The organism is Methylosinus sp. Sm6, assembly GCF_019802345.1.
Lineage (GTDB): Bacteria > Pseudomonadota > Alphaproteobacteria > Rhizobiales > Beijerinckiaceae > Methylosinus.
Window position 1 is genome coordinate 113,967 of the sequence record NZ_JAINDZ010000006.1, and the last position, 50,921, is coordinate 164,887.

The 50,921-nt window shown below is 66.4% G+C and carries 51 protein-coding genes, 1 tRNA gene and 1 pseudogene (1 of these 53 only partly in view); 25 read left to right on the forward strand and 28 right to left on the reverse strand.

Annotated features, from left to right (window positions below; all coding sequences use genetic code 11):
* From K3F48_RS06300 to K3F48_RS06310, 3 genes are all read left to right on the forward strand, one after another.
* A protein-coding gene (locus tag K3F48_RS06300) for a hypothetical protein (protein WP_222574574.1) crosses the window boundary here: on the forward strand, positions 1-65 show its 3' end. 766 nt of this gene lie to the left of the window's left edge; 65 of the gene's 831 nt are visible here — the last part of the coding sequence; its start codon lies off the left edge, out of view; it ends in the stop codon at positions 63-65.
* A 148-nt stretch (positions 66-213) separates the two neighbouring features.
* Positions 214-558: a hypothetical protein gene (locus K3F48_RS06305; RefSeq protein ID WP_222574575.1), complete on the forward strand. Its 345-nt coding sequence runs from the start codon at positions 214-216 to the stop codon at positions 556-558.
* Positions 559-714: 156 nt separating this feature from the next.
* Positions 715-1,722, forward strand: coding sequence for a transporter (locus K3F48_RS06310; protein WP_222574576.1), 1,008 nt, complete (start codon positions 715-717; stop codon positions 1,720-1,722).
* Positions 1,723-1,726: 4 nt separating this feature from the next.
* Here the strand turns inward: K3F48_RS06310 and purQ are convergent, their stop codons facing one another.
* From purQ to K3F48_RS06325, 3 genes are all read right to left on the reverse strand, one after another.
* Positions 1,727-2,413, reverse strand: coding sequence for a phosphoribosylformylglycinamidine synthase subunit PurQ (purQ, locus tag K3F48_RS06315; RefSeq protein ID WP_222574577.1), 687 nt, complete (start codon positions 2,411-2,413; stop codon positions 1,727-1,729).
* Between the two features lie 11 nt (positions 2,414-2,424).
* Positions 2,425-2,661: a phosphoribosylformylglycinamidine synthase subunit PurS gene (gene purS, locus K3F48_RS06320; protein WP_222574578.1), complete on the reverse strand. Its 237-nt coding sequence runs from the start codon at positions 2,659-2,661 to the stop codon at positions 2,425-2,427.
* 99 nt (positions 2,662-2,760) lie between these two features.
* The gene (locus K3F48_RS06325; protein ID WP_222574579.1) at positions 2,761-4,341 is read right to left on the reverse strand and encodes an ATP-dependent endonuclease; all 1,581 of its coding nucleotides are present in this window, start codon (positions 4,339-4,341) and stop codon (positions 2,761-2,763) included.
* Positions 4,342-4,582: 241 nt separating this feature from the next.
* On the opposite strand from K3F48_RS06325, the gene K3F48_RS06330 reads away from it, so the two are divergent.
* From K3F48_RS06330 to minE, 5 genes are all read left to right on the forward strand, one after another.
* Complete coding sequence (locus K3F48_RS06330) at positions 4,583-5,536, forward strand: helix-turn-helix domain-containing protein (RefSeq protein WP_222574580.1); 954 nt, start codon at positions 4,583-4,585, stop codon at positions 5,534-5,536.
* Positions 5,537-5,674: 138 nt separating this feature from the next.
* Positions 5,675-7,192, forward strand: coding sequence for an aldehyde dehydrogenase (gene adh / locus K3F48_RS06335; RefSeq protein ID WP_222574581.1), 1,518 nt, complete (start codon positions 5,675-5,677; stop codon positions 7,190-7,192).
* Between the two features lie 169 nt (positions 7,193-7,361).
* Positions 7,362-8,141: a septum site-determining protein MinC gene (gene minC, locus K3F48_RS06340; RefSeq protein WP_222574582.1), complete on the forward strand. Its 780-nt coding sequence runs from the start codon at positions 7,362-7,364 to the stop codon at positions 8,139-8,141.
* Positions 8,142-8,154: 13 nt separating this feature from the next.
* Positions 8,155-8,970 carry a septum site-determining protein MinD gene (gene minD, locus K3F48_RS06345; protein ID WP_222574583.1) on the forward strand — a complete coding sequence of 272 codons (816 nt, stop codon included), beginning with the start codon at positions 8,155-8,157 and terminating at the stop codon, positions 8,968-8,970.
* A complete protein-coding gene (minE, locus tag K3F48_RS06350) occupies positions 8,967-9,242 on the forward strand; it encodes a cell division topological specificity factor MinE (RefSeq protein WP_222574584.1) in 276 nt (91 codons plus the stop codon). The genes minD and minE overlap by 4 nt, the downstream gene beginning before the upstream one ends.
* 48 nt (positions 9,243-9,290) lie before the next feature.
* Here minE and K3F48_RS06355 read toward each other — a convergent pair whose 3' ends face one another.
* From K3F48_RS06355 to K3F48_RS24235, 3 genes and pseudogenes are all read right to left on the reverse strand, one after another.
* Entirely contained in the window at positions 9,291-9,623 is a 333-nt protein-coding gene (locus K3F48_RS06355) for a cytochrome c (protein WP_222574585.1), read from the reverse strand.
* Between the two features lie 91 nt (positions 9,624-9,714).
* Positions 9,715-10,044 carry a cytochrome c gene (locus K3F48_RS06360; protein WP_222574586.1) on the reverse strand — a complete coding sequence of 110 codons (330 nt, stop codon included), beginning with the start codon at positions 10,042-10,044 and terminating at the stop codon, positions 9,715-9,717.
* Between the two features lie 50 nt (positions 10,045-10,094).
* Positions 10,095-10,290 (reverse strand): annotated as a pseudogene (locus K3F48_RS24235) (aminotransferase); the annotation flags it as partial.
* On the opposite strand from K3F48_RS24235, the gene K3F48_RS06365 reads away from it, so the two are divergent.
* Positions 10,231-10,398, forward strand: coding sequence for a hypothetical protein (locus K3F48_RS06365; protein WP_222574587.1), 168 nt, complete (start codon positions 10,231-10,233; stop codon positions 10,396-10,398). The pseudogene K3F48_RS24235 and the gene K3F48_RS06365 overlap by 60 nt on opposite strands.
* A 238-nt stretch (positions 10,399-10,636) precedes the next feature.
* On the opposite strand, the gene K3F48_RS06370 is transcribed toward K3F48_RS06365, so the two are convergent.
* The 4 genes from K3F48_RS06370 to K3F48_RS06385 form a co-directional block, all read right to left on the reverse strand.
* On the reverse strand, positions 10,637-11,365 hold the full coding sequence (locus tag K3F48_RS06370) for a DJ-1/PfpI family protein (RefSeq protein WP_222574588.1): 729 nt from the start codon (positions 11,363-11,365) through the stop codon (positions 10,637-10,639).
* 132 nt (positions 11,366-11,497) lie between these two features.
* The gene (locus tag K3F48_RS06375; RefSeq protein ID WP_255608418.1) at positions 11,498-12,544 is read right to left on the reverse strand and encodes a GlxA family transcriptional regulator; all 1,047 of its coding nucleotides are present in this window, start codon (positions 12,542-12,544) and stop codon (positions 11,498-11,500) included.
* 19 nt (positions 12,545-12,563) lie between these two features.
* Positions 12,564-13,781 carry an LL-diaminopimelate aminotransferase gene (locus K3F48_RS06380; protein ID WP_222574589.1) on the reverse strand — a complete coding sequence of 406 codons (1,218 nt, stop codon included), beginning with the start codon at positions 13,779-13,781 and terminating at the stop codon, positions 12,564-12,566.
* Between the two features lie 126 nt (positions 13,782-13,907).
* Entirely contained in the window at positions 13,908-14,270 is a 363-nt protein-coding gene (locus K3F48_RS06385; protein ID WP_222574590.1) for a hypothetical protein, read from the reverse strand.
* A gap of 333 nt (positions 14,271-14,603) precedes the next feature.
* Here K3F48_RS06385 and phaC point away from each other — a divergent pair, with 333 nt between their 5' ends.
* Complete coding sequence (phaC, locus tag K3F48_RS06390) at positions 14,604-16,889, forward strand: class I poly(R)-hydroxyalkanoic acid synthase (protein WP_222574591.1); 2,286 nt, start codon at positions 14,604-14,606, stop codon at positions 16,887-16,889.
* Between the two features lie 36 nt (positions 16,890-16,925).
* Here the strand turns inward: phaC and K3F48_RS06395 are convergent, their stop codons facing one another.
* The 3 genes from K3F48_RS06395 to leuS all read right to left on the reverse strand — a co-directional run bounded on the left by K3F48_RS06395 (position 16,926) and on the right by leuS (position 21,249).
* Complete coding sequence (locus K3F48_RS06395; RefSeq protein ID WP_222574592.1) at positions 16,926-17,744, reverse strand: MerR family transcriptional regulator; 819 nt, start codon at positions 17,742-17,744, stop codon at positions 16,926-16,928.
* A gap of 315 nt (positions 17,745-18,059) precedes the next feature.
* A complete protein-coding gene (lptE, locus tag K3F48_RS06400; RefSeq protein ID WP_255608421.1) occupies positions 18,060-18,638 on the reverse strand; it encodes an LPS assembly lipoprotein LptE in 579 nt (192 codons plus the stop codon).
* Positions 18,625-21,249, reverse strand: a complete 2,625-nt coding sequence (leuS, locus tag K3F48_RS06405) for a leucine--tRNA ligase (RefSeq protein WP_222574593.1) — start codon at positions 21,247-21,249, stop codon at positions 18,625-18,627. Before leuS ends, lptE begins: the two co-directional genes overlap by 14 nt.
* A 151-nt stretch (positions 21,250-21,400) precedes the next feature.
* On the opposite strand from leuS, the gene glpD reads away from it, so the two are divergent.
* Positions 21,401-22,900, forward strand: a complete 1,500-nt coding sequence (gene glpD / locus K3F48_RS06410) for a glycerol-3-phosphate dehydrogenase (RefSeq protein WP_222574594.1) — start codon at positions 21,401-21,403, stop codon at positions 22,898-22,900.
* A 114-nt stretch (positions 22,901-23,014) separates the two neighbouring features.
* Here glpD and soxR read toward each other — a convergent pair whose 3' ends face one another.
* Positions 23,015-23,485 (reverse strand): redox-sensitive transcriptional activator SoxR, encoded by a 471-nt coding sequence (gene soxR, locus K3F48_RS06415; RefSeq protein ID WP_222574595.1) that lies wholly within the window; start codon positions 23,483-23,485, stop codon positions 23,015-23,017.
* Positions 23,486-23,646: 161 nt separating this feature from the next.
* On the opposite strand from soxR, the gene K3F48_RS06420 reads away from it, so the two are divergent.
* On the forward strand, positions 23,647-24,372 hold the full coding sequence (locus tag K3F48_RS06420; RefSeq protein WP_222574596.1) for an SDR family oxidoreductase: 726 nt from the start codon (positions 23,647-23,649) through the stop codon (positions 24,370-24,372).
* A gap of 215 nt (positions 24,373-24,587) precedes the next feature.
* On the opposite strand, the gene K3F48_RS06425 is transcribed toward K3F48_RS06420, so the two are convergent.
* Positions 24,588-24,758: a hypothetical protein gene (locus K3F48_RS06425; protein WP_255608433.1), complete on the reverse strand. Its 171-nt coding sequence runs from the start codon at positions 24,756-24,758 to the stop codon at positions 24,588-24,590.
* 153 nt (positions 24,759-24,911) lie between these two features.
* Between K3F48_RS06425 and K3F48_RS06430 the strand changes: the two genes are divergently transcribed.
* Entirely contained in the window at positions 24,912-27,188 is a 2,277-nt protein-coding gene (locus K3F48_RS06430) for an NADP-dependent malic enzyme (RefSeq protein WP_222574621.1), read from the forward strand.
* A 315-nt stretch (positions 27,189-27,503) separates the two neighbouring features.
* Here the strand turns inward: K3F48_RS06430 and K3F48_RS06435 are convergent, their stop codons facing one another.
* Entirely contained in the window at positions 27,504-27,725 is a 222-nt protein-coding gene (locus K3F48_RS06435) for a hypothetical protein (protein WP_222574597.1), read from the reverse strand.
* A 182-nt stretch (positions 27,726-27,907) separates the two neighbouring features.
* On the opposite strand from K3F48_RS06435, the gene K3F48_RS06440 reads away from it, so the two are divergent.
* The 3 genes from K3F48_RS06440 (at position 27,908) to K3F48_RS06450 (ending at position 30,660) form a co-directional block, all read left to right on the forward strand.
* Positions 27,908-29,533 (forward strand): inorganic phosphate transporter, encoded by a 1,626-nt coding sequence (locus K3F48_RS06440; RefSeq protein ID WP_222574598.1) that lies wholly within the window; start codon positions 27,908-27,910, stop codon positions 29,531-29,533.
* Positions 29,534-29,653: 120 nt separating this feature from the next.
* Positions 29,654-30,256 (forward strand): orotate phosphoribosyltransferase, encoded by a 603-nt coding sequence (pyrE, locus tag K3F48_RS06445; protein WP_222574599.1) that lies wholly within the window; start codon positions 29,654-29,656, stop codon positions 30,254-30,256.
* 80 nt (positions 30,257-30,336) lie between these two features.
* Positions 30,337-30,660 (forward strand): cytochrome c, encoded by a 324-nt coding sequence (locus tag K3F48_RS06450; protein WP_222574600.1) that lies wholly within the window; start codon positions 30,337-30,339, stop codon positions 30,658-30,660.
* Between the two features lie 87 nt (positions 30,661-30,747).
* On the opposite strand, the gene K3F48_RS06455 is transcribed toward K3F48_RS06450, so the two are convergent.
* From K3F48_RS06455 to K3F48_RS06470, 4 genes are all read right to left on the reverse strand, one after another.
* The gene (locus K3F48_RS06455; protein WP_222574601.1) at positions 30,748-31,149 is read right to left on the reverse strand and encodes a nuclear transport factor 2 family protein; all 402 of its coding nucleotides are present in this window, start codon (positions 31,147-31,149) and stop codon (positions 30,748-30,750) included.
* A gap of 56 nt (positions 31,150-31,205) precedes the next feature.
* Positions 31,206-31,871 (reverse strand): DUF6629 family protein, encoded by a 666-nt coding sequence (locus tag K3F48_RS06460; RefSeq protein WP_222574602.1) that lies wholly within the window; start codon positions 31,869-31,871, stop codon positions 31,206-31,208.
* 107 nt (positions 31,872-31,978) lie between these two features.
* Positions 31,979-33,028 (reverse strand): AMP-binding protein, encoded by a 1,050-nt coding sequence (locus K3F48_RS06465; RefSeq protein WP_370631364.1) that lies wholly within the window; start codon positions 33,026-33,028, stop codon positions 31,979-31,981.
* Positions 33,025-34,839 carry an extracellular solute-binding protein gene (locus tag K3F48_RS06470; RefSeq protein WP_222574603.1) on the reverse strand — a complete coding sequence of 605 codons (1,815 nt, stop codon included), beginning with the start codon at positions 34,837-34,839 and terminating at the stop codon, positions 33,025-33,027. Before K3F48_RS06470 ends, K3F48_RS06465 begins: the two co-directional genes overlap by 4 nt.
* A gap of 282 nt (positions 34,840-35,121) precedes the next feature.
* On the opposite strand from K3F48_RS06470, the gene K3F48_RS06475 reads away from it, so the two are divergent.
* A complete protein-coding gene (locus K3F48_RS06475) occupies positions 35,122-35,859 on the forward strand; it encodes an invasion associated locus B family protein (RefSeq protein ID WP_222574604.1) in 738 nt (245 codons plus the stop codon).
* A gap of 267 nt (positions 35,860-36,126) precedes the next feature.
* On the opposite strand, the gene hspQ is transcribed toward K3F48_RS06475, so the two are convergent.
* Entirely contained in the window at positions 36,127-36,459 is a 333-nt protein-coding gene (gene hspQ / locus K3F48_RS06480; protein WP_003611655.1) for a heat shock protein HspQ, read from the reverse strand.
* 147 nt (positions 36,460-36,606) lie between these two features.
* Positions 36,607-37,650, reverse strand: a complete 1,044-nt coding sequence (locus K3F48_RS06485) for a CoA ester lyase (RefSeq protein WP_222574605.1) — start codon at positions 37,648-37,650, stop codon at positions 36,607-36,609.
* A gap of 208 nt (positions 37,651-37,858) precedes the next feature.
* Between K3F48_RS06485 and K3F48_RS06490 the strand changes: the two genes are divergently transcribed.
* Positions 37,859-38,062 carry a hypothetical protein gene (locus tag K3F48_RS06490; protein WP_222574606.1) on the forward strand — a complete coding sequence of 68 codons (204 nt, stop codon included), beginning with the start codon at positions 37,859-37,861 and terminating at the stop codon, positions 38,060-38,062.
* Between the two features lie 92 nt (positions 38,063-38,154).
* Positions 38,155-38,364 (forward strand): hypothetical protein, encoded by a 210-nt coding sequence (locus K3F48_RS06495; RefSeq protein ID WP_222574607.1) that lies wholly within the window; start codon positions 38,155-38,157, stop codon positions 38,362-38,364.
* Between the two features lie 322 nt (positions 38,365-38,686).
* On the opposite strand, the gene K3F48_RS06500 is transcribed toward K3F48_RS06495, so the two are convergent.
* The 3 genes from K3F48_RS06500 to K3F48_RS06510 form a co-directional block, all read right to left on the reverse strand.
* Positions 38,687-38,824 carry a hypothetical protein gene (locus tag K3F48_RS06500; RefSeq protein WP_222574608.1) on the reverse strand — a complete coding sequence of 46 codons (138 nt, stop codon included), beginning with the start codon at positions 38,822-38,824 and terminating at the stop codon, positions 38,687-38,689.
* A 254-nt stretch (positions 38,825-39,078) separates the two neighbouring features.
* Positions 39,079-41,355 carry a TonB-dependent siderophore receptor gene (locus K3F48_RS06505; RefSeq protein ID WP_222574609.1) on the reverse strand — a complete coding sequence of 759 codons (2,277 nt, stop codon included), beginning with the start codon at positions 41,353-41,355 and terminating at the stop codon, positions 39,079-39,081.
* Between the two features lie 88 nt (positions 41,356-41,443).
* Positions 41,444-41,788: a hypothetical protein gene (locus K3F48_RS06510; protein ID WP_222574610.1), complete on the reverse strand. Its 345-nt coding sequence runs from the start codon at positions 41,786-41,788 to the stop codon at positions 41,444-41,446.
* 293 nt (positions 41,789-42,081) lie between these two features.
* On the opposite strand from K3F48_RS06510, the gene K3F48_RS06515 reads away from it, so the two are divergent.
* From K3F48_RS06515 to K3F48_RS06530, 4 genes are all read left to right on the forward strand, one after another.
* Entirely contained in the window at positions 42,082-42,771 is a 690-nt protein-coding gene (locus tag K3F48_RS06515; protein ID WP_222574611.1) for a response regulator transcription factor, read from the forward strand.
* Positions 42,768-44,159 carry a HAMP domain-containing sensor histidine kinase gene (locus K3F48_RS06520; protein ID WP_222574612.1) on the forward strand — a complete coding sequence of 464 codons (1,392 nt, stop codon included), beginning with the start codon at positions 42,768-42,770 and terminating at the stop codon, positions 44,157-44,159. Before K3F48_RS06515 ends, K3F48_RS06520 begins: the two co-directional genes overlap by 4 nt.
* A gap of 78 nt (positions 44,160-44,237) precedes the next feature.
* Positions 44,238-44,672 (forward strand): Rrf2 family transcriptional regulator, encoded by a 435-nt coding sequence (locus K3F48_RS06525; RefSeq protein ID WP_222574613.1) that lies wholly within the window; start codon positions 44,238-44,240, stop codon positions 44,670-44,672.
* Between the two features lie 874 nt (positions 44,673-45,546).
* Complete coding sequence (locus K3F48_RS06530) at positions 45,547-46,398, forward strand: response regulator transcription factor (RefSeq protein WP_222574614.1); 852 nt, start codon at positions 45,547-45,549, stop codon at positions 46,396-46,398.
* Here the strand turns inward: K3F48_RS06530 and K3F48_RS06535 are convergent, their stop codons facing one another.
* Together K3F48_RS06535 and K3F48_RS06540 are read right to left on the reverse strand one after the other, a co-directional pair.
* A complete protein-coding gene (locus tag K3F48_RS06535) occupies positions 46,399-47,196 on the reverse strand; it encodes a YdcF family protein (protein ID WP_222574615.1) in 798 nt (265 codons plus the stop codon).
* 89 nt (positions 47,197-47,285) lie between these two features.
* Positions 47,286-48,119, reverse strand: a complete 834-nt coding sequence (locus K3F48_RS06540) for an alpha/beta fold hydrolase (RefSeq protein WP_222574623.1) — start codon at positions 48,117-48,119, stop codon at positions 47,286-47,288.
* Positions 48,120-48,228: 109 nt separating this feature from the next.
* On the opposite strand from K3F48_RS06540, the gene K3F48_RS06545 reads away from it, so the two are divergent.
* Together K3F48_RS06545 and K3F48_RS06550 are read left to right on the forward strand one after the other, a co-directional pair.
* Positions 48,229-49,440, forward strand: a complete 1,212-nt coding sequence (locus K3F48_RS06545) for a glycosyltransferase family 4 protein (protein ID WP_222574624.1) — start codon at positions 48,229-48,231, stop codon at positions 49,438-49,440.
* Positions 49,441-49,543: 103 nt separating this feature from the next.
* Positions 49,544-49,628, forward strand: a tRNA-Tyr gene (locus K3F48_RS06550).
* A gap of 3 nt (positions 49,629-49,631) precedes the next feature.
* Here the strand turns inward: K3F48_RS06550 and K3F48_RS06555 are convergent.
* The gene (locus tag K3F48_RS06555; RefSeq protein WP_222574616.1) at positions 49,632-50,702 is read right to left on the reverse strand and encodes a hypothetical protein; all 1,071 of its coding nucleotides are present in this window, start codon (positions 50,700-50,702) and stop codon (positions 49,632-49,634) included.
* Between the last annotated feature and the right edge of the window lie 219 nt (positions 50,703-50,921).

A 50,921-nucleotide genomic window follows, 5' to 3' on the forward strand; every position in this document is an offset into this window, starting at 1 on the left:
CGGCGCAGGAGGCGAGCGCCGCGGGCGCCCGCGCGCCGGCCAAGAAGCGCGGCGCGCGTCATTGACGCCGCGAAATCGACGATTGCGCGCGAGCGCTTAACGTTTCGGCGGACACATTCGCCAACATCGCCGTGCGAGGCGCGCGGGCGGCGTATCGCTTCGCGCCGCGAGCGGTTATGATCCTCGACAGCGTTTCGGAACCGGGAGATGGAGATGCGATTTTTCGTCAGTCTGTCGGCGGGCCTCGCCTGCCTCTGCGCCGTCGCGACGGCCGGCGACGCGCTCGCCAGGCCTCGGCGCGCCGCGGTTGTCGTCGTGTCCGATGCGCCCGTCCCCTATGTCCGCACGCCGCTCGTCGTCCCGCGCCGCAGCTGGCTCGATCCGGGGCCGGTCGTTCCGGTCGGCACGACCAATCGCTATTTTATCGAGACCACCTTTTTCGCCTATGATCCGATCGAGCGCAATCAGCCCAGCCGGTTCATGGACGATGTTCTGCCGAAGCGCTATCGGCTCGATGTCGTGCCCTATGATCCGGGCGTTTCCTTCTGGGGCCCGTGAGGCCGACGCCGCTGTCGGCGTATTGTCGCATCGGGGAGATAGAGGCTCCGCCCGGATGAGCGACGGATCTGCGCGCCGACGTGGTCGCTCGGAGGCGTGACGCGCATCGCCGGGCGAGCCTTCAGGGTCGCTTCTGCGCAGCGGAGACCGAAGCTCATGAGGCTGAAGCCGCCGCGCGGCGCGATTGTAGGCGATTCGCCCTTTCTCTGGGTCCTGCGTTTCGACCCTCGAGGCGCGGCGTCGCTCGTCTCGGAAGCGAGCGCGCCGAACCTTTCCCCGGACGATGGCGGCTTCATCTGGGTGCATCTCAATGTCGCGGATCTGCGTTATCGCGACTGGGTCGCCGCGCAGCCGCAGATTCCAGACGAGGCGAAAGCGCTGCTCCTGGAGCCGGACACGCATCAGCGCCTCGCCGCCGACGAGACCGCGCTCTGGGGCGTGCTGCCCGACCGCGGCCGCGATCTCGAGCGCCCCGAGGACGTGCTGCGCCATTTGCGCATCGTCGTCACCGAGCGCGGCCTCGTCACCGCGCGCCGCTATGCCGTGCAATCGACGGCGGCGGTGCGGCAGGCGGCGCTGGACGGCGCCCGGATGAACTCGCCGCTCGATCTGTTCGAGACCTTGGTCGAAGAGACTCTCTCGACCATGGATGCGGCGATCGATGCGCTCTTCGCCGAGTTCAACGAGATCGAGGATCGCGTGCTCGACGACGAAGCGCGCGACGAGCGCCGTCGTCTCGGCGCCTTGCGCCGGCAGACCATCAGGCTGCATCGCGAGATCGCCGACGCGCAGCGCGTCTTCGCCCGCGCCGGACAATCGGCGCGCGTCGGCGAGCCGACGCAGGCGGCGCTGCGCCGGCTTTCGCAACGGTTCGATGCTCTGCATCAGGAGCTCGAGGCGCTGCAGGCGCGCGCGCGCCTCCTGCAGGACGAGATCGTCTCCAACCTCACCGCGGAAACCAATCGCCAGCTCTATGTGCTGACCATTCTCGGCACGCTGTTGATGCCGCCGACGCTCATCTCCGGCATCTTCGGCATGAACACGAAAAATCTGTTCTTCGCCGAGAATGAATATGGGACGCTCTATGCGGCGGCGCTCTGCGTCGCCTCGGCGGCGGCCGCTCTCTTCGCGCTCGCCTGGATTCGCAAGCGCGACTCGATGTGAGGCGTCAGGCCGCGGCGAGGCTCTCGAACAAAGCGCGCCCATCCGTCCCGCCGACCAGCGGGTCGATCAGATTTTCAGGATGCGGCATGAGGCCGAGCACATTGCGCTCGGCCGAATAAATGCCGGCGATGTCGTTGCGCGAGCCGTTGGGATTGGCGGCGCCGCCCACATGGCCCGCCGCGTCGCAATAGCGGAAGGCGACGCGCCCCTCGTCCTCGAGCCGGCGGATCGTCTCGTCATCGGCTTCGTAATTGCCTTCGCCATGGGCGATCGCCACTTCGATCGTCTGCCCCGGCGCATAATGGCGGGTGAAGGCGGTGTCGGTTCGCTCGACGCGCAAATGCTGCATGCGGCAGACGAAGCGCAGGCCGGCGTTGCGCATCAGCACGCCCGGCAGCAGGCCGGATTCGCAGAGGATCTGAAAGCCGTTGCAGACGCCGAGCGTCAGCCCGCCGCGCGCGGCGTGGGCGCGTACCGCCTCCATCACCGGCGCGCGGCCGGCGATGGCGCCGCAGCGCAGATAATCGCCATAGGAAAAGCCGCCGGGCAGCACGACGAGATCCGTGCCGGCCGGCAGCTCATGCTCGGCGTGCCATACCATGGCCGGCGCGCGTCCGGTCGCCTGACGTAGCGCGCGCGCCATATCGCCCTCGCGATTGGAGCCGGGGAAGACGACGACGGCGGCTTTCATGCGCGGCCCCTTCAGATCTCGATGGCGAAGTTCTCGATGACCGTGTTGGCGAGCAGCTTTTCGCAAGCGGCTTTCAACTGCGCCTCGGCCTCGGCGCGGTCGGCCGTCTCGAGCTCGACATCGAACACCTTGCCCTGCCGCACGCCGGCGACGCCCTCGACGCCGAGCGAGCGCAGCGCGCCTTCGATGGCCTTGCCCTGCGGATCGAGCACGCCGGCCTTGAGGGTGACGATGACGCGGGCTTTCATGGGCTCTGGCTTTCCTCGGGGTGTGGCTCGCGCGCAGGGTTAGCGGGCGGAGGGGCGGAGCGCAAGGGCGGGGGCTGTCTGTCGGTAATCCGGAACAGCCTATGGTAGGTGCTTTTTGACGTTTGCTATCAAAGTTTCGAATTCAGACCGCGATACTTTCGTAGCCATCGAGATAATATCCGATCGCGCCTTTTCGACGGCTAATTCGACGGCCTCGGCGAGTTCAACAAACTCTCTGTGCTTTTCGGCAGAAGCGGCCGCTTTCAAGGCCTCAATCAACGCACCTCGAGAATCAAGCCCCCAGGATTGCACGATCGCATTCACCTCGGTGCATTCATCATCAGACGCCTTGTCTATGGCCAATCCAATTATCCATCTTTCTGGCCATTCACTGCCTGGAAGATAAAAAATTCGTGTCGCGGCCCAGTCAGCAATATCGTTTTTTTCTGATTTAGTGCTTGCTTCGCAATAGCTCTCTATATTTCTTAATGCATTTAACTTAAATTTAGACTGGTCTCCATCCAATATGCAAATACATTTGTTAGCATTCTCAAGATACCGTGACGCCATCTGCCTCATTACTGCCGAGTGGGAGCCGATCGCTTTCACTCGAGAGCGGTGACGAATTTCAAAAGGCAAAGCCGCTTGAAGCACTTCTCTCGCGAGTCCATCTTCTACAAAAATTTCAAGCTCAAATGAATCGGGCTTTCCCATTTTTCCGCACGCATAGTCGGCAGAGATGCCCTTTGTAATAAGAGTTCGGCTCTCTCGACATTCAACGTGAAATCTAGCTTCAGATGGGAGGCTTCTCAGAATTGCATGAGAGTGCGTCGAGCATATAATTTGACATTTAAGCTCAAGACAGCATATCTTGAGCTGCTCAATCAGCCGCTCTTGCGCGCGCTCATGTAAGCCTAACTCAATCTCATCTATCACCAACAGTGTGCCTGGCCCGTCTTGAAAAAGCGCTGTAAATATTTCGAAAATAGCACTCTCACCTGCACCCATATTGAAGCCAGAATACGAAATACCTCCAGATGAAGCAAAAGGCAGGGAGTACTTCGTGTGCTCGAACGAGTCGAAATCCGTGTAATCCTTACCGATGATACGGCCTGCAATTTTTGCAATTTTATTGCGCGCTTGTTCATCTAACTTTCCAGGCCTGAAGCGGCTCCGATACGACCTATGAACGCTACGTTCGTAATGAGGCACAACTCTTTGTACACCGAAGTATATTACATTTCTTTTTACTCTATCATCGTAGTCGTTCCATTTTCCGCCTTTCTTTTTCCTCCTGCTCTGATATCCGATCCCAGGCTCGTAGTTCCTCCACCTGTCGTGACGTATGCCGTAATGAAGCGTAATACCTTCGACTGGGGCCTCTTTTGTCGACTGAACGAAAAAGTCCTGAAATGTGTAGTAATTCTGTGTCCGCAATGGAGGAATAAAACCACCTTTTGTATTATGAAACGCACAAGCTGCAAGCGCCAAAATTGTCGATTTTCCGGATCCGTTTGCGCCGGAGAGAGCCGAAATCGGATATTCAAAAGACATATAAAAATTCGTTACTCCTCGCACGCTTCCTCGCTTTAACTCGATTGAGACGAGTGTTGCACGAGTGTTATCGTTTTTGAACCACTTCATGTTGGCCTTATCAATTTGCGAAACACCGTACGTCATGGCGCGCCTAGCCTTCGATCCAAGCAAGGCATTTTTAGAACACCATAGACTGATTTAAGCAAGAGGTTCAGCCACTCTCATCCGGTGGCTACAGAAACGCAGCACGATGAATGCGTCGGTCCGCGTGTGCTGAAAGGTTCAACGAATCGACGAGGAGAGCGTTGGGTGGTCTGAAAGTCACTTTTTCCGCATGCGCCCCCGGTGCTACAATTCTCCAGCCCCCCCACCGAGGCCCCTCGCCATGGCTCGGCGCGACGCTCATGCCGATCGCATCCTCACCGCCGTCGATGACGGCGCCGCTCCGGCCGCCTCGGTCGTCGCCGCCTCCTGGCGGCGTTGCGTCACGCTCTATGGCCTCGACCCCGAACAGTCTCGCGCGCCCGAAATGCTCGGCGCCGCCGAGCTGCGCGCGGCGCGCGAAAGGCTGGAGCCCTTGATGCACGCAGCTCATGCGTCGCTCGACCGGCTCGCCGCCGCGGTGGTCGAGCTCGGCTGCTGCGTGCTGCTCACCGACGCCGAGGGCGCGCCCGTCGAGCGGCGCAGCGCCGCCGCGGACGAAGCGGAGTTCGACGCGCGCGGCCTGCGGCCGGGGGCCATCTGGAGCGAGGCGCAGCAGGGCACCAATGGCATCGGCACCTGCCTCGCCGAAGGACGCGCCCTCACCATTCATCGCGACCAGCATTTTCGCACGCGCAATACCGCGCTGAGCTGCACGGTCGCGCCGATCCATGATGATCGCGGCCGCCTCGCGGCGGCGCTTGACGTCTCCTGCCGCCACGAGACGCTCGTCCCCGGCATGATCGGGCTCGTCGCCGCCGCCGTCGCCGAGGCGGCGCGCGCGATCGAGGCCGCGCATTTTCGCGCCGCCTTCGCCGATGCGCGCATTCTGCTGGCGCCCGGCGCCGAAGGTGGCGCCGTTTCTCTGCTCGCCGTCGATCGTGACGATCTCGTCATCGGCGCCACCCGCGCCGCGCGCCTCGCGCTCGGCGTCACCGACGCGACGCTCGCCGCCGCCCCGCCCGCCGCCGATCTCTTGCGCTTTGGCGACGCCGGCGACCCGCTGGGAGAGGCCGAGCGCAGCGCGCTGCGGCAGGCGCTGGCGCGGGCCAGAGGCAATGTCTCGGCCGCGGCGAAGCTGCTCGGCGTCAGCCGCGCGACGCTGCATCGCAAGCTGAGCCGTCTGGGCCTGCGCTGAACGGCGCCTGTCGCAAGAATGCGACACTTCCGGCCGCGTCGCGCGTTTCCCCTCTGGCGGGTTCGCGCGCGCGGGTGAACAATCTCGCCGCGACGCCGCGACCATTACGCAAAGAGGCGCGTGAAGAGAGGATTCCCCATGACGAGGCCCGAATTCATCCGCTCCGCCGAGCCGCAATTCAAACCCCGCTACGACAATTACATCGGCGGAAGCTGGGTCCCCCCGGCCGCCGGCCGCTATTTCGAGAACAAGACGCCGGTGAACGGCAAGACGCTCTGCGAGATCGCCCGCTCCGACGAGGCCGATATCGAAAAGGCGCTCGACGCCGCCCATGAGGCGCGCGACGCCTGGGGCCGCGCCAGCGTCGCCGAGCGGGCGCGCGTGCTGAACGCCGTCGCCGACCGCATGGAGCAGAACCTCGTAACGCTCGCCGAGGCCGAGAGCTGGGACAATGGCAAGCCGGTGCGCGAGACGCTCGCCGCCGACGTTCCGCTCGCCATCGATCATTTCCGCTATTTCGCCTCCGCCATACGCGCGCAGGAAGGGACGATCTCGGAGCTGGACCACGACACGGTCGCCTATCATTTCCATGAGCCGCTCGGCGTCGTCGGCCAGATCATTCCGTGGAACTTTCCGCTGCTGATGGCGGCCTGGAAGCTCGCGCCAGCGCTCGCCGCCGGCAATTGCGTGGTGCTGAAGCCGGCCGAGCAGACGCCGGCCTCCATTCTGGTCTGGGCCGAGATCGTCGGCGATCTCTTGCCGCCCGGCGTCGTCAATATCGTCAACGGCTTCGGCCTCGAGGCCGGCAAGCCGCTCGCATCGTCGAAGCGCATCGCCAAGGTCGCCTTCACGGGCGAGACCAGCACCGGACGGCTCATCGGCGAATATGCCGCGCGCAATCTGATCCCGGTGACGCTGGAGCTCGGCGGCAAATCGCCCAACATCTTCTTCGCCGATATCGCCGCGGAGGACGATGCGCTCTTCGACAAGGCGCTCGAGGGCTTCGCCATGTTCGCGCTCAATCAGGGCGAGGTGTGCACCTGTCCGAGCCGCGCCCTGGTGCACAGAAGCATCTACGATCGCTTCATGGAGCGCGCGCTGAAGCGCGTCGGCGCCATCGTGCAGGGGGATCCGCTCGACAAGCGCACCATGCTCGGCGCGCAGGCCTCGCAAGAACAGATGGAGAAGATTCTCGGCTATTTCGATATCGGCCGAAAGGAAGGCGCCGATGTTCTGATCGGCGGCGGCCGCGCCGAGCTTTCGGGCGAGCTCTCCGGCGGCTATTATGTGAAGCCGACCGTGCTCGCCGGCAACAACAAGATGCGCGTGTTCCAGGAGGAGATCTTCGGCCCCGTCGTCTCGGTGACGGTGTTCGATTCGGACGAGGAGGCGGTGGCGATCGCCAATGACACGATCTACGGCCTCGGCGCGGGCGTGTGGACGCGCGACGGCAATCGCGCCTATCGCGTCGGCCGGGCGATCCAGGCCGGGCGCGTGTGGACCAATTGCTATCACGCCTATCCGGCGCACGCCGCTTTCGGCGGCTATAAGCAATCGGGCGTCGGCCGCGAGAATCACCGCATGATGCTGGATCATTATCAGCAGACCAAGAATCTGCTGGTGTCCTATAATCCAAACAGCCTCGGCTTCTTCTGATGCGCTGCGGGTGAGAAGCATCGCCCCGACCCTCTCGCGCGCGAAGCGGGGGAGGGTCGGGGAGGGGCGGTCCTCGATCGATATCGCATTTACCCTTAGGTAATTTAACCCGTTGTTAACCACGCTGGCATGAAATGGGACTCGCAGAAGAGCTCGCGAGTCCGCGCCGTTGACCGAATCTTCATCCTCTCACATTCGCTTCCGGGGCCGGTCCTTTCCGGTCCTCGCCATCGAGCCCGACGCGCCGATCGACGGCTGGATCGAGAAGCTCGACGCCTGTCTCGAGCGCTCGCCCGCCTTCTTCGCGCGCAAGGCGATCGTCATCGACGTCTCCAAGCTCGCGCTCGAGCGTGACGAGGTCGTCGGCCTCGTCGACCGTCTGTCCGAGCGCCGCGTGCGCGTCATGGGCCTCACCGGAGTCGAGCCCTCCTGGGCCTGCGACGAGCTGCCGCCGATTCTTTTGAGCGGCCGCGCCTACGCCGCCGACGAGGATCCGGGCGCCGCGGCGCAGCAGCCGGCGCTGACGCCGCAGGAGCGGACCGCCTTCGCCGAGATCGGCGCCGCGCTGCGCGCGGAAAAGCCCGCGCTCGCCGAGAGCGTCGACGCCGAGCGCCGACACAATGCGCCGCTCATCGTCGAAGCGCCGGTGCGCTCCGGCCAATCGATCTTTCATCCGGGCGGCGATGTGATCGTCGTCGGCTCGGTCGCCTCGGGCGCCGACGTCATCGCCGGCGGCTCCATCCATGTCTATGGCGCGGTGCGCGGCCGCGTGATGGCCGGCTCCTATGGCGAGACGCGCGCGCGCATCTTCTGCCGCAAGATGGAGGCGGAGCTCGTCGCCGTCGGCGGCTTCTACATGACCGCGGACGAGATCCGCGCCGATCTGCGCGGGCGCGCGGTGCACGCCTTTTTGCAGGATGAAACGATCAAGATCGTCAAGCTCGACTGAGGGGGGACGGCGAATGTCCAAAATATTGGTGGTTACATCCGGCAAGGGCGGCGTCGGCAAGACGACGTCGACCGCGGCGCTCGGCGCGGCGCTGGCCCAGTCGAATCACAAGGTCGCGGTGGTCGATTTCGACGTCGGCCTGCGCAATCTCGATCTCGTGATGGGCGCCGAGCGGCGCGTCGTCTACGACCTCATCAATGTCGCCAATGGCGACACCAAGCTGCATCAGGCGCTGATCCGCGACAAGCGCGTCGACACGCTGCATCTGCTCGCCGCCTCGCAGACGCGCGACAAGGACGCGCTGACCGAGGAGGGCGTGCGCCGGGTGATCGACGAATTGCGCGAGCGCTTCGACTGGATCGTCTGCGACAGCCCCGCCGGCATCGAGCGCGGCGCGACGCTCGCCATGCGCTACGCCGATGTCGCCGTCGTCGTGGCCAATCCGGAAATCTCTTCAGTGCGCGATTCGGATCGCATCATCGGCCTGCTCGACGCCAAGACCGAGCGCGCCGAGCGCGGCGAGCGCATGGAGAAGCATCTGCTGCTGACGCGCTATGACGCGGGACGCGCCGCGCGCGGCGAGATGCTGCATGTCGACGACGTGCTCGAGATCCTGTCGATTCCGCTCATCGGCATTATTCCCGAGAGCGAGGATGTGCTGCGCGCCTCCAATGTCGGCAGCCCGGTCACGCTGCACACGACGACCAGCGCCCCGGCGCGCGCCTATATGGACGCGGCGCGGCGCCTTTGCGGGATCGACGTGCCGATGGACATCCCCGCAGACAAGAAGGGGCTTCTCGTGCGTTTGTTCGGCCGGAGGGCGGCATGAATCTGTTCAAGTTCCTCGATCGTCGCGCTTCCGCGCCCGTCGCGCGCGAGCGATTGCAGATCCTTCTCGCGCATGAGCGCGCATCGGTCTGCAACTCCAATCTGGTCGCGCTGCTGCACAAGGAAGTGCTGGCGGCGATCTCCCGGCACATCGAGATCGATCCCGAGCGCGTGGAGGTCAATCTGCGCGAGCGCGACAAAATCTCCCTGCTCGAGATCGACATAGAGATCGACGCCGCGATGAAGCGGACGCAGGTCGGCGAAGCGGCGTAGCGCCGCCCTCGCATCTTCGAGATCGAGAGCGGCCGCGCGCGGCCGCTCTTATTTTTTCTGTATCGTCGCCAGATAGGCGAGCAGCGCATCGATCTGCGCGGGCGAGAATTGGAAGCGCGGCATGTCGAGCCCGCCATGCCCGACGACGATGCCCTCGGCCAGCGCCTCCTCGAGATTTTCCAGCGGATATTTGCCGGCGAGCGTGCGGAATGGCGGCGAGGCCGGATTGGGGCTGTCGCCCTTCGCGCCGATGGCGTGGCAGCGGCTGCAATTGGCCTGCGCGATCGCGCGGCCGCGCGAGACCGCGTCATTCGCGGAGGATGCGTCTCGCGCCGAGGCGGCGCAGCTCATCGCTATGAGAAATGCGAGCGCCAGACGCATCGCGTCACCTCCCTCGGTGTGCGAGCCCGCAAGCTCGCGGTCCGGATACGTCGCCTGGACGCGAGCCTTCAGGCTCGCATCTGCGACGCTTCTATTTGATCGTCGCGACATAGCTCGCCAGCGCTTCGAGCTGCCCGTGAGAGAGCACGACATGCGCCATCTCCGCGTGGCTGGCGACCGCATCGCTGAAAACATCCTCGAGATTGTCGAGCGAGAGGCGGCCGAGAATCTCGTGGAAGGGCGGCGCGTCCGGATGGGGGCTGTCGCCCGGGCCGATGGCGTGACAGCGGCCGCAATACGTCGCGGCGATGGCGTGGCCCTTGGCGATCAGGCTCTTGGCGATCGGGCTCTTGGCCGCGAGCGCCGGCGGAGCGGCGGCGAAGACGAGCGAAGCGATGAAAATGGGACGAGCAAAACGCATGGGTCGAGCTCCTGCGCAAAAACGCCGCCGCGGCTCGCGGCGACAGCGGCTCACCCACGCGCCTGCCGCGGCACGACATTGTGCAGCGTCTGATCGGCGCTTTCGGAAGAAGCGCCGCAGATTGCGCGCCGCCTGGCGGATGCGCTGCTCGTTCTCGACCAGCGCGAGACGCAGGTAGCCTTCGCCATGTTCGCCGAATCCGACGCCCGGCGCAACCACGACATCGGCCCTCTCGATGAGCGGCTTCCCGCCGTCTCGACCAGCCTCTCGATCACATGGCGCGGCGCCGGCGGCGCGCGCCGTGGCCTGCAGCCGGTTGACCTGCTCGAAGACGTAAGGGGGAAGGCGGCTTGATGCGACGGAAGTCGGACATGGCTGGCGTCGATCCGCTCGGGGTTCGCCCGGATCCGCGTATGTGACGCATCCGGGATGAAACGAAATTGTGTCGGCCTCGTCGGGCTGAGAGGGCGATTGTCGCTGCGACGGCGGAGAGCTTCAGCATCTCTCCATCATCGCGAGCGCCGCCGCATCTGTCATTGCGTCCTCGCCGGGCGCGCGGGTCCGATGCGGCATTGGAGGGCGGCGAGCGCCGTTATCGATGAAGCACGTCCAGGGAGCGTGAATGCTCGAGATAATCCGTCGATCTGTCGGCGAGCGTGGCGCCCCAGAAACGTTCGACGATCCACAACGCCAGATCGAACGTCGAGGTCACGCCGCCACAGGTGAGCACGTCCTTGTCGTCGACGACGCGCGCTTCGACGACCTGCGCCTTGGTGCGCCGCAGATCGGGCAGCGCATTGTGATGCGTCGTCGCCGGCCGGCCGTCCAGCAACCCGGCGGCGGCGAGCGCCATCGCGCCCGTGCAGGCTCCCGCGACGATGGCGCCGCCCTGGTGAGACGCGCGAATCGCGTTCAGGAGCGCGCCGTTGCCGATCTCGGCGCGAACTCCTTGCCCGGCGCCCGTGACCCAGCCGCCGCCGGGCACGATCAGAAGGTCGGGAACGTCGTCGAGCACGCCGTCCGGGGCGACGCTCATCCCGAAGGCGCCCTTGACCACGCTGCGCGGCTGGAGCGTCACCAGCGCGAGATCCACGCCGGGACGCTGGGTCGCCACAAAGCCGAAAACCCGCATCGGCGCCGTGAAATCGATCTCATCGGCTCCGTCGAAGGCGAGAACGCGAATGCGAAATCTCGATCCGTCTCGCCCCTGGATTTTTTTCGGTTCGCTCGCCTCGATCGGCGCTCCGACCGCCGCCCTGCCCGTGGCGGTCGCCAGCGTCGCGACGGTCAGCAGTCGTTTCGTGAGAGTGCGTCTGTCCATATTCATGTCCTCGCATCGATCCGCGGACGGCATCCGCTTGCCGTCGCCTGCGGATCGTCGCGCGCACCGCCGCGCCGCGTAAGAGCGGCGAGCGACGAAAAACCCACGATTGCCGACAAAGCTTCGTTGCGTTCAACGCAGCGGCGCTGCTCGCCCGAAAGAGGCGCGGTATCGGCCGGGGGTGACCCCCAAATGGCGCGCGAACGCGCGACGAAGGATTTCGGCGCTCGAAAAACCGCTGAGCCGGGCGATCTCGTCGAGCCCGCGAGAGGTCGTCTCGAGCTGTCGCCGCGCCGTTTCGAGGCGAATCCGTTCGACATGCCGGGCAGGCGTCATTCCGGCCTCGCGCGCGAAGACACGGGCGAAATTGCGCGGGCTCATAGCGACGCGGCGCGCGAGCGTGGAGACCGATAGATCGGCGTCGACATTGTCCGCGATCCAGGCGAGCAAATCTCCCAATTGCCGGTCGGCGCAGCTCTGAGCGGCGAGCGTGGCGCTAAATTGGGATTGCCCGCCGGGACGGCGTAAAAATACGACCATCTGCCGCGCCACCCGTAGCGCGATCGCGCCGCCGAGGTCTTCCTCCACCATCGCCAGGGCGAGATCGACGCCCGCCATGACGCCGGCGGACGTGTAGATGTTGCCGTCCTTGACGTAGATCGGGTCGGGGTCGACCTTCACCCGGGGATATTTGTCCGCGAGCTCGCCGCACCAATTCCAATGCGTGGTCGCTCGTCGACCGTCGAGCAGGCCGGCGGCGGCCAGGATCAAGGCGCCGGTGCAAATCGAGCCGAGACGGCGAACCTCGGCGCTCTGCTCCTCGAGCCACTCGAGGAATGCCGGCTCGTATCGAGCTTCGCGGGCGCCCGGACCGCCGGCCACGAGCAGCGTGTCGATCGGATCGCGCAGCTCGCGATAGGTCCCGCCGGCGAGCAGAGGCGCGCCGGCATGGCCCGCGACGACCGAGTCCTCGCCGGCGGAGACGATTTCGAGCCGATAGGCGGGCTCTCCGTCGCTCAGCCGGCTCGCGTCCGTGAAGACTTCGGCCGGACCAAAGACGTCGATCATCCTCACCGGAGGCGCGGCGACGATCACGACGCGCCGCGCCCCACGGGCCTGCATCGTCGACCGGGCGTCGCCATGTCGCGGAGCCGCGGCGCGATTATCAGGGCGTCTCATCGGCGCCCCCACCGCCGCTTCACCCACGCGCCTGCAGCGGCACGACATTGTGCAGCGTCTGATCGGCGCTATCGAAGAAGCGTCGCAGATTGCGCGCCGCCTGGCGGATGCGCTGCTCGTTCTCGACCAGCGCGAGACGCAGGTAGCCTTCGCCATGTTCTCCGAATCCGACGCCCGGCGCAACCGCGACATCGGCCCTCTCGATCAGCAGCTTCGAGAACTCGAGGCTGGTCATGCCGGCGAAGCGCTCCGGGATCGGCGCCCAGGCGAACATGGAGGCGGAGGGCGCCGGAATGCGCCAGCCCGCCTGCGCGAAGCTCTCTACCATCACGTCGCGGCGCTTCTTGTAGATCGCGCGCATCTCCTTGATGCAATCGTCCGGCCCGTTGAGCGCCGCCGTCGCCGCGACCTGGACCGGGGTGAAGGCGCCATAGTCGAGATAGCTTTTCACCCGCGCCAGCGCTGCGCACAGGCGCTCATGGCCGACCGCGAAGCCGATGCGCCAGCCGGCCATCGAATAGGTCTTCGACAGCGAGGAGAATTCGACGGCGATGTCGATCGCGCCTTGAACCTGCAGGATCGAGGGTGGCGGATTGTCGTCGAAATAGACCTCGGCATAGGCGATGTCGGACAGCACGAAAATGTCGTGCTTCTTGGCGAAGGCGACGAGGTCTTTGTAGAAGTCGAGCGAGGCGACGGTCGCCGTCGGATTGGCCGGATAGCACACGACGATGGCGATCGGCTTCGGGATCGAATGGGCGACCGCCTTCTCCAGCCAGGCGAACAGCTGAGGCGTCGGATCGGCCGGCACCGAGCGGATGACGCCGCCCGCCATCAGAAAGCCGAAGGCGTGGATCGGATAGGAGGGGTTCGGCGCGAGCACGACATCGCCCGGCGCGGTGATCGCCTGCGCCATATTGGCGAAGCCTTCCTTGGAGCCGAGCGTCGCGACGATCTGCGTCTCGGGGTCGAGCTTCACGCCGAAGCGGCGCTCGTAATAGCCGGCCTGGGCGCGGCGCAGGCCGGCGATGCCCTTGGACGCCGAATAGCGGTCGGTGCGCGGCCGCCCCGCCGTCTCCACCAGCTTCTCGATCACATGGCGCGGCGCCGGCAGGTCGGGATTGCCCATGCCGAGGTCGATGATGTCGGCGCCGGCGGCGCGCGCCTTGGCCTTCAGCCGGTTGACCTGCTCGAAGACGTAAGGAGGAAGGCGCTTGATGCGATAGAAGTCGGACATGGCTGGCGATGCATCCGCTCGGGTTTGTCGGGACATGCGCCGCGGCAGCCCCGGTCTGGTTCTCGAAATTCCGCCGGCCCCTCTCGGCCGAAAGAGGGAGTGTGGCGCGAAACCCTTTCGAAAAAACTAGGGCCGCCGCGTCGCCGCGTCCCGCGTTTTCGGCGGCGGCGCGTCGGGCGTCTTGACGCGCGCGGCGCGCGCGCGGGCGGCGGCGCCCGCCGCTTCGAGCTCCTTCAGCCGGGCGTCGGCGTCGGCCTGCGCCTGCTTGCGGTCGGGACGCGGCTCCTTGGGCGCGAAGGGCGCATAGTCGAGATCGGCGGGGCGCGAACGCCCGACGAATTCGGCGGTCGGCGGCGGCGCGTTGCGCAGCCCGGCGCCCTCGAACGCGCGGCCGATTGCCGAGCCGATGGAGGAGGGCCCGTCCTCCGCGGCGCGCGCGGGGGAGGCGAATGCGGCGGCGATCAGAACATACGCGAAAAACGGTCTCATCGAGGAGGGCTCCAGCGGCGCGCCCGTCATAGTGCGACAATGCGGCTTTGATAAGTGCGGCGCTGGAGCGCTTTGCGATCGAACGGAATCGTTCGATCGATCAGAATTCGCTCCAAATCAGAAAAAGCTGGAGCAGTTTTCGATCGGAAGCTGCTCTGCGGCGCGCATCGGGGCGGGCTGCGATCTTCCGTCGCGGCCATGTCGCGCTTACGTATTGAAGGAGCGCATTTCCCGGTTCGAGCGGCTTTCCGAACCTCTGCGGGATATGCTCTAAGGAAGACGACGAAAGGGCGGCGCGAGACTCACGGCCCCCTCGGGCGACAGGACGACGAAATGACCGCAGGACGCCGCTCAGCGGCCGGAGCCAAAGGGCGGCCGCCCCGAATCCGCGAGGCGGCCGAGACCAAGCTCGTCGTCGAGGAGACCGCGCCGACAAAGGCCGCGGATGTCGGCCTGCCGGCGCGGGACGGCCGCGAACGGCGGCGCGCAAATGGCGTGGCGCGCGAGATCGCGGCCCCCGAACCCGCGCAAAAGAAGAAGAGCGGCAAGGCCAAAGCGAAGCCGCGGGCGTCTGGCCCCGCGCCGCGCGAGGCCGCGATCGCCGTCGCCGAGCCGCACGCCAAATTATCCGCCGAGCCGCCGCCCGCCGAGCCGACGGTGGAGGAGCGCCGCCGGCTCGAGCTCGCGGCCGCCGCCGCTCTCATCGCCGGCGCCGCAGCCGAGCTGACCGAGGCGCAGCGCCGCAGCCTGATGGGGCAATTGCTGGCGCTCGAGCCGGCGCCGTCCCGAACGCCCGTGCTTTTGCCTGCGGCGCCCGCGCGCAAGGCGTCGGCGGGCTCCGGCGAGTCGACAGCGCATGATTTCGAGATCATCGCCGAAAATCTGGCGCGGCTCGTCGACCAGGGCCGCAAGGCGCTCGCCGCCGCGGTGGGCGGCATCGAGCCGGGCGACACGCGCAGCGAGCTGGCCAGCAATGTCGCCGACGCGACCAAGACTCTCGGCGCCGTCGCCGAGCGTTGGATGGCGAAGCCCGAGCAGGCGGTCGCGGCCCAGGCCGATCTTCTGACCGGCCTCGGCGCGATCTGGAGCCAGACCCTGCGCCGCTTCTCCGGCGCCGACGTGCCGCCCGTCGTGCCGCCGGACCCGAACGACAAGCGCTTCGCCGCGCCCGAATGGCGCGACAATCCCTTCTTCGATTGCCTGCGCCAGTCCTATGCGCTGACGACGCGCTGGGCGGGCGATGCGGTCGAGCGCACCGAAGGGCTCGATCCGCAGACGAAATCCAAGGCCGCCTTCTACACGCGGCTCATCGCCAGCGCCCTCTCGCCTTCCAATTTCGTCGCCACCAATCCCGAGCTGCTGCGCGCGACGCTCGACGCGCGCGGTGAAAATTTGGTGCGCGGCATGAAGATGCTGACCGAGGATCTCTCCGCCGGGCGCGGCATGCTGAAGCTGCGCCAGAGCGACGAGAGCAAGTTCGAGCTCGGCGTCGACATGGCCGACACGCCGGGCAAGGTCGTTTTCCGCACCGCCGTGATGGAGCTCATCCAATATGCGCCGTCGACGCCGACGGTCTATGCGCGCCCGCTGCTGATCGTTCCGCCGTGGATCAACAAATTCTACGTGCTCGATCTCAATCGCGAGAAGAGCTTCGTGCGCTGGGCGACGGCCCAGGGCCTCACCGTCTTCGTCATCTCCTGGGTCAATCCGGACGAGAGCCAGGCCGAGAAGGGCTTCGAGGCCTATATGAAGGAGGGCGTGCTCGCCGCCCTCGACGCGGTGCAGCAGGCGACCGGCGCGAGACATGTCGCGGCGGCGGGCTATTGCGTCGGCGGCACCATGCTCGCCGCGACCCTCGCTTATATGGCGGAGAAGGGCGACGACCGCATCGACAGCGTGACGTTCTTGGCGACGCAGGTGGATTTCACCGACGCCGGCGATATGCAGGTGTTCATCGACGAGGCGCGGCTCGCCGCGCTCGACGAGGCGATGTCGCGCACCGGCTATCTCGAGGGCGTCAAAATGGCGACGACCTTCAATTTGCTGCGGCCGAACGAATTGTTCTGGACCTATTTCGTCAACAATTACATGAAGGGCGTCGAGCCCGCGGCCTTCGATCTCCTCACCTGGAACTCCGACTGCACACGGATCCCGCGCGCCAATCACCTCTTCTATCTGCGCTATTGCTATATCGAGAATGCGCTGTCGCAGGGCCGCATGGTGATCGACGGCGTCACGCTCAATCTGCGCAAGGTGAAGATCCCGATCTATGAGCTCGCCGCCAAGGAGGATCACATCGCGCCGGCGCGCTCGGTGTTCACGGGCGCGAAATATTTCGGCGGGGACGTGCGCTATGTGCTCGCCGGCGCGGGCCATATTGCCGGCGTCGTCAATCCGCCCGACAAGAACAAATATCAATATTGGACGGGCGGTCCGCCGACCGGCGTCTATGAGGATTGGGTGAAGACGGCCAAGGAGACCAAGGGCTCCTGGTGGCCGGACTGGCTCGCCTGGATCACGGCTCAGGCGCCGGAGCAGGTTCCCGCGCGCCTCCCGGGCGACGGGGCGTTGAAGCCGATTTGCGACGCGCCGGGGGAATATGTGCGCGTGCGGGCGTGAGGGGGCCGGGGACGAAGCTCGGCCGCCCTCCTCTCATCATGCGCGGAGCGGCAATTCGCCACGCGCCCGCATTCCGTCGGCGATCTTTTGCACGAAGGCGAACTCTTCGGAGCTGATCGGAATCTTGTCCGCAACCGTCGGGTCCGACATCGCCTCTTCCCAGATCGCTCGCTCCTTGCGCTCGATTTCCGCGTCGCCGCGCGTGAAATAGGAAATCATCTCGATCCAACGCCGCGCCAGCGCGCAGGCCCTCGGCGAGGATGCGTCGTTCGCCGCCGTCAACGCCCGCGCCTCCTCGAACATCGTCCTCCACGCCGCCGAGAAGCTCGGCTCGTCGTAGCCGGCGACCGCATAGGCCTGTCGCTTCAGTCTGATCAATTCCTCGCGCCGCTCGGGCGTGTAGTGCTTGGCGAGGATCGGCGCGAACGCCGCCCTCCACTCTTCCGGGGTTTTCGATTTGTCGTACATTACCGTCTCCCGTGTGAGCCTGACAATGTCGTCGGGAGGAAGCCTGCCTTCGCGCGCCAGCGTTTTGCGTGCGGCGTCGATCAGCGACAGCGCGTGATCGGCTTCTGAGCGACGCGCCTGCAGCATCTGCTGTTGCAGCTCCAGGACGGCGCCCAAACCTGTCGAGCCGACCGCGAGCAGCTGGCCGATGCGTTGCAACGAGAAGCCGAATTGCTTCAGCGCGAGAATCTGATGCAGGCGCGCCGCCTGCTCCGTCCCATAGGCGCGATAGCCGGCCGCCGTGCGCACGGGCCGAATCAAGCCCTTGCGCTCATAGACGCGTAACGCCTTGACGCTGATTCCCAATCGCTCGGCCATTTCGGCCGGCCCGAACCAGGGCTCGTTCATGCCGACATCCTCCTTCCGACCGATCCTGTTGTCGGGCCGGTCCCGAGGGCCGGGTCAAGAGAAAATCGCAGGTCGCAGAGCGATCGGCGAGCGAGCCATGGGGCGCGCGACCGGGAGCGAGCGCCGAAGAGGCGTCATTGAAATAAAGCCGCAGGCCGCACAGCGCGAGCATCGAGGACGATGGCGAGAAAAACGCCGCCGGCGACGCCCGAGACGGCCACGGATCGACGACGAACGTCCCCATTTCTGACGAGGCTCATCCGTCCCCACTTCGCGGGGCCGCCTTCTCCCGCTATAGCGGAGAAGGGAGCGCCCTCACTTCGCCAGCACCGTCGCGACGCGCGTGCGGATCTGGTCGGCGATCACTTTGGCGTCGCGGATCTCGCCGTCGCGCGCGGCGCGGACATTGGCGAGACGATTGCTGAAGCGGTCATAGCTCGCCACGCCGAAGGCGACGCCTTGCGTGATGATCTTTTCGTCGGCGATGGAAATCAGCCTGTAGGCGGCGTCGATGATGATGGTCGCCGAGGTGGCGCGGCCGGTGACGGTGTCGAGGATCGGCGTCTGCACGCGCTCCTTCAGCTCGACGAGCAGCCGATAGCGCGGCGCAACCTGCGAGCCCGTGCCATTGAAGGCGAAGATCAGCTCGTTGCGCACATAATGGCCGGCGCGGTCGGGAATGGGCGCGACCTCGACCGCCTGCAACTCCGCCGCGAGCGGCGCGCCGGTTCCGATCGGACCATAGAGCGGCCGAATTTCGTTGCAGCCGGACAGCGAGAACGCCAGCGCGAGCCAGAGCGGGACGCTGGACCGCGAGCCTTCGGGCTCGCTCCCGAACGCGCGCAGGCGAGCCCGAAGGCTCGCGGTCCAGATTGGCTGTTCAGACCACCACATTGACGATCCTCTTGGGCACGAGGATGAATTTCTTCAGCGGCTTGCCTTCCATCGCGCGCACGACGCCCTCTTGGCTCAGCGCCTCCTCGCGGATCACGGCTTCGGAAGCGTCATGGGCGACGACGATTTCCGCACGTTTCTTGCCATTGACCTGCACCGGCAGCACGATGGTCTCCTGCGCCACCAGCGCGGCGTCGGCGACGGGCCAGGGCGTCGCGACGATCGGCTCGGCATGGCCGAGATCGCGCCAGCATTCCTCCGCCACATGCGGCGTCATCGGCGCGATCAGCAGAGCCAGCGTCTCCGCCGCTTCCCGGAAAGCGAAGGCGAGATCGGCGTCGACCGGCGTCGTCTCGATCTTATCGAGCGCCGATGTCAGCTCATTGGCGAATTCGCGAATGCGGGCGATCGCCGTGTTGAAGCGCAGCCGCTCGATAGTGTCGCCGACCGCGGCGATGGCGCGGTGCGTCGCCTTGCGGATGTCGAGCGCCGCGGCGCCGAATTCCGCCGGCGCGCTCGCGCCGAGCGGCGCCGACACATTGGCGAGCTCGCCGGTGAGGCGCCAGACGCGATGCACGAAGCGCGAGGCGCCCTGCACGCCCTCTTCCGTCCACACCACGTCGCGATCGGGCGGCGAGTCGGAGAGCACGAACAGGCGCGCCGTATCGGCGCCATAGCTGGCGATGATGTCGTCCGGATCGACGGTGTTGCGCTTCGACTTCGACATCTTCTCGATCGAGCCGATCTCCGCCTCCTCGCCAGTCTCGATTAGAAAGGCGCGGCGGCCTGTCTCGCTCGTCTCGAAACGCAGCTCGGTCGGCGCGATCCATTTGCCCGAGGCGGCGCGATAGGTCTCATGCACCACCATGCCTTGCGTGAAGAGGCCGGCGAAGGGCTCGGCGACGCCGCCATGGCCGCCATGGCCGGAGTCGCGCATGGCGCGCGAGAAGAAGCGCGAATAGAGGAGGTGCAGGATCGCATGCTCGATCCCGCCGATATATTGATCGACCGGCAGCCAGCGCGCCAGCTGCTCCGGATCGGCGGGCGCGGCCGCATTGTGCGGATCGGCGAAGCGCGCGTAATACCAGGACGAATCGACGAACGTGTCCATCGTGTCGGTCTCGCGCCGCGCCGCCGCGCCGCACTTCGGACAGGCGACATGCTTCCATGTCGGATGATGGTCGAGCGGATTGCCCGGCCGGTCGAAACTCACATCCTCCGGCAGCTTCACCGGCAGATCCGCGTCCGGCACGGGCACGACGCCGCAATCGGGGCAATGGATGATCGGTATCGGACAGCCCCAATAGCGCTGCCGCGAAATGCCCCAGTCGCGCAGCTTGTAATTGATCTTGCGCTCGCCCTGCGGACGGCCGTGCAGCTGCGCCGTCTCGAGCCGTTTCGCCGCCTCTTCCTTCGCCTCGGCGACGGTGAGCCCGTCGAGGAAGCGCGAGTTGACGAGCCGCCCCTCGCCGTCGAAGGCCGTCTCACCGATGACGAGAGTCGAAGGATCGACGCCCTCCGGGCAGACCACCGGCGTCGCGCCGAGGCCATAGGCTCGCGAGAAGTCGAGGTCGCGCTGGTCATGCGCGGGACAGCCGAAGATCGCGCCCGTGCCGTAATCCATCAGGATGAAATTGGCGACATAGACCGGCAGCGTCCAGGACGGATCGAAGGGATGAACGACCTTCAGGCCGGTGTCGTAGCCCTTCTTCTCGGCGGTCTCGATCGCCGCGACCGAGGTGCCGATGTGGCGGCACTCCTCCGCGAAGGCGGCGAGCGCCGGATCGCTCGAAGCCGCCTTGCGCGCGAGCGGGTGATCCGGCGCGAGCGCGACGAATTTGGCGCCGAACAGAGTGTCCGGCCGCGTCGTGAACACCTCGATCTCGCCCGCAGGATCGCCGGCGAGGGCGAAGCGGACCAGCAGCCCTTCCGAGCGGCCGATCCAATTGCGCTGCATCAGCCGCACCTTCTCCGGCCACCGCTCGAGCGTGTCGAGCGAGGCCAGAAGATCGTCCGCATATTTGCCGATGCGCAGGAACCATTGCGTCAGCTCGCGCTGCTCCACCAGCGCGCCGGAGCGCCAGCCGCGCCCGTCCACCACCTGCTCATTGGCGAGCACGGTCTGGTCCACGGGGTCCCAATTGACCTTGGACTGCTTGCGGTCGACGAGGCCGTGAACCAGAAAATCGAGAAACAGCTTCTGCTGATGCTTGTAGTAAGCGGGATCGCAAGTGGCGATCTCGCGCGACCAGTCGAGCGAGAGGCCCATGGATTTCAGCTGCGTCCGCATCGACGCGATATTGGCGTAGGTCCAGGTCGCCGGATGCGAGCCGCTCTGCTGGGCGGCGTTCTCGGCCGGCAGGCCGAAGGCGTCCCAGCCCATCGGATGCAGCACGTCGAAGCCCTTGGCGCGCTTGTAGCGGGCGATGACGTCGCCCATCGAATAATTGCGCACATGGCCGACATGGATGCGCCCGGAAGGGTAGGGGAACATCTCGAGCACATAATATTTCGGCTTTTGCGGATCGCCGCAGGCAAAGGCCTGCCGCTCCTCCCAAATCTCGCGCCATTTGGGCTCGGCCGCGGCGAAATCGTAGCGTTCAGGTCTCATGGGCAGACGGCGTGTCCTGCTGGAATTTTCGAGTTTCGCCTGTAATGCAGGGCGTCGCCCCGCTTGTCAAAGCGAGACGGCGCCACGCCGCCGCGCGGGGCGGCCGAATCGCCTATGCTGAGCGCGCGGGAATCCCGAGCCGGAGGCCGCCATGATCTACGATCTTCTCATCGTCGGCGGCGGCGTCAATGGCTGCGCCATCGCCCGCGACGCCGCCGGGCGGGGGCTGCGCGTCCTGCTCGTCGAGCAGACGGACCTCGCCGCGGCGACCTCCTCTGCCTCGACCAAGCTGATCCACGGCGGTCTGCGCTATCTCGAGCAATTTGAGTTCCGCCTCGTCCATGAGGCTTTGGCCGAGCGCGAGCTGCTGCTCGCCGCCGCGCCGCATATCATTCGCCCGCTGCAGTTCATCCTGCCGCACGAGCGCTCGGTGCGCCCGGCCTGGCTGGTGCGGCTCGGTCTCTTTCTCTACGACCATCTCGCGCGGCGACAGCGGATACCCGGCTCCAGCACCGCGCCGCTCGCGGGCTCCGCCTATGGCGCGCCGCTGGAGCGCGCCTATCGGCTCGGCTTCTCTTATTACGACTGCCGGGTCGACGATTCGCGCCTCGTCGTGCTGGAGGCGATCGACGCGCGCGAGCGCGGCGCGGAGCTGCGCATCGGCGCCAAGCTCGTCGGCGCCCGCCGCGACGGCGACGCCTGGCTCGCTTCCGTCGCCGGCCCCGACGGCCGCGTCGAGAGCGTCGGCGCCCGCGCGCTGGTCAACGCCTCGGGCCCCTGGGTCTCGGAGACGCTGACGCAGCGGCTCGATCTGCGCTCGAGCAAGCATGTGCGGCTGGTCAAAGGCTCGCACATCGTGACGCGCCGGCTCTATGAGGGCGAGCACGCCTATATTCTGCAGCGCCCGGACAGGCGCATCGTCTTCGTCATTCCCTTCGAGGAGGATTTCACGCTCATCGGCGCCACCGACGCGCCCTTCTTCGGCGCGCCGGGGCCGGTCGCGATCGACGCCGACGAGATCGACTATCTCGTCGCCGGCGTCGATCATGTCTTCCGGGAAAAGATCGGGCGCGGGGACATCGTCTGGAGCTATTCGGGCCTGCGGCCGCTGTTCGACGACGGCGCGCTCGAAGCTTCCGTCGTCACGCGCGACTACGCCTTCGATCTCGCGCGGGAGGAGGGGGCGCCGGCCCTGTCGGTGTTCGGCGGCAAGATCACCACGGCGCGGCGGCTCGCCGAACATGCGCTCGACGCGCTCGCGCCGTTTTTTCCGCGGCTCGGCCCCGCCTGGACCGCGCGCGCGACGCTTCCCGGCGGCGACCTCGGTCCGGGCGGCTTCGACGATTTTCTCCGCGAGGCGATGCGCGCCAAGCCCTTTCTCGACCCTCGCCTCGCGCGCCGGCTCGCCCATGCCTATGGGACGCGGCTCTGGCGCTTTCTCGAGACGGCGCGCTCGATGGAGGATCTCGGCGCCGATTTCGGCTGCGGCCTGACCGAGGCGGAGCTCGCCTATCTTCGCGATGAGGAATGGGCGCGCTCGGCCGAGGATGTGCTGTGGCGGCGCTCCAAGCTCGGCCTGCGCCTGGATGTGAGGCAGCAGGCGCGGCTGGCGCGCGCCTTCACGCCGCCCGCGGCGGGTGATTCAGGCTGATGCGATTGGGCTCGACCTCGTCGCCGCGCTCCGGGCTCGCAGCATTGATGCGATTCGGCCGGTCGCGAGTCCGCAGCCCGTCGCAGGCGAGCGCGGCGTGATCCTGGCGTGCTTCTAGCAATTTGCTGCTCGCACGCCGTCGCCGTCCAACAATACCGCTCCTTGGCCGTCAGCGCCGAGCCGGTCGGAAGGATTGCGCAGCGGGCAATCCTCCAAGGACAGGCAGCCACAGCCGATGCAGCCGTCCAAATGGTCGCGCAGTCGGGTCAATCCGTCGATCCGCGCCTGCAGCGCACGCCGCCAATTGGCGATCAACTCGCGGACGGCCGCAGCCGTCGGCTGTTTCCCGGCCGGGACCGGCTTCAGGAGGTCGATGATCTCCGCGAGCGGGACGCCGAGGCGTTGCGCCACTCGGATAATGGCGATCCTCCGCAGAATGTCGCGCGAGAAGCGTCGCTGATTGCCGCGGCTGCGAATCGACGCGATCAGCCCCTTGGCTTCATAGAAGTGAAGAGTCGAAATGGGGACCCCGCTTCGCTGCGCCACCTCGCCGACGGTCAGCAGCTGCGCAAGCTTTGTGGTCATGACGATTGCCCTCTTGACCTCAACTTAACTCGAGGTTTTATACAGGCTGTCGGCTTGTCGGTGCAAGCCCTTCGGTCTTGCGCGACCGAAGTGTCTCTCGGAGACGCCGCCCGAGGTCGTTTGCGAGCGGGCGCGCCTCCGCCTCTTCTGGGACGGACAAAATGGAAACGAATGAGATTCTCGCCTTGGTCAGCGGCGCTAATCGGGGCATCGGACTTGCCGTAGCGACTGGCCTCGCGCGGCGAGGCGTGCATGTGCTGCTCGGATGCCGTGACATCGGGCGGGGCGAAGCGGCCTGCGCTCCCCTGCAGGCGGAAGGGTTGAATCTGCGACCGGCGCAACTCGACACGACGGACGAAGACAGCGTTTCGACCCTCGCCGCATCGATCGCGCGGGATTACGGCCGCCTGGATATTCTGATCAACAACGCCGGCATCGGACTGGACTATGATCCGAGGTTGTCGGTGGTCGAACGAATGCAACGGACGCTGGCCGTCAACGTCATCGGAACCGTCCGATTGACCGAGGCGATGGCCCCGCTTCTGTCGAAGTCCAACCGCGCGCGAGTCGTGAATGTCTCCTCCGAACTGAGTTCGTTCGGGCAACGCTCCAAGCCGGATTGGGGTTACGCCGGGGTTGCGATGCCGACTTATCAAGCGTCCAAGGCGGCGTTGAATTCGTTGACGCTCAGTTATGCTCGGCTGCTCGAGGACAAGCGAATCAAGGTCAATGCGATCTGCCCCGGGTACACGGCAACCGAGGCGACCAATTTCGATGGATCGCGCACTCCGGAGCAAGCAGCGACGATCGCCATCAAATTCGCGCTGCTCGCGGACGATGGGCCAACCGGCGTGTTCGTCAAGGAGGACGGTGAATTGCCTTGGTAGGCCGCGATCGACCGAACGATCGTCTGCAGTGAGAGGCGAGGATATGGCGCGCAACGAGCGATCGGAGGCAGTCCGATCGCCTGTTGCGCCGAACCCATGTCGGAGCCGTTGTCGCTATAGCGCGCTGTTCGGCGGCTCGGCCTCGACGCCGCCACCGGCTCCTTCTCGCGCCCCCGTTCGTGGAGGTCGAGATTTCGCTCGCGGCCGAGGCGGCGTCACTCGACATGCGGCCGAGCGAAACGCGCCAAGCCGCAATTGCCGAAAGCCGCACGCAGCGTCTCCTCGATCCGCTCGCCGATCTCGCGGTGATACATGTAGTTGGTGTCGACGATCTTGCGATAGGTGCGCCAGGCGGCGAAAAATGCGTCTGCGGCGGGATCGGGCATGGGTCGTCTCTCGTGGTTGTCTCACGCGATCGGCGCGCCTCATAGCATGGTTTGCCGCCGCGTCATCGCCGCCGGCGCCGAAAGCTCCGGCATATTGTCGTCGCAAACATCTGGCCAATTGGCGGCGGTTCGTCGATGCGGAAAGGGGAGATGATGGCGGAAAAGCCGCGCATGGAACGTCCGGCCTTCACCGACACGGAGGCGCTGCTCTATCATTCTCGCGGTCGGCCCGGGAAAATCGCCGTCGTTCCGACCAAGCCGATGGCGACGCAGCGCGATCTCTCGCTCGCCTATTCGCCGGGCGTCGCCGCGCCCGTGCTGGCGATCGCCGAGAACGCCTCGCTCGCCTACGACTATACCGCCAAGGGCAATCTCGTCGCCGTCATCACCAATGGCACGGCCATCCTCGGCCTCGGCAATCTCGGCGCGCTCGCCGCCAAGCCGGTGATGGAGGGCAAGGCGACCCTGTTCAAGCGCTTCGCCGACATCGACTCCATCGACCTCGAGGTCGATGCGCAGGACGTCGAGCAGTTCATCGCCGCGGTGCGCTATCTCGGGCCCTCCTTCGGCGGCATAAATCTCGAGGACATCAAGGCGCCGGAGTGCTTCATCATCGAGGAGCGCTTGCGCGAATTGATGGACATTCCCGTCTTTCACGACGACCAGCACGGCACCGCGATCATCTCGGCGGCGGGCCTCCTCAATGCGCTGCATCTCACCGGCCGCGACATTGCGAGCACGAAGCTCGTCTGCAACGGCGCCGGCGCCGCCGGCATCGCCTGCCTCGATCTCGCCAAGGCTTTGGGGTTTTTGCCGCAGAATGTGACTCTCTGCGACACCAAGGGCGTCGTCTATCGCGGCCGCGTCGAAGGCATGAACCAATGGAAGAGCGCTCATGCGGTCGAGACGAGCGCGCGCACGCTCGCAGAGGCGCTGGAGGGCGCCGACATCTTCTTCGGCCTCTCGGTGAAAGGCGCGCTGACGCCGCAGATGCTGACGGGCATGGCGGAAAATCCGATCGTCTTCGCATTGGCCAATCCCGATCCGGAGATCACGCCGGAGGAGGCGCTCGCCGCGCGGCCCGACGCCATCGTCGCCACGGGCCGCTCCGACTATCCGAATCAGATCAATAATGTCCTCGGCTTCCCTTACATCTTCCGCGGCGCGCTCGACGTGCGCGCCAAGACGATCAACATGGAGATGAAGATCGCGGCGGTCCATGCGCTCGCCGAGCTCGCGCGCGAGGATGTGCCGGACGAGGTCGCCAACGCCTATCAGGGCGCGCGGCCGCGCTTCGGCCGCGATTATCTCATCCCTGCGCCCTTCGATCCGCGTCTCGTCGCGGTCGTGCCGCCGGCGGTGGCGCGGGCGGCGATGGAGTCGGGCGTCGCGCGGCGGCCGATCGCCGATATGACCGCCTATCGCGCCGAGCTCTCCGCGCGTCGCGATCCCGTCGCCGCGCTGATGCACACGATCTATGAGCGCGTGCGGCGCGATCCCAAGCGCGTCGTCTTCGCCGAGGGCGAGGAGGAGCAGGTCATTCGCGCCGCGCTCTCCTTCGTGGCGCAGGGTCTCGGCCGCGCGATCCTCGTCGGCCGCGAGGAGCGCGTGGCGCAGACGGCGCGGAACGCCGGGCTCGAGCTCGGCGAAATGATCGAGGTGCATAACGCGCGCCTCTCCTCGCGCAACGCCGTCTATGCGCAATTTCTGTTCGAGCGCCTGCAGCGCAAGGGCTATCTGCTTCGCGACTGCCAGCGGCTCATCAACAATGACCGCAATCATTTCGCCGCGGCGATGGTGGCGCAGGGCGACGCCGACGCCATGGTCACCGGCGTCACGCGCAATTTCTCCACCGCGCTCGAGGATGTGCGTCACGTCGTCGATCAGAAGCCCGGCCATCGGCTGATCGGCGCCTCGCTGGTGCTGGCGCGTGGACGCATCGTCGTCGTCGCCGATACGGCGATCACCGAAATGCCGGAGGCGACCGATCTCGCCGACATTGCGATCGAGGCGGCGGGTCTCGCGCGCCGCATCGGCCTCGAGCCGCGCGTCGCCATGCTCGCCTTCTCGACCTTCGGCTATCCGCCGGGCGAGCGCACCGCGCGCGTGCATGAGGCGGTGCGCGCGCTCGATGCGCGCCGCGTCGATTTCGAATATGAGGGCGAGATGGGCGCGGACATCGCGCTCAACAGGCAGGCGATGGCGGCCTATCCCTTCTCGCGCCTGTCCGACACCGCCAATGTGCTGGTGATGCCGGCGTTCCACTCGGCGGCGATCTCGACGAAGATGGTGCAGGAATTGGGCGGCGCCACGGTGCTCGGGCCGCTCGTCGTCGGGCTCGACAAGCCGATCCAGATCCTTCAGCTCGGCGCGACCGATGCGGATATCGTGAATATGGCGGCGCTCGCGGCGTTCGGCGTCGGGGGGTAGAGAGCGGAGCGCTCGCGTCACACGAACCGAAGCGCCGAATGCCCCCTCCCTCACCCTCCCCGGCTTCGCGGGAGAGGGGCGGCGGACGTGTCGCGCATCGTTGATGAAACGCCAAATCTGCTCCCTCTCTCGCGAAGCGACGCGAAGCGGGGGAGGGCTGGAGAGAGGGGGCGCCGAGCGCCCTTCATTTATCGACGCAAGTCTCTAGCGGCGTGCGTCATCCAATTCGATGTGTTCGAAGAGCGAGCCCGAAGGCTCGCGGTCCAGGGGCCGGATTTGGACCGCGAGCCTTCGGGCTCGCTCTCCAGAGGGGCGTCACAGATGCGCCGCCACGGCGAGCGAGGTGAGCGCGGAGGCCGGCGCGCTTTCGCCGATCAGATCGACCGCCGCGTCGCGCGCGGTCTCGGCGCTGTCGAACACGCGCCCCTCGAGCACGCGAAACGAACGCTTGGCCGCATAGAAGCGATAGCCGTCGTCCTCGCGCGTCACCAATCCCACGGCGTCCTCGCCGAGCTCGATGATGTATGTGTCGGACATGCGCCCTCCTGATCTCGCCGCGCGGTCGTTCTCGAACCTTATGCGCGAGCGATGGTCAGCCGCTTCGCTCATGCAGTCAAATGAAATGATTTTCATGAAGCGAGCCGGTCGCCCCAACGTCACGACTCTGTTGCATGTCGCTGGTTGGTAAGGGCGTTGTTCGCTCGTTAGGAGTTTCGACTATGACGTCCTTGGCAACCAGCGTCGAGCTGCCCGATGATCGCGAGGGTCATGATCCCAAGCCTCGACTGGATCATCCGCTCGACATTCGCGCGCTTCTCGTCTTTCTCGGCGTGATCGCGCTCGGCCTCGCCTTCACCGCCTTCAGCATCTATCAGGACCTCGTCGAATCCGGCGCGCTGGTCACGACCTATCTTCCCTTCGTCCTGCTCGGCGTCGCCTTGCTCATCGCGCTCGGCTTCGAGTTCGTGAACGGCTTCCACGACACCGCCAATGCCGTGGCGACCGTCATCTACACCCATTCCATGCCGGCGCCGGTCGCCGTCGTCTGGTCGGGCTTCTTCAATTTCCTCGGCGTGCTGTTCTCGACCGGCGCGGTCGCCTTCGGCATCGTCTCGCTGCTGCCGGTGGAGCTCATCCTGCAAGTCGGCTCGCAGGCAGGCTTCGCCATGGTGTTCGCGCTGCTCATCGCGGCGATCATGTGGAATCTCGGCACCTGGTGGCTCGGCCTGCCGGCCTCCTCCTCGCATACGCTGATCGGCTCCATCATCGGCGTCGGCATCGCCAACGCCCTCATGCGCGGCCGCGATGGAACCTCCGGCGTCGATTGGGGCAAGGCGACCGACATCGGCTATTCGCTGCTGCTGTCGCCGGTCGTCGGCTTCGTTTCCGCGGCGTTGCTGCTGCTCGTGCTGAAATTCATCATCCGCAAGCCGGAACTCTACAAGGAGCCCAAGGGGCAGGCCGCGCCGCCCTGGTGGATTCGCAGCCTTCTGGTGCTCACCTGCACCGGCGTCTCCTTCGCGCACGGCTCCAATGACGGCCAGAAGGGCATGGGCCTGATCATGCTGATCCTGATCGGCACGGTGCCGACCTCCTATGCGCTGAACCGGGCGCTGCCGGCGAGCCATCTCGAGAGCTTCGCCAAGGCTTCGCATGCGGCCTCGAAGGTCGTGGAGGCCAAGGCGGCAGGCTATAATGTCCTCGGCGACCCGCGTCCGGCGGTGACCAATTATGTCGCGCAACATCAGCTGAACGAAGGGACCTATCCGTCGCTCGCCGTGCTGATCCGCGACATTTCTCATCAGATCGAGACCTATGGATCGATCTCGAAGATCCCCTTCGCCGCGGTCGGCAATACGCGCAACGACATCTATCTCGCCTCGGAGGCGCTGCGCTTCCTCGCCAAGGACAAGGCGTCGGAGCTTTCCGACTCCGACAAGAAAGTGCTGAAGGACTATAAGGAGCAGATCGATCAGGCGACCAAATTCATCCCGCTCTGGGTGAAGATCGCCGTCGCCATCGCGCTCGGCCTCGGCACGATGATCGGCTGGAAGCGCATCGTCGTCACCGTCGGCGAGAAGATCGGCAAGCAGCATCTGACCTATGGCCAGGGCGCTTCGGCCGAGCTCGTCGCCATGGGGACGATCGCGGCCGCAGATATGTACGGCATGCCGGTGTCGACCACCCATGTGCTCTCCTCCGGCGTCGCCGGAACCATGGCGGCCAATGGCGCCGGCGTGCAGGCGGCGACGATCCAGAAGCTGCTGATGGCCTGGGTGCTGACTCTGCCGGCCGCGATCCTGCTGTCGGCTTCGCTCTACTTCCTGCTGCGGCAGGTGATGTGACGGGCGACGGGGCGGCTCCCGGCCGCCCCTTATCCCCTGAACGCTGCGCCGCGAATCGGCGGCTCGGCTTGATGTCTCCCGTCCCTCCGCCTAATTGGAGAAGCGAGAAAGGGCGGGAGCATGAGCATTACGGACAGCCGGGGTCACGCAGTTTCGGGCGAAGTCGTCGATCGGGCCGATCCGCGCCGGGCGCGGCTGCACAAATTGATCGACACGCATTCTCTGCAGCGGGGCGAGTTCACCCTCTCCTCGGGCCGCAAGAGCAATTATCTGTTTCAGCTGCGGCAGACGACCATGCTGCCGGAGGGCGCGCATCTTCTCGGCGACGTCATCGTCGATTTCATGAAGGCGCATGATCTTGCCTGCGTCGGCGGCCTCGCCGTCGGCGCTATTCCGATGGTCTCGGCCATTCTGGTGCTCAGCCACGCCAAAGGCGCGCCGGTGGACGCCTTCTTCGTGCGCAAGGAGGCGAAGTCGCATGGCGCGCTGGAGCGCATCGACGGCCATGTGCGCGCGGGCGCCGATGTGCTGATCGTCGACGATGTGGCGACATCCGGCGGCTCGATCCTGAAATCGATCGAGGGGTTGCGCGCGGAATATCCGAGCTGCCGCGCGACCAAGGCGCTCGTCGTGGTCGATCGCGAGGAGGGCGCGACGGAAGCGCTGGCGGAGCAGGGGGTCGCGCTCTACGCGCTGTTCAAGCGAAGCGAATTCGAAATCTGAGCCATGGCGGCGACGAACCGCGAGCCTCGAGGCTCGCTCTCGATGCTTTGAAGCCTATGACGCCGAGCGGGAGGTTCGAAATGAGCAAGACGATCGCAACGGCTCTCTGTCTCGCCGCGCTCGCCGGCGCCGCTCGGGCGCAGACCGCCGACCCCGCCATGGGCAAACGTCTTTCCGCCTCGGTCTGCGTCGAATGCCATCGCATCGACGCCGACACGCCGGCCAAGAATCCCGAGTCGAAGGCTCCGAGCTTCGTGGACGTCGCCCGCCTGCCCTCGACCAATGAGCTGGCGATCAAAGTCTTTCTGCGCACGTCTCATGCGAACATGCCGAATTTCATCCTCTTGCCGGAGGAGATCGATTCGGTGGCCGCTTACATCGTCGGCCTCGCCCGCCAGAAATAGCTGAAATCGGGGAAGCGAGCCCGAAGGCTCGCGGTCCAGGCGCGCGCAAAAGGCGCGTCGGGACGAGGGCGCTGGGCCTCGCGACGACTAATGCAGCGAGCGCGGCCGCTCCGGCGGCGTCTCGGCGGGGACCACGGCGAGCGGGCTCGCCTGATGATGGACGAGCCGCCAAGCGCCGCCCGTGAAGCGGAACCAATTGGTCGCGACCAGCGCCGCGCCGCCCACCACCTCGACGCAGAGCACGCGCCCGTCCGCGCCCGAAACCAGCGCGCGCTCGTTGCGGCGCACGATCGGCTCCTGCATCGGATTGCGCAGAATATCGCGATAGGAGGCGAGCACCGCCTCTCGGCCGATCAGCGCCGGCCAGCCGGGATGAATGCAGGCGACGTCGTCCTCGCCCCACAGGGCGCTCATGCGATCGATGTCGCCCTCGATAAAGGCGCGGTAATAAGCGGCGTTGGCCGCCAGCAGCGAGGCTTCGTCGGACATGGCGGCAGAATGCGCCGCACGCCGACGGAAAGCAACGGCTTCGCCGGCTTCGCCGCTCAGCGTTGCGCCTGCAGCTCGTCCCGCTCGGATCTGCGGCGCTCGCCGATCGCCGAGGCCAGCACGAGGCTGAACAGAGCCGCCGCCATGCACCAGACCGAATACCAGGCCGGCCGGTTCTCGATCAGCGCCAGCACGAAGGTCGCCAGCACCGCCCAGCCGAACAGCGCGACGCCGCGCCGGCGGCTCGCGACGAGTGGAACCACGGTGAGCGTCACATAGAGAAAATGGACCAGCAGCGGCGGACGGTCGAACAAAGGATCATAGGCGAGCGAATGCCGCACGACGGAGAGGTCGACGCCGTCGCAGGCGACGAGCCGCGCGGTCAGATAGGTCGCGACCACGGCGCCGACGCCGGTCATGGCCAGCCACAGCCGGCGCCGCTCGGGGTCGGTCTCGGCGCAGGACGCCGCATAAGGGGTGAGCACGGGCCAGAGAGCGAAGGCGATCAGCGTGTAGAGGAAGCGGAAGGGCTGGCCGGCCTGCCAGTCGCCGATGGTCAGCCAGACGGCGCCCTCGGTGAGCTGATGTACGGAGAAAACGAAAGGAAAGGCTGCGAAGGCCAGCATGCGCCGATCGCGGCGCAGAGCCTTCGTCACCATGCCATAGCCCGCGAGCCCGAGGCCGATCGCGGCCGTGAGGCTCGCCTCGAGGGAATAGCACATGGCGCTTCGTCGCCGAAATTGCGGGGCGCTCGATCGGCGCGCCCTGTTCGCCGGCCGCAAGGGCGGAGATTAAGCGAGGACTGGCGCCTGCGCCAGAGCGGTTTTCGTTACGAAACGCGCGCCCATTCGCGCGCCGCGGGGCGGGCGGCGCCGTCGGCGGCGATCTCGACGATCGGGCAGCAGGCGGCGCGCGCGGCAAAGCCGTCTTCCGCTTCCTCGGTTCGGGCGATGGCGACGCAGCCGAGCAGCGCTCCGCTGGTCAACAGGCCGGCGGCGTCGAGATCGGCGAGGATCGCGCGCGGCGCGACGAGTCGGGCTGGGCCGATCGCGTCGAGATGGGCGAGGAAGCCGTCGGCGTCGAAAGGCGAGACGAAATGCAGCGGCGCGCCGGAGAGCAGGGAGGCGAGCGGGCCGGCGACGAGGCCGCCGATCGTGCCCGGCGAGCACAGCGACACCAGCGGCGCCGCGCCGCTGACGCGCGCCTCGGCGACGAGCGAGAGGCTGCGGCCGAGCAGGGCGCTCTGCTCGTAGAAACGCGGCGCGCCGAAACAGTCCAGCGCGCCGATGGTCACTTTGCGCGCCGGCGCCGGCCGCTCCGCCGCGATGTCCCATGCGGGGACCGGGGGGAGGGCGCGGTCGAGCGCGCCGAAATCGACGGCGCCGTCGATGGTCCCGGGGCCGAGCGAGCCGATGAGCCGGATCGACGGCGCCGTGGCGGCGACGCCGAGCAGCAGCTCCTCGAGACTGTCGCCGCCGAACGATGCGGGGCCGATCAGCGCCGCCGCCGAAGCGCTGCGGGCGCCGGCGGCGAGCGCCTGGGGAGGCAAGCCGAGCGGCGCGAGCACCGGCTCGAGGCCGGCGGCGATGAGGCCGATGAGCGCGGTCAGAGTCCGCACATTGGGAGTCGCCGCGAGCAGCACGCGCTCGCCGGGCTCGAGATCATAGTCCCGCAGCTCGGCGCGAAAGGCGTCGACCCGGCGGTCGAGCTCGGCATGGTCGACGGCGCCGCCGTCGAGCGCGTCACGCGCGGCGATCCGCTCCGGCCGCAGCCGCGCCGCGCCCGAGATCAGCGCGTCGAAGCCGAACATGGTCAGCGGGTGGGCGCGGGAGAGCGCGGCGGCCCGGCGGGCGGCGGCGTCGGGCGATGCTGCGGTCACGGCTCCGTCCTCCACCAGCTGTCCAAGGTCGCGCCGAACAAGGGCGAGTAGCGCGGCAACGTCTGCGGCCGCGCGAGTTTCGTCGAGTGAGCGATCCATTGCTTCGATGCGTGAAAGAGCGGCACGACGTAGAAACCGGAGAGCAGCACGCGGTCATAGGCGCGCACCGCGGCGACGAAGTCTTCGTGTCCGCGCGCGGCGACCAGCGCTGCGATCAGCGCGTCGATCGCCGGCGAGGACGCTCCAGCGAGATTAAACGAGCCTTCTTGCGCGGCGCTTGCGGACCCCCAGCGCATCCGCTGCTCATTGCCCGGCGAGGCCGAGGCGGCCCAATTGCCGATCATCACGTCGAACTCGAATTTTTGCCGCCGCCGCTGATATTGCACCTCGTCGACGAGCCGCACCGAGGCGGCGACGCCGATGCGCCGCAATGAATCGGCGTAGAACAGGGCGAGCCGCTCCTGGTCGCGATTGGTGACCATGATCTCGAAGGCCAGCGGAGCGCCGTCCTTCACCAGCGCATTGTCGACGAGCTTCCAGCCCGCTTGTGCGAGCAGCTCCAGCGCGCGCCGCGCCGGCTCGCGGTCGCGCCCGGTGCCGTCATGGACCGGCGGCGTCCAGCGGCCCTCGAGAATGTCCGCGCGCACGGCGCCGGGGAAGGGCGCGAGCAGAGCGCGCTCCGCCTCGCTCGCCGGACGGCCGGAGGAGGAGAGCTCCGATTCGTCGAAGAAGCTCTTGGTGCGGGTGTAGAGGCCCGAATAGAGATTGGCGTCGACCCATTCGAAATCGAACATCAGGCCGAGCGCCTCGCGCAGGCGGATATCGGCGAAAGGCTCGCGTCGCAGATTGAAGACGAAGCCCTCGAGCCCCTTGGGCCCCGGGCTCTTCAACGTCTCCAGCACGATGCGGCCGTCGCGCGCCGCCGGAAAATCATAGCCGCTCGCCCAGCGGGCGGTGCTGGTCTCCTCGCGATAATCGACCAGCCCGGCCTTGAAGGCTTCGAACAGCGCATTGCCGTCGCGGAAATATTCGATGCCGATCTCGTTGAAATTATACAGCCCCCGTTGCAAAGGCAGGTCCTTGCCCCAATAATTCGGGTCGCGCTTCAGCACGAGGCGCGAGCCGGGCTCGACCTCGGCGATGACATAGGGGCCGGAGCCGATGGGCGGCTTCAAGGAGGCGTCGGTGAAATGCTCGACGTCGGTCGCATGCTCGGGCAGCACCGGCATCAGGCCGAGAATGAGCGGCAATTCGCGATCCTTGGCGCCGGTCAGATCGAAGGTCACCGTCTGCGCGTCGGGCGCCTCGGCGCGCTTGACGAGGCCATAGGCGATCCGCTGTTGCGGCCGGCCCTTGGTTTTCAAGAGTTCGAAGGAGAAGATGACGTCGGCCGAGGTCAGCGGCGCGCCGTCGGAGAAATGGGCGCGCGGATCGAGGCGGAAGGTCACATGCTCACGGGCGTCGTCGGTCTCGATGGAACGCGCGACGAGTCCGTAGAGCGTGAAGGGCTCGTCATTGGAGCGCGCGAGCAGGCTCTGGATCACATTGCCGTTGATCCCCTGCGCGGTCGAGCCGGACTTCAGATTGAAGGGATTGAGGCTGTCGAAGGCGCCCGCGAGGCCGATACGGACCTTGCCGCCGGGGATGGCGTTCGGATCGGCGTAAGGGAGATGCTCGAAATCCGGCGGCAGCGCCGGCTCGCCATGCATCGCGATTCCGTGTGTCGCCGCAGGCGTGGCGGGGGCCGAGAGGACCAGGGCGCCGAACGCGAGGAGCAGCCGCGCGCTCGATTCGATGGCGTCGCGAATCATGAATCGACCTTTCTCGAGGAAGCCGGGTCGTTCCGGCGGGCGACGATTCGCAAATCTTATTGGAAAAAGCGCGGCCGAACGTGGCGATATCGCGGCGCGCCGCGCAAAGGCCGCAAAGCTCGAGCAATTCGCTGCGACGACTGGCTTTCGCCGCGTCGATTTTGTATGAGGCTTGCCGTCACTCTCTCGCCCGCCTCGAGGGGGCGACGACCGATGAAAGGGATGTGACGAACCCTTCCTCGAGCGACCGAGCCCACGAGCACCCACTCGAAAGGACGACTTATGTCAATTCAATTCCCGCGGTTCCTGGCCGCGGCTCTCACGGGGGCCCTCCTCGTCTCGGCGGGCGCCGCACAGGCTCAGCACAAGTCCGCCCCCAAGCCTGCGGCCCCCGCCGCACCGGCCGCCCCCTCCGCTCCGGCCGCCCCCGCCGCCCCGCCGCAAGCGGCGCAGCAGCAGGCCCCGCAGGGGCCGATCAAGGCGGACCTCGTCGCCGTGCAGCCGGATTGGACCAAGGTCTGCGGCGCCGACCCGCAGTCGAAGAAGGAAGTCTGCTATACGACGCGCGATTTCGGCGCGCAGGCGGATCAGCCGCTGCTGGCGCTGGCGGTCTACGACCCAAAGGGCGACGACACCAAGGTCATTCGCCTGCTGCTGCCGCCGGGCCTGATGCTGCGGCCGGGCTTCCGCTTCGCGGTGGACAAGGGCGCGCTCGAGGCCGGCGAGTTCGAGATCTGCTTTCCCAACGGCTGCTTCGCTCTCGCCAAGATCAAGGCCTCGGTCGTCGACAGCATGAAGAAGGCCGAGAAGATGACGATCATCGTCAAGAACCAGTATAACAACGAGGTGACCTTCCTCCTGCCTCTCGCCGGCTTCGGCAAGTCGTTCGACGGCCCGCCCGTCGACCCCAAGGTGCTCGAGGAGCAGCAGAAGAAGCTGCAGGAGGAACTGCAGAAGAAGGCCGAGGAAGAGCGCAAGAAGCTCGAGGCGCAGAAGCCGGCGGCGCCCGCCGGCAAGTGAGCCGAGAAAGCTGCGTCCCGCGCGCGGGTCTCGAGGCGCGTTCCCCTTCTCCCGCCCTGCGGGAGAAGGCGGCCCCGCGAAGCGGGTCGGGATGAGGGCGGCGGGACTTGATGCGAGGGGCGCTTCTCCCCAGAGCGGGAGAAGCGTTGCGCCTTTTTCTTCGACCTTTGGACGAGGTCTGCTTCATCGAAGTCGATGGGCTTCGAGAGCGAGCCTTCAGGCTCGCTTTTTACAGCCCTGCCAAAACGACTGAATCACCCCGTCGACTCAGTGTCGCTTGGCGGACTTCACGCGATAGTACCCGTCCTCGGCGCGCTCGAAGGTCTCGTCGACCTGGGGATGCCGCACCGGGTCGCCCGATTCATCGGGAACGAGATTTTGCTCGGAGACATAGGCGACATATTCCGTCTCCGAATTCTCCGCGAACAGATGATAGAAGGGCTGGTCCTTGCGCGGCCGCACTTCCTCGGGAATGGAGAGCCACCATTCCTCGGTGTTGGCGAATTCGGGATCGACGTCGTAGATCACGCCGCGAAACGGGTAGCGGCGGTGCTTGACGACCTGGCCGATCGCGAATTTGGCGACACACTCTCTCGGCATGACAATCGACGCCACTCTATTACGCTGTCCGGATAGCGTTCGTAGCGCAGGCGCGCGCCTCCCGTCAATTGTCGCGTACATGACAGACGGCGCGACGCGCTTCCCGCGCAGGAAGGGAGCCGCGCCGCAATGCGATGCGCGAGCCGGTCAGAAACCGTAGACCGCCGCATAATCCGGGTCATTGGCGGCGACCTGACGGGCGAGGTCGACGACCACCTTGCATTGCTTCCAAGTGGCGTCGTCCTGCATGCGGCCGTCGATCATCACCGCGCCGGCGCCGTCCGGCATCGCCTCCAGCACGCGGCGGGCGAAGGCGACCTCGGCCGGATCGGGCGAGAACACTTTTTTGGCGATCGCGATCTGCGAGGGGTGCAGCGACCAGGCGCCGGCGCAGCCGAGCAGGAAGGCGTTGCGGAACTGCGACTCGCAGGCCGCCGGATCGGAGAAGTCGCCGAACGGGCCGTAGAACGCCTTGATGCCCGCGGAAGCGCAGGCGTCGACCATCTTGGCGATGGTGTAGTGCCACAAGTCCTGCTGGAAGGTCGCGCGCGCGGCCTCGCCGGGGACGGCGTCGGCGATCACGCGATAATCGGGATGGCCGCCGCCGACGCGCGTGGTCTTCATCGCGCGCGAGGCGGCGAGATCGGCCGGGCCGAGGCTGACGCCATGCATGCGCGGGCTCGCGGCGGCGATGGCGTCGACATTCTTGACGCCTTCGGCGGTCTCCAGGATCGCATGGATGAGGATCGGCTTGGTCACGCTATTGCGCGCTTCGAGCTGCGCGAGCAGCTGGTCGAGATAATGAATGTCCCACGGCCCTTCGACCTTGGGCAGCATCACCACGTCGAGCTTATTGCCGACCGCCGCCACGATCTCGATGAGATCGTCGAGAATCCAGGGCGAGTTCAGCGCGTTGATGCGGGTCCACAGGCCCGCCTGGCCGAAATCGGTCGATTTCGCCATCTCGATGAAGCCCTTGCGGGCGGCCTCCTTGGCGTCGGAGGGAATGGCGTCCTCGAGATTGCCGAGCACGACGTCGACTTGTTTCGCCAGCTCGGGAACCTTGGCGCGCAGCTTCTCGAGATGCGGCGGCACGAAATGGATCATGCGCTCGACCTTCACCGGCGGCTCGCGCAGCGGCGCCGGCGCTCCGATGGCGAGCGGGCGATAGAATTGATTGGGCAGCTTCATGGCGGTCTCTTTCGCTCGGGGAAAGCTCGGCGGCGAGCGATAGCCGCTCTTCGCCAGAAAGGGAATAGACGGGCGCAGGCCGGCGCTCGGCGAGGAGTCCCGCCGATCGAGCGAGCGGTAAATCTTTCATGAATGCTTTAACGGTTCCTCCGATTTTCCGCTCTATCTCGACCCCAGCGCCGATGCAGCGGCGACGAAGGGGGTCGACATGTCAGTCGATCAGGAGCTTGCGCGCCTTCTCGCGCGGATCTTCGAGCAGACCGACGAATTGCTCGAACGAGGCGAAACAACATGGGAGACGGCGTCGCAGGGCGTCGAGACGGTGGCCCTCGACCTCGAGCGGCGCTACCCGGATCAGGCGGACTGGATCCGCGCCCAAGTCGTCGAGTGGCGTCGCCGGCGCGCCCATTGATCCTCGTTCTTGCGACGCGCATCGAATTTTTCGATTGCGGGCGGGCTCCGCCCCTGCTTTCTCCTGCGGCCAGCCCGGGAGGGGCCGTGGGCATGATTCGCAGCAAATCGCCGAAAGAGACGTTGCCGACCGGGAACGCCGGCGCCGAGTTCGATCGCTTGACCGCCTTGATCGGAATGATCGACTATCTGATCGTGGAAGCGCGCGAGATCGAGCCTTTGGCCGAATATTTCCTCAAAATGGCGCGCTTGTCTCTGCTCGAAGCCGAGCAGACCCGCGCCGACGCCGATGGCCGCAACTGAGTCTTGCAGGCGGGCGGCGAAAAAAAGCCCGGCTGTTCGCCGGGCTCAGGGAGGATCGAGGCGGCCCCTGGGAGATGCGCCGCCCTGATCATATTCTCAGCGTCAGATGCAGAATTGGGAATGCGTCTCTTTGACGCGAGGGGAAGAAAAAGAGGAGGACGGGGATGGAGGAGTTCGAAGGCCGCTTCCTGATCAACGTCCTGGTCGGTTTGGGCCTCGCTCTGGCGGTCGGATTTCTATTCGTCTGGCTGCGCTGAGCGTGCGCCGCCGGGCCGCGGCGGGCGGATCGCCCGCTGCGGCGAGCGCGGCCGGCGGGTGCGCCTCAGCGCTTCGGCTTCAAGGCGCGAACGCCTGCATTGATCGCCAGCGTTGCGACGATCGCGACCGCGACGACCGCGATGACGAGGGCCTCGCTGAGCAGCACGAAGACTACCGGATCGTCGGTTCCGTAAGTGGACATTGGCGCTTCTCCAGTCGCCTGTGCGCGTTTCTCGGCGCCAGGCTTGTGGAGAAGGTAGAGCGCGTCGGCTCTTGCCGGCGAGCCGGCGCGCGGTCGCAGCGTCAAACTAACGCAGCGGCAAGGCGTCGATTGATTTCAATCAAATCCGATCGAACCGCATGCGTGGCGAATGCGCGCGAGAGCAAGAGATTGCAGCGTTTCGCGCGAGAGCGGTGGCGCGCGATCGCGCGCCGCCGCAGCTTTCCTCGAGATTTTCAGAACTCGACCTTGATCGAGCCGATCGCGGTCAAGGGCGCGCCGGGATAGATGCCGTAGCGCGGATCGACATTGGCTTCCGGGTCCGCATTCTCGAAATAACGCACATTGTTGAGATTGCGGATGTTGATCTGCGCCGTCACCTTTTGCGCGCCGACATTGAAGCGATAGGCCGCCATCGCGTCGAGCCGCGCATAGCCGGGAAGCTGGAAGGTGCTCTTCGCATCGCCCTGCCTGGCGCCGACGACATAGACGCCGAAACCGAGGCTCAGCCCTTCGAGCTCTGGAATCTCGATCACATCCCATTTGGCCCAGAAGCTTCCCGCGTAACGCGGAACATTGGGCAGGCGTCGGCCGAGATAGACGGGGACGCCCTCGGCGTCGAAATTATTGTCAGCGACGACGCGCGCGTCCATGTAGGTGAAGCTGCCCATGAGGCTGACGTTGTCGGTCACCTTGCCGATCGCGTCGAATTCGACGCCCTTGCTGCGCTGCTTGCCGACCGCGATCGAGTCGCTCAAATCCGCCGTCGACAAATCCGGCGTCAGCAGATTGGTCTTCTCCAGATTGTAGAAGGCGAGCGTCGTCGTGAGCCGGCGGTCGAGAAGCTCCGCCTTCACGCCGACCTCGAATTGCTCGGCCTGCTGCGGCGGCTGCGGATTGTTCTTGGCGTCGACGCCATTGTTGGCGCCGAAGGAGGTTGTCCAGTTTCCATAGACGCTCAGCCAGGACAGCGGCTGGACGAGAACGCCGACGCGCGGGCTGAAGGCTTCGTCATGGCGAACGATCGACGGATTGGCGTTGGAGATCTGCGTGCGCGCGGCGTCGAAGCTGTCGCCGCGTCCGCGCGCGACCTCCGACCAGTCGTAGCGGCCGCCGCCGAACACGTGCAGCATGTCGAACAGCGTGATGTGGTCCTGGAAATAGACGCCTTTCTGATCCTCCACGTGAACGCTGTGATCGCGCGATTGGTTGGGCCGGACATAGGGCGCGGCGTCGAAGGCGGAGCGCGGAACGCCGCCGTAGATCGGCGCGAAGATATTGATGGCGTATGCCGGGTCCGGCGTGTTGTATCGGCCGAACGTCGTATATTCGGTCTCGGCGCGCAGATAGTCGAAGCCGACGAGCGTCTCGTGATGGGTGTTCAAGAGATCGAAATTGCCGAGCAGGTCGAGATTGGTGGTGTAGACTTCGGCGTCCGATGTCTGGCCGAAGACATTGCGCGCGAGCACGCCGCTGTCCGTCAGCGCCCCTGTTCCGAAGGCCGGCGCGGGATTGAGGAAGTCGTCCTTCGTATGGAGGAAGCTCGCCAGGAAGCGGTTGCGGAACGTCCAATTCTCATTGAACCGATGCGTGAGCTCCGAACCGACGTGATATTTGTGCATGTTGTCGGTCTTGTCGTTCGGATCGCCGAAGGAGCGGCTGATCGGAATCGGCGCAGGCCGCGTTCCCCAGGCCGGAATGCCGTAATCGGCGAGATAGTCCTGGTTGAAATATTCGAAATCGACGGTGAAATCCGTGTCGGGCGTCAGCCGAAAGGTCACGCTCGGATTGAACTGCATGCGGTCGATGTGCTGGAAATCGCGGAACGAGCCGGAGTTCTCATAGCCGCCCGAGAAGCGGTAGAGAACCGAGCCGTCGTCGAACACGCGGCCGGTGCTGTCCCACAGGGTGCGGTAATGGTCGAAGGAGCCGAACCTCTGCTCCACCGTATGGCGCGCCTCGACGTCGAGCGGCCGCTTGGTGACGATATTGATGAGGCCGCCGGGCTCGAAACGCCCATAGAGCATGGCCGCGGGACCTTTGAGCACTTCGATCTGCTCGACATTGGCCGCGTCGAATTCGCTGCGAAAATTGGAGGGCGAGGTGGCGATAAGGCCGTTGCGGAAGGTCTTGCGGCTATCGCTGAAGCCGCGGATGATAAATCCGGTTCCGCTGCCGACGGACTGATTGGTCAGCACGCCGCTGACCGATTCGAGCGCCTCGCGGACATTGGTGACCTTGCGGTCCTCGATGACCGCCCGCGGGATGATCTTGACCGAGGCGGGGGTCTGAATGAGCGGCGTGTCGGTTTTCGTCGCGGCGCCGGAGTTGTGGACGATATAGCCCTGCGGCGGGTCCTTCGGCGCGCTCGGGCCGCTGCGGGTCGGCGCCGCATTGCGGCTCGCGCCGACATCGATCGTCGGCAAGGCTTCCTGCGCGAAGGAAGCGGACGCGGTGAGCGCGAGAGTCGAGGCGCCGGCGAGGACGCCGCGCAAAATGGTCGTGCGATGCATGAATTGTCTCCTGGCGCGGGGGACGCGCGTGATCGAAAGGCGAATGAGCGGCCCGGCCGGCGAACGGCTCCAGGCGTTCGATTGTCGATCAGGAGAAGCGGGGCGGCGCCTGCGAGGACCAGGAACTCGCCCAGCCGGGGGGACGCCGGTCGAGGCCGCCGGCGCCGCTCGCGGCCGGCGGCGCGCCGGGCGCATCGGAAGCGGGCGGGAGGCGCCACGTCGCCGCGTCCATCGCATCGCGCGCCGCGCCGAGCGGACAGGCGCCGTCGCAGAGAATGCAGCAGTAGGCGCAATGGGCGAGCGGCGCAGGGCCGCGATCCTCGCCATGGGCCGCGCAGTCGAGGGCGATTGGGGGACCGGCGACGAGCCCGACGGCCTGCGCCGGCGCGCCGCCCGGTCCGCCGAGGCCGGACACGAGGAGCAGCAGGGCCACAGCGACACGGCGCAGGATCCGGGTCGAAAGCCTCGCTTTCGAGTCCCATCGCAGGCGCGCAAGACCCCGCACGTCGTCGCTCCCAAATTCGCTGCTCGGCGAGCAAATTAGCCGAGCGACGCGGCGGCGCCTCACGCCAACCTCACGCGCCTGCGTATCTGTGCGGAGTGTGGCGCAAAGGACACATTTCGGCCGCTTTGCGTTCCGGCTCCGCTCGACTAAAGAATCAAATGCTCGGACGTAATCGTGAGATCGACCGAGCGATAGCGCGAGCGGAGCAGGGAGCGGCGCCCATGCGAATCTTGCTGGTGGAGGACCACCCCGGCCTGGCCAAGGAGATTTCCTGGCGCGTCCGGCAGGCCGGGCTGCCGATCGATCATGTGACGACGCTCGGGAGGGCGTCTTCGGCGATCGCGCAGCACGATTATTCGATCGCTCTGGTGGATCGCCGGCTCCCGGATGGCGACGGCCTGTCCCTCATTCGAGAGATCCGCGCGCGGCGAGCCGCGACTCATATTCTCATGCTGAGCGCGCTCGACGCCGTCGACGATCGGATCGAGGGTCTCGATGCGGGGGCCGACGACTATCTCACCAAGCCCTTCAGCCTCGACGAAATGCTGGCGCGCGTGCGGGCGCATCTGCGGCGTGCAGGCGACGACCGGGCGCGCTCGCTGCGCATGGGAGTCTTGTCCTTCGACGTCGAGAAGCGGAGCGTGTCGGTCGCCGGCCGGCCGATCTCGCTGCTGCGCCGCGAGCTGATGCTGCTCGAGGCGCTGCTGCAGAACGCCAATTGCGTCGTCTCGCGCGACGCGCTGCTGTCGCATGTCTATGGACTCGACGCGACGATCCAGGAGCATGCGCTGACGGCTCTGGTCTCGCGCTTGCGCGCGCGGCTCGCGAAGCTCGACGCGGGCGTCGAGATTCATCTGGCGCGCGGGCTCGGCTATCTGATCGCGGATGTCACGCCGAAGGGCGCGGCGTGACGCGCGACCGTCCCCTGGCCGGGCGCATCATCGGCCATCTCGTCGTCGCGCAGCTCGCCGCCTTCGTGATCGCGGGCGCCGTCGAGATCGCGTTCGAGCTCGGCAATGTCGCGTTCTTTCGGATGACCCTCGACGAAATGGCGAGCTACCGCGTCGGAACGCTGGTCGTGCATTCGCTCGTCATCGACCGGGAGGGCGAGGTTCGCATCGAGCCGGACGCGGCGTTGCGCGCGGAGATGCGGCGGACGCCGGCCCTCAAATTCGCGGTTTTCGATCAGAAGCGCCGGCCGGCGCCCGGCTCGTCGCCGGAACTGGTCTCGGCGCTGGTGGACACGCGCGTCATCCAGATGACCCAGGCGCATCTGCATTTCAATCTGCCGGACGATGTCGAATCTACTCCGCTCGGCTATTTGGAGCGCCGATGGACGCGGTTCGGATGGCGTCATGTCGCGATCTACCGGCAGGGCTTTCTCTGGGTGGATTTTTTTTGGAAGCTCTTCGAGGACATGCAGTGGGGCGTCATCGGCATCGTCTTCGTGACGATCGCCTCGGTGGGAACCGCCTGGTACGCGGTGCGAAAGGGGCTCGCGCCGCTGCGCGCCGCCGCGCGCGAGGTCGGCGGCATCGATCTCGACTCCGTCGGCCGGGGCGTCCACATCGAGCAGGTTCCCGCCGAGATCCGCCCCTTCGTCGACGCCATCGACGCGGCGCTGGTCCGTGTCGCGGCGAGCGCCGCGCGCATGCGCCGCTTCACCGCCAACGCCGCGCATGAGCTGCGCACGCCGCTCGCCGTCATGCGCGCCCGCATCGAGAACGCCGCCGCTTCGCCGCTTCGCAGCGATCTCCTCGACGATTCGAGCCATCTGCAGACGCTGGTCGAGCAGATGCTCGTCACCATTCGCCTCTCCGAGAATCGGGCGCTGCGCGACGAGAGCATCGATCTCGCAAAGGCCGTTCGCGGCGTCGTCGCCGGCTTCGTTCTTCTCGCCGTGCAGCGGGGGCGCTCGCTGGCCTTCGAGGAGGGGGAAGCGGATATCGTCGTTCGCGGCAATCGGCGGGCGATCGAATGCGTCGTCTCCAACCTGGTCGACAACGCCCTTCGCGCGGAGCCCGTGGGCGGAACCGTTCTCGTGCGGGTCGGCGCGGACGCGAGCGTGACGGTGGCCGATCATGGCGAGGGCGTCGCCTCGGCCGATCGCGAGCGCATCTTCGAGCCGTTCTGGCGCAAGAGCGAGGAGACGAGCGGCTCCGGCCTCGGCCTCGCCATCGCGCGGGAGCTGATGGAATCGATCGGTGGACGCATAGAAGTCGAGGACACGCCCGGCGGCGGGGCGACATTCGCCTTGTCCTTTCTCGCCGAGAGCGCCGGCGCCCCAGAACCTCGGTAGGAAATATCGGCGAAACGAGTTAGATTGAGAGAAGGATCTGCACGGCTCCGGGGCCGCGGAGGAGAATCGTTTTCCGTCATGCTGTCGAACAAAGCCAAATATGGTTTGAAGGCGCTCATCCATCTGGCGCGAGCCGAGGGCCAGTGCTTGGCCGGGGACATAGCGCGAGACAACAACATCCCGCGCAAATTCCTCGACGCCATTCTGGTGGAGCTGAGGAACGCCGGCGTTCTCAACAGCAAGAAGGGGAAAAACGGCGGCTATCTGCTGGCCCGGCCAGCGGAGAAGATCACGGTCGGGCAGATCATCCGCATCCTCGACGGTCCGCTCGCCCCCATCGCCTGCGCCAGCAAGACCGCCTATCAGCGCTGCGCCGATTGTCCCGACGAGGACGCCTGCGCGATCCGCGACATCATGCTCGACGTTCGCGAATCGATCGCTCTCATTCTCGATCGCGCCAGCATCGCCTCATTGCGCGACCGCGCCGGCCGGGAAAACAGGCTCTTGCGGTAGGCGGAGGCGGCCGTTGCGCGGCCGCTCGCTTCTTGACAAGCCTGGGCGCCTACAATAATGCCCACGTCGCGCCGCGACCGTGGATCGCGGCGCCGATCGGCTCGTCCGACATTGGGCTTCGAACCGGCGCGTCGACGCGCAGGGCGAGGCCGAGGTCGAACGCCGGAGCGCCTCAGCCGTTCGGGTCGTCCGCGCGAGGGGGCGACGACATCCACCGAACGATTCGCGGGTGACGGCAAGACTCGGTATGTCATCAGTGATATCGTAGCGCGGCTGGCGGCCCGACCAATCTCGGGCGAGACAGGAGGAGGAAGCGTTATGGGAGCTATTCTCGAGTTGACGAGCTATGCGGCGACCCCGGTCGGCATGGTTGCGATCATCGCCATTGGCGCCGCGGCTTATTTCGCCGCTCGTTGGGTCCTCAGCGACTGATCGGCGGCATCGAGTTTTATGCATCTGCGCGGCGTATCGGCGACGGCCGATGCGCCGCGTCGGCTTTCGGGCGGCGCGTCTCCCGCCCCTTCAGTCGGCCAGGGCGGTCGGGTGAAGGCGAATAGACCTGTCACCCTCGTCCCGAGGAGTCCCGCGAAGCGGGCGTCTCGAAGGACGGCCACGGCGAGACGCCCGTGATTTCGGCCCATGGCCGTCCTTCGAGACGCGGCCTGCGGCGGCTCCTCGGGACGAGGGTCGGGGATTTCTCCTTCCACTCGATTCCCTTGCACCCGATTCCCCTGCTCGGTCGGCAGCCGAGGCTTTCCAACCTGAATCACAACATATATATTCGAAGTCTCGCCCTCGGGCTCGGCGGCGGGCCGCTCGCGCTCGTCCGAGAGTGTTCCCGTCTGCTGGCGCAGCGCTTTCTTTGGAGTGGTCCATGGCCTCGACGTCTTCGACAAAGCTCGGAGATGAAAGAACGCGAGTCGCCGGTCATGGCGGCTCCGCCGCCCAATCGAGCGTCGACGGTCCGAGACCCGCCCCGCGACAAAAGGCGGCGGACGGCCCGTCCGAAGGGGCGGATCGTGGCGAGGCGAGCGGCGCCTTTCCGATCGACGTCGCCATCGCCGACAAGAGCCCGCTCATTCTCGCCGGCCTCGAGGCGCTGCTCGCCGCCGACCGCCGCTTCAACCTCGTGCTGAAGATGACGGACGGCGAGGAGTTCCTGGACGCCGCCAAGCTCCAGCAGTTTCAGATCGCCATCATCGGCTGGCAATTGCCGACGCTGCATGCGCGCGAGGTGCTGCGCGCCCTCTCGCGCCAGCCGTCCGCGCCCAAGATCGTCGTATACAGCGGCACCAATGATCCCGCCGCCCCGGCCGAGACGCTGCAGCTGGGCGGCGCCGGCTTCGTCAGCAAGCGCGCCCCGCCGGAGCGTCTGCTCGACGTGCTGGCCTCGGTCGCCGCCGGCGATATGGTGTTTCCTTTCGTCGACATCCGCAAGATGCGCGCCGATCCGCTGGAGAATTTGACGCTGCGCGAGCGCAGCTTGCTCTCCGCGCTCGGCTCCGGCCACACCAATAATCAGCTCGCCAAGGATTTCGGCGTCTCGATCAACACGATCAAATTCCATCTGCGGAACTTGTTCGAGAAGCTCGAGGTGCGCAATCGCGCCCAGGCCATCGCTCTCTTCCTCGAGATGAAGCACGGCTCCTGGTCGGCGGCCTCGCCGTCCGGACGCGCCGTCGACGCGCCGGGTCCCAGCCGCGCCAAGAAGCCGCCGCGCGACTGATCAGGGCGCGGGGAAAAGAGCGTCGGTCTTGCCGGTCCAATGATAGACGGCGAGGCCGATCCATTCGTGCATGGCCACGTCGAACAATTCGAGCGCCCCGGCGATGTGCCGATCGGGCCGCGAGTTCCAGCCCGAGTTCCCCGTCGTCCGAAAATCCACGGGAAAGGCAGTCGCCGGAAAGCCGACGCGGCGGAATATGCCCATGGAGCGCGGCATATGCGACGCCGAGGTGACGAGCAGCCAGCGCTCGGACGGCGCGGGCTTCACCAATTCGCGCGTGAACAGCGCGTTTTCCCATGTGTTGCGCGAGCGGTTCTCATAGATCACGCGGGCCGGATCGAGCCCGATCTCGCGAAAGAACATTTCCGCGGCCTCCGCCTCCGTATGGCTCGCGCCCGTCAGCGACGCCGAGCCGCCGGTGAAGACGAGCCGCGCCTGCGGATAGCGGCGCGCGAGCGCGGCGAAAGCGACGAGGCGCTCGCCCGCCTCGTTCAAGGCGGCGCGTCCGCGCGCATGGGTGACGGTCTCGTCTATCGCCCCGCCGAGCACAATGATCCCATCGGGCGCCGGGCCATCCTCGGGCGGCTGCGGGAAACGATTTTCCAGCGTGGTCATCAGCAGGTCGCTGAGCGGCGAGAGCGCCATGATCAGCAAGGCGAGGAGGCCGAGCGTCGTCAGCCTCCGCCCCATCTTCGCATAGCGCGTGAACAGCAGAGCGACTCCGATCGACATCAGGAAGACGACGGCGTTCGAGGGAGAGATGAAAAAGGCGGCGATCTTCGAGAGAATGAAAAACATCGGGCGCTCGACGAGAGAATGAGTGGCGCGGGCGATAGCGCGCCAGCGGCGCTCTCGTCAATCGGGAAGGCGGGCCGTTTCGACCGGCGTCAGCCGAGCGCTTCCAGCGTGGCGACGAGATGGTCGAGGTCCTGCGGCCGTGACAGTCGGTGATCGCCGTCGACGATCAGCGACAGCGTCACCGGATCGGCGGACAGGCGATCGACGAGGCGCAGCGCATGCGCATAAGGGACATCCTCGTCCTGCATCCCTTGCAGAATATGCACCGGGGCATGGGTGCGGATGAGGCCGCGCATCAGCAGATGGGCGCGCCCCTCCTCGATCAGCGCGCGGGTGATCGGCGTCGGCTCCGGCGCATAGCGCGATGGCCGCGGCCAGACGCCCCGCTCGAGAATGGCCTGCCGCGCCTGCGCATCGGCGGATTTCCACAGCAGCTCCTCCGTAAAATCCACGGCGGGGGCGATCAGCACGAGGGCGTGCGGGCGCCGCCCGCTCGCGACGAGTCTTTGCGTCAGCAGCAGGGCGATCCACCCGCCCATCGAGGTTCCGACCAGAATTTGCGGCCCCACGGTCGCGGCGTCGAAGACAGCGAGGCTGTCCTCGAGCCAAGAGCCGATCGTCCCGTCCTCGAAACGGCCGCTCGATTCGCCATGGCCCGAATAATCGAAGCGCAGCAGGCCGCGCCCTTCGCGCTGCGCCCATTCGTCGAGAAACGAGGCCTTCGAGCCGCACATGTCGGAGGCGAAGCCGCCGAGAAAGACGACCCCCGGCCGCAGCGCCCCCGCGCCCTGCGCGGAGCGCCGCCGAAAGGCGATGCGCCGCGGCGCGCCGCCAGCGGCGGGGACGACGTCCACGAAGCGCGATTCGTCCTCTTCGCCCTCCACGGCCCGCTCCTTTCCGCCCTGCGCCTCGAACCTGTCCATTCCGGAAGATTCGCCGCGCGCCTTGCTCATGGCCCAATTTTCGGTCGAAGACGGAGTGAAGCCCGCCTTTTCCGCGCCGATCTTCTCGTTTATCCAGCTCGGACGCCGCATGCTACAGGATATCGACGCCTTCCCCTCGAGCAGCCGCGCCCTCGCCGGCCGAACCGTGCTGCAGATCGTCCCCGATCTGCAATCGGGCGGAGCCGAGCGCGCCGCGATCGACATTGCGCAGGCGCTGCACGAGGCCGGCGCGCGCGCGCTCGTCGCCACGACAGGGGGGCGCATGGTGAGCGAGCTGCAGGCCAAGGGCGGCGTCTGGCTGCCCTTTCCCGCCGCGACCAAAAATCCGCTCGCAATGGCGCTGAATTCCGCACGCCTCGCCCGCATCCTGCGCGAGGAGGGCGTCGACATCGTCCACGCCCGCTCGCGCGCCTGCGCCTGGATCGCCTATTACGCCGCACGGCGCATGGGGGCGCGCTTCGTCACGACCTATCACAGCGTCTACGGCGGGACCTCGGCGATCAAGCAGCGCTATAATTCGATCATGGCGGCGGGCGACGCGGTGATCGCCAATTCGCAGTTCACCGCGAGTCATATCGCCGAGCTCTATCCGGCCGCCGCGGAGCGCGTGGTCGTGATCGCCCGCGGCATCGATCTGCGCGCCTTCTCTCCGGCAGCGGTCGAGCCTCAGCGGGTCGAGCGGGCGCGGGCCGCCTGGGGGGTGGCTCCGCATCAGCGGGTGGCGCTGCTGCCGGCGCGGCTCGCCGCGCGCAAGGGGCATCTCGTGCTGATCGAGGCGGCCAGGCGCCTCGTCGCGGAAGGCCTCGCCGATGTGCGCTTCGTCTGCGTCGGCGATGCGCCCAACGCCGGCTTCCGCCAAAGCCTCGCGGCTCAGATCGCCCGCGCCGAGCTCGCCGATGTGGTGCTGACGCCGGGCTATTGGAGCGACATGCCGGCCGCCTATCTCGCCGCCGCCGTCGCCGTGGCTCCGTCCACGACGCCCGAGGCGTTCGGCCGCGTCGCCGTCGAGGCGCAGGCGCTGGGCGCCCCGGTGATCGTGTCCGATATCGGCGCCGCACTCGAGACCGTGCTCGCTCCGCCTCAGGCGCCGGCGCGGGAGGCGACCGGCTGGCGCGTGCCGGCCGGCGACGCCGCCGCCCTGGCGCAGGCGATCCGGGCGGCGCTCGAGCTGCGGCCCTCCGAGCGCGACGCATTGACGGCGCGGGCGCGGCGCCATGTGCAGGCGCATTTCTCCATCGAGCGCATGTGCGCCGCGACGCTCGACGTCTATGCGCGGCTGCTCGCGGGGGGCGCGCGCTGACCGCGCCCGCCATGGCCGAGGCTTTTTTCGGGTTGACAGCGGGAAGGCAATTTCCCCATATGCGCCCTGCTCGTCAGGCCTTTCCTCGAAAGGGCCGCGCGCTGGGGGAATGTCCCGAGCGGCAAAGGGGGCGGACTGTAAATCCGCTGGCTATGCCTTCGTAGGTTCGAGTCCTACTTCCCCCACCATTCTCAGCCACGAAACTGGATCAGCCGGCCCTCGCTCCGGCCGTGACGGACGAAATGCAGCAGCGGGCCTCCCCGAAACTGCAGAACGTCGGTATTCTTGCGCACATAGAACGTCTCGTCGAAGCCGAGACGCTTCAGCCGCGCAATCTCCAGCCGTTCGAACAGCTTCGCTACGGGATAGAAGCCGCTGGCCAAGGCGAAGGCCGTCAGCGGACCGGGGCGCGTGAGCCGCTCCACGAGAAGACGATGCTGCCCGGCGACGGCCTCGAGCCGTATGGCGGCGTGAATATGCTCCCGCAGACGATGATTGGAGATTTGCGCGACGCCGGCCAGCGCGCGGAATTTTCGGCGGTGCGTCAAATGCGTGGTCAGGACGATGAGATATTGGCTGGAGCGCCGCCGTTCTCGTCGCAGCTCCCGCACGCTCGGGCGCTCGCCGCGCAGGAGGCGCAGCGTCGTCTCCTTCAGACGGCCGATCTCATGCAGATAGAGCGTTGCTCCATGTCCGCAGTAGGGGAGGATCAGCTCCTCGAAATTCTGCGGCGGCATGATCGCTTTGAGCGCTTGCGCGTGCAGGCGATCGGGATCGCGATCGTCATAGACGATGACGAACTTGCAGGAGCGGGCCAAGGAGTCGGCGGCGATGACATAGCGCCAGCCGATCGCGGGATCGGCTCGGAACCGCGCGTCGAACGACGGGGCCACGCTGTATTGCGGCGAATAGGCGACGACGATGTCGAGCTTCAGCAGCTTCGAGAAGGCGATCGCTGCGTAGGCGCCCATGGAGTTGCCCATGGAGACCCGCGACTCGTATCCCTTTTCGACGCAGAGCGCGTCGATTCTCGCGAATATGTCGAAGGGGGTCTCCTGAAACCAGTCGTCGGCGCTCGATTTGAAGGCGATCACATCATAGCCCTCGAGCAGAAGGAAATCGCCGCCGAAGCTGTTGCCGCCGAGGATGCGATTGCCGCGCCCGCTGAACACGAAAGCGAGCTTTCGGCGCTCGTTCTCGTCGTTCCAGAAATAGTCGATGCGCAAGCTCGTCGACGCGTAGATATTGCTGCAGCCCAACATCGTCGGTCGCTCGTTCGAGCCAGTGACTTGCGTCAATGAAATGAAGGGCGCTCGACGCTCCCTCCCCAGCCCTCCCCCGCTTCGCGGGCTACCGCATGCACACATCTTGGAATGCGCAGCGCCGTCATGGCCGGGCTTGTCCCACGGCTGTCCGGCACAAAAATTGGTTGTACAAGCGCATGACATTGATTCTAATCCGGTCCTGAGTTTGGCGACTCG

What these genes read in the sequence shown, in the direction of transcription:
- K3F48_RS06515 (WP_222574611.1), top strand. Translation starts at nt 42,082, where the DNA reads ATGCGAATCTTGCTGGTGGAGGACCACCCCGGCCTGGCCAAGGAGATT.
- K3F48_RS06475 (WP_222574604.1), top strand. Translation starts at nt 35,122, where the DNA reads ATGTCAATTCAATTCCCGCGGTTCCTGGCCGCGGCTCTCACGGGGGCC.
- hspQ (WP_003611655.1), bottom strand. Translation starts at nt 36,459, where the DNA reads ATGCCGAGAGAGTGTGTCGCCAAATTCGCGATCGGCCAGGTCGTCAAG.
- minD (WP_222574583.1), top strand. Translation starts at nt 8,155, where the DNA reads ATGTCCAAAATATTGGTGGTTACATCCGGCAAGGGCGGCGTCGGCAAG.
- K3F48_RS06455 (WP_222574601.1), bottom strand. Translation starts at nt 31,149, where the DNA reads ATGTCCGACGAAGCCTCGCTGCTGGCGGCCAACGCCGCTTATTACCGC.
- K3F48_RS06395 (WP_222574592.1), bottom strand. Translation starts at nt 17,744, where the DNA reads ATGAACGAGCCCTGGTTCGGGCCGGCCGAAATGGCCGAGCGATTGGGA.
- K3F48_RS06505 (WP_222574609.1), bottom strand. Translation starts at nt 41,355, where the DNA reads ATGCATCGCACGACCATTTTGCGCGGCGTCCTCGCCGGCGCCTCGACT.
- K3F48_RS06485 (WP_222574605.1), bottom strand. Translation starts at nt 37,650, where the DNA reads ATGAAGCTGCCCAATCAATTCTATCGCCCGCTCGCCATCGGAGCGCCG.
- K3F48_RS06330 (WP_222574580.1), top strand. Translation starts at nt 4,583, where the DNA reads ATGGCTCGGCGCGACGCTCATGCCGATCGCATCCTCACCGCCGTCGAT.
- K3F48_RS06470 (WP_222574603.1), bottom strand. Translation starts at nt 34,839, where the DNA reads ATGATTCGCGACGCCATCGAATCGAGCGCGCGGCTGCTCCTCGCGTTC.
- K3F48_RS06380 (WP_222574589.1), bottom strand. Translation starts at nt 13,781, where the DNA reads ATGTCCGACTTCTATCGCATCAAGCGCCTTCCTCCTTACGTCTTCGAG.
- K3F48_RS06305 (WP_222574575.1), top strand. Translation starts at nt 214, where the DNA reads ATGCGATTTTTCGTCAGTCTGTCGGCGGGCCTCGCCTGCCTCTGCGCC.
- K3F48_RS06325 (WP_222574579.1), bottom strand. Translation starts at nt 4,341, where the DNA reads ATGACGTACGGTGTTTCGCAAATTGATAAGGCCAACATGAAGTGGTTC.
- K3F48_RS06500 (WP_222574608.1), bottom strand. Translation starts at nt 38,824, where the DNA reads ATGTCCACTTACGGAACCGACGATCCGGTAGTCTTCGTGCTGCTCAGC.
- K3F48_RS06370 (WP_222574588.1), bottom strand. Translation starts at nt 11,365, where the DNA reads ATGGACAGACGCACTCTCACGAAACGACTGCTGACCGTCGCGACGCTG.
- K3F48_RS06460 (WP_222574602.1), bottom strand. Translation starts at nt 31,871, where the DNA reads ATGTGCTATTCCCTCGAGGCGAGCCTCACGGCCGCGATCGGCCTCGGG.
- K3F48_RS06525 (WP_222574613.1), top strand. Translation starts at nt 44,238, where the DNA reads ATGCTGTCGAACAAAGCCAAATATGGTTTGAAGGCGCTCATCCATCTG.
- K3F48_RS06425 (WP_255608433.1), bottom strand. Translation starts at nt 24,758, where the DNA reads ATGCCCGATCCCGCCGCAGACGCATTTTTCGCCGCCTGGCGCACCTAT.
- K3F48_RS06385 (WP_222574590.1), bottom strand. Translation starts at nt 14,270, where the DNA reads ATGAGACCGTTTTTCGCGTATGTTCTGATCGCCGCCGCATTCGCCTCC.
- K3F48_RS06440 (WP_222574598.1), top strand. Translation starts at nt 27,908, where the DNA reads ATGACGTCCTTGGCAACCAGCGTCGAGCTGCCCGATGATCGCGAGGGT.
- K3F48_RS06435 (WP_222574597.1), bottom strand. Translation starts at nt 27,725, where the DNA reads ATGTCCGACACATACATCATCGAGCTCGGCGAGGACGCCGTGGGATTG.
- K3F48_RS06495 (WP_222574607.1), top strand. Translation starts at nt 38,155, where the DNA reads ATGATTCGCAGCAAATCGCCGAAAGAGACGTTGCCGACCGGGAACGCC.
- K3F48_RS06355 (WP_222574585.1), bottom strand. Translation starts at nt 9,623, where the DNA reads ATGCGTCTGGCGCTCGCATTTCTCATAGCGATGAGCTGCGCCGCCTCG.
- K3F48_RS06535 (WP_222574615.1), bottom strand. Translation starts at nt 47,196, where the DNA reads ATGTTTTTCATTCTCTCGAAGATCGCCGCCTTTTTCATCTCTCCCTCG.
- minE (WP_222574584.1), top strand. Translation starts at nt 8,967, where the DNA reads ATGAATCTGTTCAAGTTCCTCGATCGTCGCGCTTCCGCGCCCGTCGCG.
- K3F48_RS06430 (WP_222574621.1), top strand. Translation starts at nt 24,912, where the DNA reads ATGGCGGAAAAGCCGCGCATGGAACGTCCGGCCTTCACCGACACGGAG.
- K3F48_RS06530 (WP_222574614.1), top strand. Translation starts at nt 45,547, where the DNA reads ATGGCCTCGACGTCTTCGACAAAGCTCGGAGATGAAAGAACGCGAGTC.
- lptE (WP_255608421.1), bottom strand. Translation starts at nt 18,638, where the DNA reads ATGTGGTGGTCTGAACAGCCAATCTGGACCGCGAGCCTTCGGGCTCGC.
- soxR (WP_222574595.1), bottom strand. Translation starts at nt 23,485, where the DNA reads ATGACCACAAAGCTTGCGCAGCTGCTGACCGTCGGCGAGGTGGCGCAG.
- K3F48_RS06375 (WP_255608418.1), bottom strand. Translation starts at nt 12,544, where the DNA reads ATGAGACGCCCTGATAATCGCGCCGCGGCTCCGCGACATGGCGACGCC.
- K3F48_RS06310 (WP_222574576.1), top strand. Translation starts at nt 715, where the DNA reads ATGAGGCTGAAGCCGCCGCGCGGCGCGATTGTAGGCGATTCGCCCTTT.
- K3F48_RS06545 (WP_222574624.1), top strand. Translation starts at nt 48,229, where the DNA reads ATGCTACAGGATATCGACGCCTTCCCCTCGAGCAGCCGCGCCCTCGCC.
- K3F48_RS06365 (WP_222574587.1), top strand. Translation starts at nt 10,231, where the DNA reads ATGTTCGCCGAATCCGACGCCCGGCGCAACCACGACATCGGCCCTCTC.
- K3F48_RS06450 (WP_222574600.1), top strand. Translation starts at nt 30,337, where the DNA reads ATGAGCAAGACGATCGCAACGGCTCTCTGTCTCGCCGCGCTCGCCGGC.
- purQ (WP_222574577.1), bottom strand. Translation starts at nt 2,413, where the DNA reads ATGAAAGCCGCCGTCGTCGTCTTCCCCGGCTCCAATCGCGAGGGCGAT.
- adh (WP_222574581.1), top strand. Translation starts at nt 5,675, where the DNA reads ATGACGAGGCCCGAATTCATCCGCTCCGCCGAGCCGCAATTCAAACCC.
- purS (WP_222574578.1), bottom strand. Translation starts at nt 2,661, where the DNA reads ATGAAAGCCCGCGTCATCGTCACCCTCAAGGCCGGCGTGCTCGATCCG.
- K3F48_RS06420 (WP_222574596.1), top strand. Translation starts at nt 23,647, where the DNA reads ATGGAAACGAATGAGATTCTCGCCTTGGTCAGCGGCGCTAATCGGGGC.
- K3F48_RS06540 (WP_222574623.1), bottom strand. Translation starts at nt 48,119, where the DNA reads ATGGACAGGTTCGAGGCGCAGGGCGGAAAGGAGCGGGCCGTGGAGGGC.
- leuS (WP_222574593.1), bottom strand. Translation starts at nt 21,249, where the DNA reads ATGAGACCTGAACGCTACGATTTCGCCGCGGCCGAGCCCAAATGGCGC.
- K3F48_RS06360 (WP_222574586.1), bottom strand. Translation starts at nt 10,044, where the DNA reads ATGCGTTTTGCTCGTCCCATTTTCATCGCTTCGCTCGTCTTCGCCGCC.
- K3F48_RS06490 (WP_222574606.1), top strand. Translation starts at nt 37,859, where the DNA reads ATGTCAGTCGATCAGGAGCTTGCGCGCCTTCTCGCGCGGATCTTCGAG.
- pyrE (WP_222574599.1), top strand. Translation starts at nt 29,654, where the DNA reads ATGAGCATTACGGACAGCCGGGGTCACGCAGTTTCGGGCGAAGTCGTC.
- phaC (WP_222574591.1), top strand. Translation starts at nt 14,604, where the DNA reads ATGACCGCAGGACGCCGCTCAGCGGCCGGAGCCAAAGGGCGGCCGCCC.
- glpD (WP_222574594.1), top strand. Translation starts at nt 21,401, where the DNA reads ATGATCTACGATCTTCTCATCGTCGGCGGCGGCGTCAATGGCTGCGCC.
- K3F48_RS06555 (WP_222574616.1), bottom strand. Translation starts at nt 50,702, where the DNA reads ATGTTGGGCTGCAGCAATATCTACGCGTCGACGAGCTTGCGCATCGAC.